This window comes from Trinickia sp. (assembly GCF_057351765.1).
The window spans coordinates 57,672-115,342 of record NZ_JBMRBK010000071.1; the positions used below are offsets into that span (position 1 = coordinate 57,672).

48 protein-coding genes (2 of these 48 cut by a window edge) are annotated in these 57,671 nt (G+C 64.3%); 21 read left to right on the forward strand and 27 right to left on the reverse strand.

Going from position 1 to position 57,671, the window contains the following annotated elements:
- From glpD to ACO1XS_RS19300, 7 genes are all read left to right on the forward strand, one after another.
- Positions 1 to 337: the 3' end of a glycerol-3-phosphate dehydrogenase gene (glpD, locus tag ACO1XS_RS19270; RefSeq protein ID WP_486391465.1), read on the forward strand. It extends 1,214 nt beyond the left edge of the window; 337 of the gene's 1,551 nt are visible here — the last part of the coding sequence; the start codon falls outside the window, past its left edge; its stop codon occupies positions 335 to 337.
- A gap of 124 nt (positions 338 to 461) precedes the next feature.
- Positions 462 to 1,961: a glycerol kinase GlpK gene (gene glpK, locus ACO1XS_RS19275; RefSeq protein ID WP_331569542.1), complete on the forward strand. Its 1,500-nt coding sequence runs from the start codon at positions 462 to 464 to the stop codon at positions 1,959 to 1,961.
- A gap of 142 nt (positions 1,962 to 2,103) precedes the next feature.
- The gene (locus tag ACO1XS_RS19280; protein WP_173259187.1) at positions 2,104 to 2,811 is read left to right on the forward strand and encodes an MIP/aquaporin family protein; all 708 of its coding nucleotides are present in this window, start codon (positions 2,104 to 2,106) and stop codon (positions 2,809 to 2,811) included.
- A 347-nt stretch (positions 2,812 to 3,158) separates the two neighbouring features.
- Entirely contained in the window at positions 3,159 to 4,520 is a 1,362-nt protein-coding gene (gene miaB, locus ACO1XS_RS19285) for a tRNA (N6-isopentenyl adenosine(37)-C2)-methylthiotransferase MiaB (protein ID WP_331569550.1), read from the forward strand.
- Positions 4,521 to 4,552: 32 nt separating this feature from the next.
- Positions 4,553 to 5,617 carry a PhoH family protein gene (locus tag ACO1XS_RS19290; RefSeq protein ID WP_486391436.1) on the forward strand — a complete coding sequence of 355 codons (1,065 nt, stop codon included), beginning with the start codon at positions 4,553 to 4,555 and terminating at the stop codon, positions 5,615 to 5,617.
- Positions 5,618 to 5,699: 82 nt separating this feature from the next.
- Complete coding sequence (gene ybeY, locus ACO1XS_RS19295; RefSeq protein WP_331569554.1) at positions 5,700 to 6,167, forward strand: rRNA maturation RNase YbeY; 468 nt, start codon at positions 5,700 to 5,702, stop codon at positions 6,165 to 6,167.
- 33 nt (positions 6,168 to 6,200) lie between these two features.
- Positions 6,201 to 6,866: a gamma-glutamylcyclotransferase gene (locus tag ACO1XS_RS19300; RefSeq protein ID WP_486391437.1), complete on the forward strand. Its 666-nt coding sequence runs from the start codon at positions 6,201 to 6,203 to the stop codon at positions 6,864 to 6,866.
- A 118-nt stretch (positions 6,867 to 6,984) separates the two neighbouring features.
- On the opposite strand, the gene ACO1XS_RS19305 is transcribed toward ACO1XS_RS19300, so the two are convergent.
- Positions 6,985 to 7,599, reverse strand: a complete 615-nt coding sequence (locus ACO1XS_RS19305) for a DUF4337 domain-containing protein (protein WP_331569558.1) — start codon at positions 7,597 to 7,599, stop codon at positions 6,985 to 6,987.
- Positions 7,600 to 7,812: 213 nt separating this feature from the next.
- Between ACO1XS_RS19305 and ACO1XS_RS19310 the strand changes: the two genes are divergently transcribed.
- From ACO1XS_RS19310 to ACO1XS_RS19340, 7 genes are all read left to right on the forward strand, one after another.
- The gene (locus ACO1XS_RS19310; protein ID WP_173259202.1) at positions 7,813 to 8,706 is read left to right on the forward strand and encodes a CorC family transporter; all 894 of its coding nucleotides are present in this window, start codon (positions 7,813 to 7,815) and stop codon (positions 8,704 to 8,706) included.
- Between the two features lie 26 nt (positions 8,707 to 8,732).
- A complete protein-coding gene (gene lnt, locus ACO1XS_RS19315; protein WP_486391438.1) occupies positions 8,733 to 10,394 on the forward strand; it encodes an apolipoprotein N-acyltransferase in 1,662 nt (553 codons plus the stop codon).
- 186 nt (positions 10,395 to 10,580) lie between these two features.
- Positions 10,581 to 11,588 (forward strand): glycine--tRNA ligase subunit alpha, encoded by a 1,008-nt coding sequence (gene glyQ / locus ACO1XS_RS19320; RefSeq protein WP_331569562.1) that lies wholly within the window; start codon positions 10,581 to 10,583, stop codon positions 11,586 to 11,588.
- 31 nt (positions 11,589 to 11,619) lie between these two features.
- Complete coding sequence (gene glyS, locus ACO1XS_RS19325; protein WP_331569564.1) at positions 11,620 to 13,728, forward strand: glycine--tRNA ligase subunit beta; 2,109 nt, start codon at positions 11,620 to 11,622, stop codon at positions 13,726 to 13,728.
- A 17-nt stretch (positions 13,729 to 13,745) separates the two neighbouring features.
- Complete coding sequence (gmhB, locus tag ACO1XS_RS19330) at positions 13,746 to 14,303, forward strand: D-glycero-beta-D-manno-heptose 1,7-bisphosphate 7-phosphatase (protein WP_331569566.1); 558 nt, start codon at positions 13,746 to 13,748, stop codon at positions 14,301 to 14,303.
- Between the two features lie 12 nt (positions 14,304 to 14,315).
- Complete coding sequence (locus tag ACO1XS_RS19335; RefSeq protein ID WP_331569568.1) at positions 14,316 to 15,074, forward strand: lysophospholipid acyltransferase family protein; 759 nt, start codon at positions 14,316 to 14,318, stop codon at positions 15,072 to 15,074.
- Entirely contained in the window at positions 15,043 to 15,909 is an 867-nt protein-coding gene (locus ACO1XS_RS19340) for a M48 family metallopeptidase (RefSeq protein WP_331569570.1), read from the forward strand. Before ACO1XS_RS19335 ends, ACO1XS_RS19340 begins: the two co-directional genes overlap by 32 nt.
- Positions 15,910 to 15,942: 33 nt before the next feature.
- Here the strand turns inward: ACO1XS_RS19340 and gloA are convergent, their stop codons facing one another.
- A complete protein-coding gene (gene gloA, locus ACO1XS_RS19345; RefSeq protein ID WP_173259216.1) occupies positions 15,943 to 16,329 on the reverse strand; it encodes a lactoylglutathione lyase in 387 nt (128 codons plus the stop codon).
- Positions 16,330 to 16,494: 165 nt separating this feature from the next.
- Here gloA and ACO1XS_RS19350 point away from each other — a divergent pair, with 165 nt between their 5' ends.
- Entirely contained in the window at positions 16,495 to 17,469 is a 975-nt protein-coding gene (locus ACO1XS_RS19350; protein ID WP_486391439.1) for a DMT family transporter, read from the forward strand.
- Here the strand turns inward: ACO1XS_RS19350 and rsmA are convergent.
- The 4 genes from rsmA to ACO1XS_RS19370 form a co-directional block, all read right to left on the reverse strand.
- The gene (gene rsmA / locus ACO1XS_RS19355; RefSeq protein WP_331569574.1) at positions 17,466 to 18,284 is read right to left on the reverse strand and encodes a 16S rRNA (adenine(1518)-N(6)/adenine(1519)-N(6))-dimethyltransferase RsmA; all 819 of its coding nucleotides are present in this window, start codon (positions 18,282 to 18,284) and stop codon (positions 17,466 to 17,468) included. The two genes, ACO1XS_RS19350 and rsmA, sit on opposite strands and share 4 nt — an antisense overlap.
- Positions 18,285 to 18,356: 72 nt before the next feature.
- The gene (pdxA, locus tag ACO1XS_RS19360) at positions 18,357 to 19,373 is read right to left on the reverse strand and encodes a 4-hydroxythreonine-4-phosphate dehydrogenase PdxA (protein WP_331569576.1); all 1,017 of its coding nucleotides are present in this window, start codon (positions 19,371 to 19,373) and stop codon (positions 18,357 to 18,359) included.
- 11 nt (positions 19,374 to 19,384) lie between these two features.
- The gene (locus ACO1XS_RS19365) at positions 19,385 to 20,755 is read right to left on the reverse strand and encodes a peptidylprolyl isomerase (protein WP_331569578.1); all 1,371 of its coding nucleotides are present in this window, start codon (positions 20,753 to 20,755) and stop codon (positions 19,385 to 19,387) included.
- Between the two features lie 92 nt (positions 20,756 to 20,847).
- Complete coding sequence (locus tag ACO1XS_RS19370; protein WP_486391440.1) at positions 20,848 to 23,214, reverse strand: LPS-assembly protein LptD; 2,367 nt, start codon at positions 23,212 to 23,214, stop codon at positions 20,848 to 20,850.
- A gap of 211 nt (positions 23,215 to 23,425) precedes the next feature.
- Between ACO1XS_RS19370 and ACO1XS_RS19375 the strand changes: the two genes are divergently transcribed.
- The 3 genes from ACO1XS_RS19375 (at position 23,426) to ACO1XS_RS19385 (ending at position 26,592) form a co-directional block, all read left to right on the forward strand.
- Positions 23,426 to 24,463, forward strand: a complete 1,038-nt coding sequence (locus ACO1XS_RS19375) for an aminoglycoside phosphotransferase family protein (RefSeq protein WP_486391441.1) — start codon at positions 23,426 to 23,428, stop codon at positions 24,461 to 24,463.
- A 43-nt stretch (positions 24,464 to 24,506) separates the two neighbouring features.
- Positions 24,507 to 25,208: an N-acetylmuramate alpha-1-phosphate uridylyltransferase MurU gene (murU, locus tag ACO1XS_RS19380; RefSeq protein ID WP_486391466.1), complete on the forward strand. Its 702-nt coding sequence runs from the start codon at positions 24,507 to 24,509 to the stop codon at positions 25,206 to 25,208.
- A 328-nt stretch (positions 25,209 to 25,536) separates the two neighbouring features.
- Positions 25,537 to 26,592 carry a hypothetical protein gene (locus ACO1XS_RS19385; protein ID WP_486391442.1) on the forward strand — a complete coding sequence of 352 codons (1,056 nt, stop codon included), beginning with the start codon at positions 25,537 to 25,539 and terminating at the stop codon, positions 26,590 to 26,592.
- A gap of 139 nt (positions 26,593 to 26,731) precedes the next feature.
- Here ACO1XS_RS19385 and ACO1XS_RS19390 read toward each other — a convergent pair whose 3' ends face one another.
- Positions 26,732 to 28,630: an ABCB family ABC transporter ATP-binding protein/permease gene (locus ACO1XS_RS19390; protein ID WP_486391443.1), complete on the reverse strand. Its 1,899-nt coding sequence runs from the start codon at positions 28,628 to 28,630 to the stop codon at positions 26,732 to 26,734.
- A gap of 142 nt (positions 28,631 to 28,772) precedes the next feature.
- Between ACO1XS_RS19390 and ACO1XS_RS19395 the strand changes: the two genes are divergently transcribed.
- Positions 28,773 to 29,165: an acyl-CoA thioesterase gene (locus ACO1XS_RS19395; protein ID WP_173255134.1), complete on the forward strand. Its 393-nt coding sequence runs from the start codon at positions 28,773 to 28,775 to the stop codon at positions 29,163 to 29,165.
- A 24-nt stretch (positions 29,166 to 29,189) separates the two neighbouring features.
- Here ACO1XS_RS19395 and ACO1XS_RS19400 read toward each other — a convergent pair whose 3' ends face one another.
- Positions 29,190 to 32,288 carry a sensor domain-containing protein gene (locus tag ACO1XS_RS19400; protein WP_331569588.1) on the reverse strand — a complete coding sequence of 1,033 codons (3,099 nt, stop codon included), beginning with the start codon at positions 32,286 to 32,288 and terminating at the stop codon, positions 29,190 to 29,192.
- A 185-nt stretch (positions 32,289 to 32,473) separates the two neighbouring features.
- Complete coding sequence (locus ACO1XS_RS19405; protein WP_440558834.1) at positions 32,474 to 32,962, reverse strand: nitrate reductase associated protein; 489 nt, start codon at positions 32,960 to 32,962, stop codon at positions 32,474 to 32,476.
- Positions 32,963 to 33,109: 147 nt separating this feature from the next.
- Here ACO1XS_RS19405 and fdhD point away from each other — a divergent pair, with 147 nt between their 5' ends.
- Complete coding sequence (gene fdhD / locus ACO1XS_RS19410; protein WP_414720239.1) at positions 33,110 to 33,928, forward strand: formate dehydrogenase accessory sulfurtransferase FdhD; 819 nt, start codon at positions 33,110 to 33,112, stop codon at positions 33,926 to 33,928.
- A gap of 7 nt (positions 33,929 to 33,935) precedes the next feature.
- Here fdhD and ACO1XS_RS19415 read toward each other — a convergent pair whose 3' ends face one another.
- The 18 genes from ACO1XS_RS19415 to ACO1XS_RS19500 form a co-directional block, all read right to left on the reverse strand.
- The gene (locus tag ACO1XS_RS19415; protein WP_486391444.1) at positions 33,936 to 34,700 is read right to left on the reverse strand and encodes an enoyl-CoA hydratase; all 765 of its coding nucleotides are present in this window, start codon (positions 34,698 to 34,700) and stop codon (positions 33,936 to 33,938) included.
- Between the two features lie 105 nt (positions 34,701 to 34,805).
- On the reverse strand, positions 34,806 to 36,005 hold the full coding sequence (locus tag ACO1XS_RS19420) for an acetyl-CoA C-acyltransferase (RefSeq protein ID WP_331569597.1): 1,200 nt from the start codon (positions 36,003 to 36,005) through the stop codon (positions 34,806 to 34,808).
- 25 nt (positions 36,006 to 36,030) lie between these two features.
- Positions 36,031 to 38,469 carry a 3-hydroxyacyl-CoA dehydrogenase/enoyl-CoA hydratase family protein gene (locus ACO1XS_RS19425; protein ID WP_331569598.1) on the reverse strand — a complete coding sequence of 813 codons (2,439 nt, stop codon included), beginning with the start codon at positions 38,467 to 38,469 and terminating at the stop codon, positions 36,031 to 36,033.
- 126 nt (positions 38,470 to 38,595) lie between these two features.
- On the reverse strand, positions 38,596 to 40,383 hold the full coding sequence (locus tag ACO1XS_RS19430; RefSeq protein ID WP_486391445.1) for an acyl-CoA dehydrogenase C-terminal domain-containing protein: 1,788 nt from the start codon (positions 40,381 to 40,383) through the stop codon (positions 38,596 to 38,598).
- Positions 40,384 to 40,455: 72 nt separating this feature from the next.
- Positions 40,456 to 41,061 (reverse strand): TetR/AcrR family transcriptional regulator, encoded by a 606-nt coding sequence (locus ACO1XS_RS19435; protein WP_331569602.1) that lies wholly within the window; start codon positions 41,059 to 41,061, stop codon positions 40,456 to 40,458.
- A 179-nt stretch (positions 41,062 to 41,240) separates the two neighbouring features.
- The gene (gene clsB, locus ACO1XS_RS19440; protein WP_486391446.1) at positions 41,241 to 42,488 is read right to left on the reverse strand and encodes a cardiolipin synthase ClsB; all 1,248 of its coding nucleotides are present in this window, start codon (positions 42,486 to 42,488) and stop codon (positions 41,241 to 41,243) included.
- Positions 42,485 to 42,961: a dihydroneopterin triphosphate diphosphatase gene (nudB, locus tag ACO1XS_RS19445; protein ID WP_486391447.1), complete on the reverse strand. Its 477-nt coding sequence runs from the start codon at positions 42,959 to 42,961 to the stop codon at positions 42,485 to 42,487. The genes clsB and nudB overlap by 4 nt, the downstream gene beginning before the upstream one ends.
- A gap of 69 nt (positions 42,962 to 43,030) precedes the next feature.
- Entirely contained in the window at positions 43,031 to 44,833 is a 1,803-nt protein-coding gene (gene aspS / locus ACO1XS_RS19450) for an aspartate--tRNA ligase (RefSeq protein WP_331569608.1), read from the reverse strand.
- 58 nt (positions 44,834 to 44,891) lie between these two features.
- The gene (locus ACO1XS_RS19455; protein ID WP_331569609.1) at positions 44,892 to 45,542 is read right to left on the reverse strand and encodes a DUF502 domain-containing protein; all 651 of its coding nucleotides are present in this window, start codon (positions 45,540 to 45,542) and stop codon (positions 44,892 to 44,894) included.
- A 130-nt stretch (positions 45,543 to 45,672) separates the two neighbouring features.
- The gene (locus tag ACO1XS_RS19460) at positions 45,673 to 46,047 is read right to left on the reverse strand and encodes an FmdB family zinc ribbon protein (RefSeq protein ID WP_331569611.1); all 375 of its coding nucleotides are present in this window, start codon (positions 46,045 to 46,047) and stop codon (positions 45,673 to 45,675) included.
- A gap of 155 nt (positions 46,048 to 46,202) precedes the next feature.
- On the reverse strand, positions 46,203 to 46,823 hold the full coding sequence (locus tag ACO1XS_RS19465; protein WP_486391448.1) for a methyltransferase domain-containing protein: 621 nt from the start codon (positions 46,821 to 46,823) through the stop codon (positions 46,203 to 46,205).
- A 15-nt stretch (positions 46,824 to 46,838) separates the two neighbouring features.
- Positions 46,839 to 48,416, reverse strand: a complete 1,578-nt coding sequence (gene ubiB / locus ACO1XS_RS19470) for a ubiquinone biosynthesis regulatory protein kinase UbiB (RefSeq protein ID WP_486391449.1) — start codon at positions 48,414 to 48,416, stop codon at positions 46,839 to 46,841.
- Positions 48,417 to 48,435: 19 nt separating this feature from the next.
- Entirely contained in the window at positions 48,436 to 49,062 is a 627-nt protein-coding gene (locus ACO1XS_RS19475; RefSeq protein WP_486391467.1) for a ubiquinone biosynthesis accessory factor UbiJ, read from the reverse strand.
- A gap of 180 nt (positions 49,063 to 49,242) precedes the next feature.
- A complete protein-coding gene (locus ACO1XS_RS19480; RefSeq protein ID WP_486391450.1) occupies positions 49,243 to 50,244 on the reverse strand; it encodes a Tim44 domain-containing protein in 1,002 nt (333 codons plus the stop codon).
- 37 nt (positions 50,245 to 50,281) lie between these two features.
- A complete protein-coding gene (gene ubiE / locus ACO1XS_RS19485) occupies positions 50,282 to 51,013 on the reverse strand; it encodes a bifunctional demethylmenaquinone methyltransferase/2-methoxy-6-polyprenyl-1,4-benzoquinol methylase UbiE (protein ID WP_331569619.1) in 732 nt (243 codons plus the stop codon).
- A 32-nt stretch (positions 51,014 to 51,045) separates the two neighbouring features.
- Positions 51,046 to 51,468, reverse strand: coding sequence for a gamma-butyrobetaine hydroxylase family protein (locus ACO1XS_RS19490; RefSeq protein WP_486391451.1), 423 nt, complete (start codon positions 51,466 to 51,468; stop codon positions 51,046 to 51,048).
- A gap of 65 nt (positions 51,469 to 51,533) precedes the next feature.
- A complete protein-coding gene (locus ACO1XS_RS19495; RefSeq protein WP_331569623.1) occupies positions 51,534 to 51,962 on the reverse strand; it encodes an HIT family protein in 429 nt (142 codons plus the stop codon).
- Between the two features lie 60 nt (positions 51,963 to 52,022).
- Positions 52,023 to 56,039 carry a DUF3683 domain-containing protein gene (locus ACO1XS_RS19500; RefSeq protein ID WP_486391452.1) on the reverse strand — a complete coding sequence of 1,339 codons (4,017 nt, stop codon included), beginning with the start codon at positions 56,037 to 56,039 and terminating at the stop codon, positions 52,023 to 52,025.
- Positions 56,040 to 56,498: 459 nt separating this feature from the next.
- On the opposite strand from ACO1XS_RS19500, the gene ilvA reads away from it, so the two are divergent.
- On the forward strand, positions 56,499 to 57,671 hold the 5' portion of the coding sequence (gene ilvA / locus ACO1XS_RS19505; protein ID WP_331569627.1) for a threonine ammonia-lyase, biosynthetic. It continues 357 nt past the right edge of the window; only the first 1,173 of its 1,530 coding nucleotides appear in the window; its start codon is at positions 56,499 to 56,501; its stop codon lies off the right edge, out of view.

Consider the following 57,671-nt stretch of genomic DNA (forward strand, 5'->3'; position numbering starts at 1 on the left):
CGCCACGCGGTTCGCAAGCGAACATCCGTGGCTGCCCGCCGAGCTCGCGCGCCGCTATGCGCATGCGTACGGCACGCGCGCGGTGCGCATGCTCGGCGAAGCGCGCTCGCTCGCGGATCTCGGCGCACCGCTCGCCCCCGGCTTGTTCGAGTGCGAGTTGCGATACCTGCGCGACACCGAATGGGCGCGCTGCGCATACGACGTGCTGTGGCGCCGCTCCAAGGTCGGCCTGCATCTTCCGGCCGGCACGCTGACCGAAGCAAGCGCATCGATCGACGCATGGTTCGCACGCCTGCCGGCCGCCGCGCCGGCCACGCTGACGCCGGCGCAGCACTGAGCAGCGCGCCAAGGCCCGCTAGAGGCTCGTACCGGCGCTGCAATGAACGTTTCACCCGAGGGCCCGCCGCAAGCGATTTATCCGCGGCGCATCAAAATCTATGACAACACATGGAGAAGAGACGATGCAGGACCAATACATTCTCGCGCTCGATCAGGGCACGACGAGTTCACGTGCGATGCTGTTCGATCGACACGGCAACATCGTATCGGCCGCCCAGAAGGAGTTCCGCCAGATCTATCCGCAGCCGGGCTGGGTCGAACACGATCCGCAGGAAATCTGGTCGACTCAGGCCGGGGTCGCCGCCGAAGCCGTCACGCGCGCCGGCTTGAATGGGACATCGATTGCCGCCATCGGCATCACGAACCAACGCGAAACGACGATCGTCTGGGACCGCGAGACCGGCCAGCCCGTTCATAACGCCATCGTCTGGCAGGACCGGCGCACTGCGGCGTTTTGCGACTCGCTCAAGCAGCAAGGTCTCGAACAAACCGTGCGGGCGAAGACCGGGCTGCCGATCGACGCCTACTTCTCGGCGACCAAGATCCGCTGGATTCTCGACAACGTCCCCGGGGCACGCGAGAAAGCAAAGCGCGGCCAGCTCGCGTTCGGCACCGTCGACAGTTGGCTCGTCTGGAATTTCACGAAGCACGCGCTGCATATCACGGATGTGACGAACGCCTCGCGCACGATGCTGTTCAACATTCACACGCTGCAATGGGACGCGGACCTGCTCGAGGCGCTCGACATTCCGCGCAGCATGCTGCCTGAAGTACGCGATTCATCGGAGGTCTACGGGCCGACCGTGACGACCGTATTCGCGTCGAAAATTCCGCTCGCCGGCATTGCGGGCGATCAGCATGCGGCGCTCTTCGGACAGATGTGCACGCGCTCGGGCATGGTGAAGAACACCTACGGCACCGGGTGCTTTCTCGTCATGAACACCGGCAACAAGCCAATCGAGTCGAAGAACAATCTCGTCACGACGCTCGCCTGGAAGATCGGCGAGCGCGTCGAGTATGCGCTCGAGGGCAGCATCTTCATCGCAGGTGCCGTCGTGCAATGGCTGCGCGATGGCCTCGGCATCGTTAAGCGCGCCGCCGATATCGAAGCACTGGCGGCCAGCGTGCCGCATTCCGACGGCGTCTACCTCGTACCCGCGTTCGCGGGGCTCGGCGCACCGCACTGGAATCCGCGGGCGCGCGGCACGCTTTTCGGCGTCACGCGCGGGACCACGAGCGCGCACATCGCGCGCGCCGCGCTCGATTCGATCGCCTATCAATCCGTCGATGTGCTCAAGGCAATGGAAGCCGACTCCGGTATTCGCATCGGCGAGCTGCGCGTGGACGGCGGCGCCTGCGCCAACAATCTGCTCATGCAATTCCAGGCCGACATGCTCGGCGTGGCAGCCGTGCGACCCCGCATCAGCGAGACGACGGCGCTCGGGGCCGCTTACCTCGCCGGCCTCGCGGTCGGCTACTGGGGCGGTATCGACGAGCTGCAAAGCCAGTGGCAGCTCGACCGGCGCTTTTCGCCCGCCATGGATGCGCGCGCCGCCGAGGTCTGCCTCGCGGGCTGGCAGCGCGCCGTCACCGCGGCCAAAGCCTGGGCCGACGCGAGCTGAGCATTCTTGAACGCGCGGGCCGTGCGTTCGAGAACGTTTTGACGCCTTCATAGCCGCAGCGCGGACAGCCGCTCGATGCTCGAGCAGGCCTTACCGCGCGCAACGTCGACACCGTCAATCTAGCCATTCCGGAGTAACAACCATGTCTCCTCTCATCGCTGAATTCCTCGGCACGGCATTGCTCGTGCTGCTTGGCAACGGCGCCGTAGCCAACGTGCTGCTCGCGCGCACGAAAGGCAAGGGCGCCGATCTGATCGTCATCGTCTGGGGCTGGGCGATGGCGGTTTTCGTCGCCGTCTATGTCACCGCATCGTTCAGCGGCGCGCATCTGAATCCGGTCGTGACCATCAGCCTCGCGCTGGCCGGCAAGTTCGCCTGGTCGAAGGTGGCGGGCTATGTGATCGCTCAGATGCTGGGCGGCATGGCCGGCGCGTTGCTCGTGTGGCTGGCCTATCGGCAGCATTTCTCGACGACCGACGACCCCGATATCAAGCTCGCCTGCTTTTGCACGGCACCGGCGATTCGCAGCGTCGGGCACAACGTGCTGACCGAGACGATCTGCACCTTCGTGCTCATTCTCGGTGTGCTCTATCTCGCCTCGCCCCAGGTGGGACTTGGCGCGCTCGATGCGCTGCCGGTCGGTCTGCTCGTACTCGGCATCGGCATTTCGCTCGGCGGTCCGACCGGCTATGCGATGAGTCCGGCCCGCGACCTCGCGCCCCGGCTCATGCATGCGATCCTGCCGATCCCCGGCAAGCGCAACAGCGACTGGCGCTACGCCTGGATTCCCGTTTGCGGACCGCTGGCCGGCGGCGCCATGGCCTCATTCGTCTACATGCACGCGCACTGACGACACGACACGCTGCCCGGGCGGCCCGGGCAGCCTCCCCCGAGCGGGGGCCGCTTTCGCACGATGCGTCATCAGCAAACACGCTCGGGCGCACGTTGCGGTTGCAGGCCGAGGCGGCCTGGGCGGATCTGCCGATGCTCGGCGCGCAGGCGCCGACTGGCCGGGGTCAGACCGGCGAGGCCGCCGCCCGGAGCGGCAATCGTGAACCGCTATAATACCGAGCTATGCGGACTGCTTCGGCGGGCCTCGTTTCACGGGCGGCGCCCGACAGCGCTCGCGCCCTCATTCCTTCGATATCGACTTCGAATTTACCGCCCCCAGGTCAACCACTGCGAACGGCGAGCTTCATGACAAAGAAAGTGTATGTAAAGACCTTCGGCTGCCAGATGAACGAGTACGACTCCGACAAAATGGTCGACGTGCTCGGGCAAGCGGAAGGACTCGTCAAGACCGACACCCCCGAAGACGCGGATGTCATCCTCTTCAATACCTGCTCGGTGCGCGAAAAAGCGCAGGAAAAGGTGTTTTCCGACCTGGGCCGCGTGCGCGAGCTCAAAGAAGCGAAGCCCGGGCTGCTGATCGGGGTCGGCGGCTGCGTGGCAAGCCAGGAAGGCGCGGCGATCGTCGCGCGCGCCCCCTACGTGGACCTCGTCTTCGGCCCTCAGACACTGCACCGGCTGCCGCAGATGATCGACGCGCGCCGCGCGAGCGGCCGCGCTCAGGTCGATATCTCGTTTCCCGAAATCGAAAAATTCGATCACCTGCCGCCGGCGCGCGTGGAAGGTCCGAGCGCCTTCGTCTCGATCATGGAAGGCTGCAGCAAGTACTGCAGCTACTGCGTCGTGCCCTACACGCGCGGCGAGGAAGTTTCGCGCCCGCTCGATGACGTGCTGACCGAAATTGCCGGCCTCGCCGATCAGGGCGTGCGCGAAGTCACGCTGCTCGGACAGAACGTCAATGCCTATCGCGGCCCGATCACGGCGGGCGCGGCCGAGATCGCCGATTTCGCCACGCTCATCGAATACGTCGCCGAGATTCCCGGCATCGAACGCATTCGCTATACCACGTCGCATCCGAAGGAATTCACGCAGCGGCTCATCGATACCTACGCGAAGGTCGACAAGCTCGTTTCGCATCTGCACCTTCCCGTGCAGCACGGTTCGGACCGCATCCTGATGGCGATGAAGCGCGGCTACACGGTACTCGAGTACAAGTCCGTGATCCGCCGGCTGCGTGCCATCCGCCCCGACCTCTCGCTGTCGACCGACATCATCGTCGGCTTTCCCGGCGAAACGGAAGAGGACTTCGACAAGACGATGGCGCTCGTCGACGAGATGAGCTACGACACGAGTTTTTCCTTCATCTTCAGCCCGCGCCCCGGCACGCCGGCCGCCAATCTGCACGACGACACGCCGCGCGAAGTCAAGTTGAAGCGCCTGCAGCATCTGCAGGCGACGATCGATGCGAACGTCGTGCGCATCAGCGAAGCGATGGTCGGCAACATCGAGCGCATCCTCGTGGAAGGGCCGTCGCGCAAGGATCCGAGCGAACTCGCCGGACGCACGGCGAATAACCGCGTCGTGAACTTCCCGGCGCCACTCGCCGTACATTCGAGGCTCATCGGTCAAATGATCGATGTGCGCATCAACCATGCTTATCCGCATTCGCTGCGCGGCGAGCTCGTGCTCGCCGATGCCGCCGTGCATTGAGCGCTTACCCGGACTAAGGATCGCCCTTCGCCTTGAAGACTGCCCAACCGCTGGAGTTCACCGCACCGCGCGACGACAACGCCCGCCTGGCCAATCTGTGCGGCCCCCTCGACGAGAACCTGCGTCAGATCGAACAGGCGCTCGACGTCACACTGCAGCGGCGCGGCCATCGCATTGCCATCCGCGGGCGCGGCGCCAAGCTTGCGCTCGGCGCGCTCGAAACGTTCTACAACCGCGCGCGCGAGCCGCTTTCCGTCGACGACATCCAGCTCGCGCTCGTCGAGTCGCGTCATCCGAGCAACCGCTCGGGCGTATCCGAGGAAGAACGCAGCGAGTCCGGCGCACGCTACGACCCCGACCATCCGTTCGACGAACCCGCCGGTCTCGACGATGAGGACCTGGAGGAACTCGGGCCCAAGCTTTATACGCGCCGCGCCGACTTGCGCGGACGCACGCGCGCGCAGCGCGACTATCTGAAGCAGATCGTCTCGCACGACGTGACGTTCGGCGTCGGACCGGCCGGCACGGGCAAAACCTACCTCGCCGTGGCCTGCGCGGTGGATGCGCTCGAGCGCGATCACGTCAAGCGCATCGTGCTGACGCGCCCGGCCGTCGAGGCGGGCGAACGCCTGGGCTTTTTGCCCGGCGACCTCGCACAGAAAGTCGACCCGTATCTGCGGCCGCTCTACGACGCCCTTTACGATCTGCTCGGATTCGACAAGACGGCCAAGATGTTCGAGCGCCAGATGATCGAAATCGCCCCGCTCGCCTATATGCGCGGACGCACGCTCAATCACGCATTCATCATTCTCGACGAAGCGCAAAACACCACGCCCGAGCAGATGAAGATGTTCCTCACGCGCATCGGCTTCGGCTCGAAAGCCGTCGTGACGGGCGACACGACACAGATCGATTTGCCGCGCGGCGCCAAGAGCGGCCTCATCGAAGCCGAGCAGGTGCTGGCCAACGTGCGCGGTATCGCGCTCACGCGCTTCACGAGCGCCGATGTCGTGCGCCACCCGCTCGTCGCGCGCATCGTCGACGCCTACGATCAGCACATGAAGAAAGAGGACGGTCACGCGTCCGACGATCGGTGATGAGCGAGTCCTGCACGAAGCGCTGCGCGAGCCGCCGCCGCCCGAGCCCGCGGCATGGGGTGAACGGCACGGGGGCACGCGCATGAATCGCGCTCCACGCCTGGCGCTCTCGCTGCAATTTCCGGCCGCCGGCGCCTACCCTGAACACAAGACGCTGCTGACGCGTGCGCGCGTGACGAGCTGGGTGAAGGCAGCGCTTTTTGCCGATGGCGAACTCACGCTGCGCTTCGTCGACACCGAGGAAGGACGCCTGCTGAACCGCACCTATCGCGGCAAGGACTACGCGACGAACGTACTGACGTTCGCGTATGCCGAGACCGAAGACGATCCGGTCTCGGGCGACATCATCGTGTGCTGCCCCGTCATCGAAAAAGAAGCCGCCGAGCAGCGCAAGCCGCTCGAAGCCCACTACGCGCATATGATCGTGCACGGCACGCTGCATGCGCAGGGCTACGATCACGAGACCGAAGACGAAGCGCACGAAATGGAGACGCTCGAGACCGGCATTCTCGGCCTGCTCGGCTTCGCCGACCCATACCGCGAACGCTGACGATCCCGCGAACGCCACCTCCGCTTCGACGCCATGTCCTCAGCTGTCTGCTCCGATCCCGACGATAAACTGCCCGAGCCCGCGTGCGGCTATCCGCCGTCGCTCGGCGAGGCGCGCCTGCTCTCGGACGAGGAGCTCGCCGCTTCGCTCGCCTCGACGCTCGAGCATTGGGACGGCGCGAGCGACCTGTGGCTGTTCGGCTATGGCTCGCTGATCTGGAACCCGGGCATGCCGGCCGCGGAGACGATCCACGCGCGTGTGCGCGGCTATCACCGCGGACTTTATTTGTGGTCGCGCGTCAATCGCGGCACGCCCGAGCAACCGGGCCTCGTGCTCGCGCTCGACCGCGGCGGCTCGTGCACGGGCGTGGCATTCCGGCTCGACGGCGCGAACGCCATGCCGCATCTGCAAGCGCTCTGGCGGCGCGAAATGGTGATGGGCTCCTACCGGCCGGCATGGCTGCCCTGCTCGCTGGCCGACGGGCGCCGCGTCCCCGCGCTGGCGTTCGTCATGCGCCGCGATGTACCAACCTACACAGGCAAACTGCCCGACGCGGTCGTGAAGGCTGTCTTCGGCTGCGCGCGCGGACGCTACGGCACGACGCTCGACTATGTGAGCCGCACGGTCGACGCGCTGCGCAAAAGCGGCATGCCGGACCGCGCGCTCGAAGCCCTGCTCAGGCGCTGCGCCGAGGAATAACGCGGGCCGCGCAATTCGAAGCGAGCGATCACTTCGGGGCCTCGCCCTATTCAGCGCCGGAAAATCGCGCTTGAGGCGATAGGCGTAGTCGTATTTTTTCCCGTCTGTTTCGCCGTCGTCACACTCCGAGCAGCGCGGCCCCACCGACCGCGACGCCCGCAACGGCGACGCCGAATGCACCGGCCAGCAGCCAGCGGCGCCGCGTCAGCAACGTGATCGCGGCCAGCGAGATGGCGACTTGCGTGAGGGTGGTCGCCTGCGCCCAGCGATGGTGCAAGTGCAATTGATGCTCGCTCGCTTCGTCGGCTTCCCGCACTCCCTTTTCGAGCGCCTCGGCATGTTCGCGAATCGCCGTTTTCTGCTGCGCGTACTTCGCCATATCGGCCGTGAATTTCGCGCTGGCTTTCGCGTCGCTCGCGGCGAGCGCCGCCCCGAGCTCGGCCAGATTCTGCTTTTCGCCTTTCGCCTGGTAGTAGCTCCACTGGTTGGCGGCCTCCGTCTTCCGGATGGCCGCCTCGTTCTTGTAAAAGAGCGCGAGCCCCTCCGTCGAACCGCCCTGGTACGAGAAAACGGCGCCGATGGTCGCGAGAATCGCCGTCATGACCGCGACGCGCCCGGCGAACGGGTCGGGGGCGACGCCGGGGGCGGCGTGATGGCCGCCCGCATGAGCACCGTGGCCCGCATGTTCGAGCGCCTCTTCATGCGGCCCCCGGACTTCGAATTCTTCGGACATATTCGTTTCGTAAAAAGGTGGAGAAAAACGGCTGCTATCTTGTCTCAAAACTCGCTTGTCTCAAAATTTGTTTGTCTCAAAATTTGCTTGCCCCAAAAATAACGCGGTGCTGCGCGACTTCGCCAGCAGGGCATGTACGCTGAGGTGTCGCACGGCTGGTGTATCCTTGACTTTCCGTGTACCACGCGCCCGGCCGTCTCCGGGCGCCCCGCCATGAACGACTCCTATCCCAGTCGACGACAGACCGACAAGCCGCACGAAAAGCGTTCGCTGCTCGAGCGTTTGACCGATTTCATCTCGCCCGAGCCCGATTCGCGCGCCGAACTGCTCGACATCCTGCAAGACGCGCACGAGCGCAACCTGATCGACGCGGATTCACTGTCGATGATCGAGGGCGTGTTCCAGGTATCCGAGCTTTGTGCGCGCGACATCATGATCCCGCGCGCGCAGATCGACGCGATCAACATCGCCGACAGCCCCGAGCAGTTCATCCCCTTCGTCCTCGAAAAAGCGCACTCGCGCTACCCGGTCTACGAAGGCAATCGCGACAACGTCATCGGTGTGCTGCTGGCGAAGGATCTGCTGCGCTACTACGCCGAGGACGAGTTCGATGTGCGCGGCATGCTGCGCCCCGCCGTCTTCATCCCCGAAGCGAAGCGCCTCAATGTGCTGCTGCACGACTTTCGCGTGAACCGCAACCATATCGCCATCGTCGTCGACGAGTACGGCGGCGTGGCCGGTCTCATCACGATCGAAGACGTGCTCGAGCAGATCGTGGGCGATATCGAAGACGAGTTCGATTTCGACGAGGAAAGCGGCAACATCATTGCCTCGCCCGACGGCCGCTATCGCGTGCGCGCGCTGACCGAGATCGAACAGTTCAACGAGACGTTCGGCACCCGGTTCTCGGATGAAGAAGTCGATACGATCGGCGGGCTCGTCACCCATCACTTCGGACGCGTGCCGCATCGCGGCGAGCGCGTTCGCATCGACGATCTGATCTTCGAAATCCTGCGCGGCGACGCACGCCAGATCCATGTGCTGCTCGTGCGGCGCGATCCGCTGGCCGGTCAGCGCGAACGCGAAGCCCAGCACGTTCAGACCTGAGCCGCACCACTTTCGCCTCCTCGTTCATGGCAGAACCGATTTCCTCTCGCGCGCGACACCCCGCGCGCGCCGCGTACCGCACGCATGGCGACGCCGATCGCTCAGCGCTCGCGGCCGTGCGCGGCATACCACATTGGCACTATCTGGCCGCGCTCGCGCTCGGCGCGGCCAACACCCTGTCGTTCGCGCCGACGCGCGCGGGCGGCTGGGTCGAGCTGGCGCTCTTCATGCTCTTTTACGTCTGCCTCGCGCGCACGCATCACTGGAAAAGCGCGGCATTGACCGGCGCCGCATTCGGCTTCGGCAACTTCGTCACGGGCGTGTGGTGGCTCTACGTCAGCATGCACGACTACGGCGGCATGCCCGCGCCGCTCGCGATTGCCGCGCTGGTGCTGTTCTCGATCTACCTGGCGTCGTATCCGGCGCTCGCCGCCGGTCTCTGGTCGGTGGGCGAGGGCCATTCGAATCGCGCCCGTGCGCAGCGGGGATTCGTGCCGGGCTGGCAGGGCGCGTTCGCGTTCGCCTGCGCATGGGCGCTTGGCGAATGGCTGCGTGGAACGGTATTCACGGGCTTTCCGTGGCTTGCGAGCGGCTACGCCCAAGTCGATGGACCGCTCGCGGGCTTCGCGCCGCTCGTGGGCGTCTACGGCGTCGGTTGGGCCGTTGCACTGGCTGCCGCGCTCGCGGTGCAAGCGGTCGCAGGGCTCGCAGCGCGGCCGGCGCAGCGAGCGCGGGCTCTCTTGCCCGCGCTCGCTGTACTCGCGCTCGTCGCGGGCGGCATAGCGCTTTCGCAACTCGCCTGGACCCGCGCCGACGGCGCACCGATCTCCGCGCGAATCCTGCAGGGCAACGTCAAGCAGGAAATGAAGTTCGACGAAGCAGGGGTCACGGCGGCGATCGCGCTCTACGAGAAAATGATCACGGCCAAGCCGGCCGATCTCGTCATCACGCCCGAAACGGCGGTTCCGCTGCTGCCGCAGCAGTTCCCCGAGCCCTTCGTCCGTGCCGTGCGCCAATTCGCCGACAGCACGGGCTCATCGGTTCTGCTCGGGGCGTTCGGCGCGAAGATCGCGCCCGACGGGCAGATCACCGAACCGACGAACAGCCTGTTCGGCGTGACACCCCGCTCGGGCGTGCTCTACCGTTACGACAAACATCACCTCGTGCCGTTCGGCGAATTCGTGCCGTGGGGCTTTCACTGGTTCGTGCGGCTCATGAACATTCCGCTCGGCGATCTGGCGAACGGAAAGCCCGTGCAGCCGCCGTTCCAGGTGGGTCATCAGACCGTCGATGTCGACATCTGCTACGAGGACATTTTCGGCGAAGAGATCGCGCGCCGATTGCGCGAAGCGGCGACGCCGGCCAGTGTGCTCGTCAACGTGTCGAACCTCGCATGGTTCGGCAAGACGATCGCGCTCGATCACCATCTGCAGATGGCGCGCATGCGCACGCTCGAGACCGGACGGCCGCTGCTCGCGGCAACGAACACCGGGGCCACCGCGTCGATCGACTCGAGGGGGCGCGTCATCGCCCAGCTACCGGTGCTCGCGGCCGGCGCGCTCGACGTACAGGTGCAGGGCATGACGGGCACGACGCCCTACATCGCAACGGGCAACCTCGTCGTGCTGGCCGTCTCGCTCCTGCTGCTCGCGCTTTGCGTCGCGTTCGCGCGGCGCCGGCGAGACTGATCCGCGCACTGCCGGCCCCCCGAAAGTCGCACGCGCATCCCAATCCGGTAAAATTCATCGTTTTAGCAGGCGGGAAGCGGCGAACGATGCGCCATCCCGCGCCCCCGGCCGCGCCCGATCCCATTCGCGCGGCCAATCATCGGCGCGATCCGCGGCTTGTCCGCCGCGCGCCGCAAAAGGCACGACATGCTCACGTTTCAGCAAATCATCCTGACGCTGCAATCCTATTGGGACCAACAGGGCTGCGCGCTGCTTCAGCCCATCGACATGGAAGTCGGCGCCGGGACGTCGCACGTGCACACGTTCTTGCGGGCCGTCGGTCCCGAGCCGTGGCGCGCCGCCTACGTCCAGCCGTCGCGCCGCCCGAAGGATGGCCGCTATGGCGACAATCCGAACCGCCTGCAGCACTATTATCAGTATCAGGTGGTGCTGAAACCCGCGCCCGAGAATATCCTCGATCTCTACCTCGGCTCGCTGGAGGCGCTCGGTTTCGATCTGAAGCAAAACGACGTGCGCTTCGTCGAGGACGATTGGGAAAACCCCACGCTCGGCGCATGGGGCCTCGGCTGGGAAGTCTGGCTCAATGGCATGGAAGTCACGCAGTTCACGTACTTCCAGCAGGTCGGCGGCCTCGATTGCAAGCCCGTGCTCGGCGAAATCACCTATGGGCTCGAACGGCTCGCCATGTACCTGCAAAAGGTCGAGAACGTCTACGACCTCGTCTGGACGGAGTGGGAAGAAGCGGGCCCGAGCGGCCCCGAGATGCGCCGCCTGACGTATGGCGACGTCTACCATCAGAACGAAGTCGAACAGTCCACTTACAACTTCGAGCACGCGAACGTCGAACTGCTCTTCACGCTTTTCTCCAGCTACGAGTCGGAAGCGAAGCGCATGATCGAAACGCAATTGGCGCTGCCCGGCTACGAGCTCGTGCTCAAAGCGGCCCATACGTTCAATCTGCTCGATGCGCGAGGGGCCATCTCGGTGACCGAGCGTGCCGCCTATATCGGCCGCATCCGCGCGCTGTCGCGCCTCGTCGCCCAGGCCTACTACGATTCGCGCGAAAAGCTCGGCTTCCCCATGCTCGGCAACCCCGTGCACGGCGTGCGCGGGCTCACGACCGACGCGCAAGAAGCCGCGCTGCCCGCCTGGGCGCCGCCGCTCAAGGTTGAGCGTACGATCGACGAGCAGTGACCCAACCCAGGAACAGAGCTAGTCCCAGAACATGAATCAAATCGAACAAGCCACGCTCCTCGTCGAATTGCTGACCGAAGAACTGCCGCCCAAAGCACTCGCGCGCCTCGGTGAAGCCTTTGCCACCGGCCTCGTGGAGCGGCTGGCCGCTCGCGATCTCATCGCCGGCGAACCCTCGTTCGAGCGTTTTGCGACGCCACGACGCCTGGCCGTCGCGATCAAGCATGTGCGCAGCGTCGCACCGGCCAAGGACGTGCGCGAGAAAGTCCTGCCGGTGTCGGTTGCATTCGATGCGAACGGGCGTCCGAGCGCGCCGCTCGCCAAGAAGCTCGCGGCGCTCGGCTTTCCCGACATCGCCGTCGATCAACTCGAGCGTGCGCAAGACGGTAAGGCCGAAGCGCTGTTTCTGCGCTACTCGGCGCCCGGTGCCACGCTCGTTGCGGGGTTGCAGGCGGCGCTCGACGAAACGCTTGCAAAGCTGCCGATCCCGAAGGTGATGACCTACCAGCGTCCCGACGGCACGAGCGTGCAGTTCGTTCGCCCGGTTCAGCGGCTCACCGTACTGCATGGCGAAGAAGTCGTGCCGGTCACCGCGTTCGGCATCGACGCGGGCGACACCACGATCGGCCACCGGTTTCTGTCGGACGGTCTCGTGGCCATCCTCCATGCCGACGAGTATGCGGCCACGCTGCGCTCGAAAGGGCACGTGGTGGCGAACTTCGCCGATCGCCGCGCGAGCATCGTGACGCAATTGCGCGCGCATGCGGGCGGCGATGTCGTGGTGATGCCCGATGCACTGCTCGACGAGGTGACCGCGCTGGTCGAATGGCCCGTGGTCTACGCCTGCCGTTTCGAAGACGAGTTTCTGCAGGTCCCGCAGGAATGCCTGATCCTGACGATGCAGACGAACCAGAAGTATTTCGCGTTGACCGATAGCGAAAGCAAATTGCGCTCGCGGTTTCTGATCGTCTCCAATATCGAAACGAAAACGCCCGGTGAGATCGTCGAGGGCAACGAGCGCGTCGTGCGGCCGCGGCTGGCCGATGCCAAGTTCTTCTTCGAGCAGGACAAGAAAAAGCCGCTGGCGGAGCGCGTGCCCCTGCTCGCGAATGTCGTCTATCACAACAAGCTGGGCTCGCAGTTCAAGCGCGTCGAGCGCCTCGTCGCGCTGGCCGGCAAAATCGCTCCGTTCGTCGACGCGAACATCGCCGAGGCCGAGCGTGCCGCGTACCTCGCCAAGGCGGACTTGCTGACCGATATGGTGGGCGAGTTCCCCGAGCTGCAAGGCACGATGGGCACCTACTACGCGCGCCATGACGGCGAGCCCGAGGATGTCGCGCTCGCTTGCAGCGAGCACTATCAGCCGCGCTTTTCCGGCGATGCGCTGCCTTCCACGCGCGTCGGTACGGCGGTCGCGCTCGCCGACAAACTCGAGACGCTTGCCGGAATCTGGGGCATCGGCCTCGTGCCCACCGGCGAAAAGGACCCGTTCGCATTGCGCCGCCACGCGCTTGGCGTGTTGCGCATTCTCATCGAGAACGCGTTGCCGATCGATCTCGTCGAGCTCGTCGAGGCTGCATGCGGCGTCTTTGCGGCCGAACCGCAGGTCGCCGATTCGTCGAAGCCGCTCTACGCATTCTTCATGGACCGCCTGCGCGGTCTGCTGCGCGAGCGCGGCTACTCGGCCGGGGAGATCGAGGCCGTGCTGAGCCTCGAGCCGCGGCGCATCGACGATGTCATTGCGCGCCTGGACGCCGTGCGCGAATTCACGGCACTGCCCGAGGCGGAAGCACTGGCTGCGGCCAACAAGCGGATCTCGAACATACTCAAGAAGTCCGAACTCGACGCGAAGCCGTCGGGCAGCGGAATCGAGTCGCGCCTGCTCGTCGAGGATGCCGAAAGAGCGCTGAGCGACGCGCTCGTCGCGGTCGCGCCCACGGTGCAATCGCAGCTCGCCCAGCGCGATTACACGCGCGCGCTTTCGGCGCTTGCCGCGCTGCGCGCACCGGTCGACACGTTCTTCAACGATGTCATGGTGAACGCCGAGGACGACGCGCTGCGCAGAAACCGGCTCGCCTTGCTCGCGGCGCTTCATGCGCAGATGAACTGCGTCGCCGACATTTCGAAGCTCGCTGCCTGACGCCGGGAGCGCTCGCCATGACCTTCAGCAAGAAGCTCGTCATCCTCGATCGCGACGGGGTCATCAACGTCGATTCGGACGCGTTCATCAAGTCGCCCGACGAGTGGATCGCCATTCCCGGCAGCCTCGAGGCCATTGCCCGGCTCAATCAAGCCGGCTACCGCGTCGTGGTTGCATCGAACCAGTCGGGTATCGGGCGCGGCCTGTTCGACATGGCGGCGCTCAACGCCATGCATGCGAAAATGCAGCGCGCCGCGGCCGCGGTGGGCGGCCGCATCGATGCCGTGTTCTTCTGCCCGCATACGGCGGACGACCAATGCGAATGTCGCAAGCCGAAACCGGGGCTGCTCAAGATGATCATGGACCGCTTCGAGATCGATCCTTCGGCGACGCCCGTCGTCGGCGATGCGCTACGCGACCTCCAGGCCGGTGCGGTACTCGGCTTCGACCTGCACCTCGTGCTGACGGGCAAAGGCGCGAAAACGCTTGCCGCGGGCGGCCTGCCGGAGGGCACCAAGGTGCATGAAGACTTGAAACATTTCGCGCTCGATTACCTCGCCGAGCGCGACGAGTAGACTCCGATTCCGATGCGCTTTCTTCGCTCGCTCTTCCTTTTTTGCTTCTTGATCGTCTTCACGATCCCGTACGCCACGGCCTGCTTCGTCGCATTCCCGTTCATGCGGGCCGACAAGCGCTACTGGATGGCTGTTGGCTGGTGCCGGACGACGCTCTTCGTCGCGCGTCACTTGAACGGCATTCGCTATCGCGTCGAGGGCATGGAGAACCTGCCCGACGGTCCCGCGGTCCTCCTCCCCAAACACCAATCGGCATGGGAAACGGTCGCGTTGCCGGCGATCATGCCGCGCCCGCTTTGCTACGTGTTCAAGCGCGAACTGCTTTACGTGCCGTTTTTCGGCTGGGCGCTCGGCATGCTGAAAATGATTCAGATCGATCGCAAGGAAGGCAAATATGCTTTCGTATCGGTGGTGAAGCAGGGCCGGCAGCGCTTGAGCGAAGGTGCGTGGGTCATCATGTTTCCCGAGGGCACGCGTACGGCGGTCGGCACGCAGGGCAAGTACAAAACGGGTGGTGCGCGTTTCGCGATGGATGCGGGCGCGTGCGTCGTGCCGATCGCACACAATGCGGGGCGTGTCTGGCCTCGCAACTCGTTCATCAAATACCCTGGTATCGTTACGGTGTCGATCGGCAAGCCGATCGATACCGTCGGGCTCTCGGCGGATGAGATCAACACGCGCGTCGAGACATGGATCGAAACCGAGATGCGCCGTATCGATCCGGATGCTTACTATAGCGATGCCCAAACCTGCTCCACCCAGCCGCGCTAAAGCGCTCGACAATCGGCAACTCGACTTGCCGCTGTTCGCCGAACCGCCCCTCGAAGCGCCACCGGCGCCCGCCTCCCTTCAATCGCCCGATCCCACGAAATTTGCCCCCGGCGTCAAGCTTCGCCGGCTGGCGCTCGACGGCCGTACGCTCGAATATGGACTCAAGCGCTCGACGCGCCGCACCATCGGCTTCACGATCGACGGCAGCGGCCTGACCATCACGGCGCCGCGGTGGGTTACGCTCGCCGATATCGAAGCCGCCATTGCGGGCAAGCAGCGCTGGATCTTCGCGAAGCTGTCCGAATGGCAAACCCGCGCCGAACAGCGCGCGCTGCCGCACATCGAGTGGCGCGATGGAGCGCAGATCCCCTTTCTCGGCAAACCGGTCACCGTCGCGCTCGGCTCATCGCACGGCGCGCTTCGCTTCGATCCCGAGGCGGCCGTGCTCGCGCTCGCGTTGCCGGCCCATGTCGACGCCCAGCAGATCAAGGATCGCGTGCAGGGTTGGCTGCAAAACGAGGCCAAGCGCGTGTTCGGCGAGCGGCTCGATGTCTATGCGCAAAAACTCGGCGTCTCGTTCAAGGGTTACGCACTCTCGTCGGCCGCAACGCGCTGGGGCAGTTGTTCGAGCGACGGGCGCATCCGCCTGAACTGGCGACTGATTCACTTTCCGCTGTCGATCGTCGACTACGTCGTGGCGCACGAACTGGCGCACCTGCGCGAAATGAACCACAGCCCGCGCTTCTGGCAGACGGTCGAATCGATCTTTCCCGAGTTTCGCGAAGCGCGGCACACGCTCAAGCACCACCCGCCCGAGCTGCTCCCCGCTCTCTAGCCCGGGCCTCGGCACCGCTCAGGCGCGCGTCCGTCAGCGCTTTTTCTGGATGAACTCGATCTTGTAGCCGTCGGGATCGGCGATGAACGCGATGACGGTCGTTCCATGCTTCATCGGGCCCGCCTCGCGCACGACGGTGCCGCCTTGCGCCTTGATCTTTTCGCAAGCCGCATAGGCATCGTCGACTTCGATCGCGAGATGGCCGAACGCGTTGCCCAGGTCATACGCTTTCGTATCCCAGTTGTGGGTGAGCTCGAGCACCGTCCCTTCGCTCTCGTCCGTATAGCCGACGAACGCCAGCGTGAAACGGCCTTCCGGGTAGTCCTGCCGACGCAGGACTTTCATGCCCAGCAATTCCGTGTAAAACGCGATCGAACGATCGAGATCGCCGACGCGTAGCATCGTGTGCAGCAAGCGCATAGCATGCTCCTCTGAAAAAAAGCGACTCTAGCAACAATGCGGCGGCCGTGCCTTGCCCCTTTGGGGCGTACGGTTACTCGCCAGCCGCAGTGCGGCGGCCACGGCATTTTGATATGTTACCCGGCACGCGCCGCCGATCCGTCGCGCCTGCCCAGACAGGACATAATGAACACAGCCGCCTCCCGCCTCGCTGCCTCCGCTTCGCCGCCGCTGCGCCGCGCACCGGATACCTTCGCAATTCTGACGATGGTCGTGCTCTGCGCGATCTGGGGATTCCAGCAAGTCGCGATCAAATCGACGAACGGATTGATCGGGCCGATGCTGCAGGCCGCCCTGCGCTCGGCGATCGCCACAGCGCTCGTCTGGGGCTGGACACGCGCCCGCGGCACGCGGCTTTTTGCGGCGGACGGCACGCTCGGTGCCGGGCTCGCTGCCGGTCTGCTGTTTGCCGGCGAATTCGTCTGCATCTTTCTCGGCCTGACTTTGACGAGCGCGTCCCGTATGGCGGTCTTCCTCTATACGGCGCCCTGTTTCACCGCGCTGGGGCTCCATTTTTTCGTACCGGGCGAGCGCATGCGGGCCGTGCAATGGCTGGGCATCGTCGTCGCCTTCGCAGGCATGGCGCTCGCGTTCGCCGACGGCTTCGCACGCGCACCCGCTGCCGGCGCGGTGCTCACGGGCCTCGCCGGCGACGCGCTCGGCGTACTGGCCGGGGCCCTCTGGGCCGCGACGACGGTCGTCGTGAGAGCTACGTCGCTGTCGCACACGAGCGCCAGCAAGACGCTCTTTTATCAGCTCTCCGTTTCCGCCGTCGTACTGTTCGCGCTGGCGCTCCTGCGCGGCGAGACGCACACGATCCATATCACGGCGCTGGCCGTGGCGAGCCTCGCCTACCAGGCGGTCATCGTGGCCTTCGTGAGCTATCTGACGTGGTTCTGGCTCTTGACGCGCTATATGGCGTCGCGCCTGTCCGTGTTCTCGTTCCTCACCCCGCTGTTCGGGGTGACCTTTGGCGTGGTATTGCTGGGGGAGTCGTTCAGCGCCCGCTTTCTGGCCGCATCGGCGCTCGTTTTGGCCGGCATCGTACTCGTGAACGCGCCCGCTCGCCGGAACGGCGCTGCTCCTACTACATCCGCCTAGGAAGACGTCAGCGCCTGCGTCGCACGCACGTATTCCTCGACCGGAACGTCTTCCGCACGGCGCGCGAGATCGAAGCCGAGCGCCTCGAAGTCGATTCGGTCGCGATAGGCTGCAAGCGTGTTCCGCAGCATCTTGCGGCGCTGCGAAAAAGCCGCGGTGACCAGCTCGCCAAAGGCCCGCTCGTCAACGGGCACGAGCTCGTCCGGTCGATAGGGAATCATTCGCACGATCGCGGAATCGACTTTCGGCGGGGGCTGGAACGATTCGGGCGGCACATCGAGCAGCTTGTCCATCGCATACCGGTACTGCAGCATCACCGAAAGCCGTCCGAACGCCTTCGTCCCGGGCTCGGCCACCATGCGCTCGACCACCTCGCTTTGCAGCATGAAATGCTGATCGACGACGATCGGCGCCCATGCCATCAAGTGAAAGAGCAGCGGACTCGAGATGTTATAGGGCAGATTGCCGACGATACGCAGCGTTGGACGCGCTTGCGTGTCGACGAGCGTCGCGAAATCGAATGCCAGCGCATCCCCGGCGTGCAGCGCCAGGCGGTCTCCGAACTTGTTCTTCAGCCGCGCGATGAGATCGCGGTCGAGCTCGACGGCGTGAAGCGGCGAACCGGGCGCGGCCACGTGCTCGATCAGCGGCTCGGTCAGCGCACCGAGCCCCGGGCCGATCTCGACCATCCGCTCGCCGGGCAACGGCCGAATGACCGCAACGATCGAGTCGATCACGCCCAGATCGACGAGGAAGTTCTGGCCGAAACGCTTGCGTGCGAAATGGCCTTGATGCTGTTTGCTGCTGTTGGACATTGCGTCGTTGAAGCGCCGAATGAAAGACGATGAATTGCGAGGGGATACCGGACGGATGGACCGCCGAAGCGATCAGCCGCCGCGCCGGTTGCGCGCCATCGTGACGGCCGTATCGATCGCGGCAATGAGACTGCCCGCGTCGGCGCGGCCGGTGCCTGCCAGATCGAGCGCCGTGCCGTGATCGACGGACGTTCGAATGATCGGCAAACCGAGCGTCACATTGATGCCCTCGCCGAATGTCGCGTACTTGAGTACCGGTAGACCTTGATCGTGGAACATCGCCAGCACGCAATCGGCTTGATCGAGATAACGCGGCTGAAACAGCGTATCGGCCGGATAAGGACCGCGCGCATCGATCCCCCGCTGCGCCGCAATCGCCAGCGCCGGTGAAATCACATCGATCTCCTCGCGCCCCAGATAGCCGCTCTCGCCTGCATGCGGGTTCAATCCGGTCACGAGAATGCGCGGTACCGGCAGTCCAAAATCGCGGCGCAGATCCCGCTCGATGATGACGAGCGTTTCGACGAGGCCATCGATCGTCAACGCACCCGGTACATCCTTCAGCGGCAAGTGCGTGGTAGCCAGCGCGACCCGTAGCGGCCGCACACCCGTGCCTGCGAGCATCATGACGACGCGCGGCGTATTCGTCCTCTCGGCGAGATATTCGGTGTGGCCCGTGAAAGGCACGCCGGCGTCGTTGATCGTGCTCTTTTGCAGCGGAGCGGTGACGATGGCGTCGAGCGTGCCGGCCAGCGCGCCGTCGATGGCGTCATCCAGCAATCGCAGCACATAAGGGCCATTCGCCGCATCGAGCCGCCCCTCCACCGCCGGCTTGGCGAGCGGCCGGTGTTCGACGCACACGGACGCCACCCGACCCGGCGCGGCCTCGGCAACGAGCGACACCCAATCGACGCCCACCGCACGCGCGCGCGCAGCGAGCAACGTGGCGTCGCCGAACACGGTGAAGTTTGCATCGGGCCAGTGCGCCGCGGCACCGGCGAGCGCCATCGCCGTCAACTCAGGACCGACACCGGCGGGCTCACCGGTTGTAATCGCGATCCGCAGCGGGGAGTGAGGGGCGCGCACCATGGCTCAATGACTCATTGCTGCGCGAGCGAGCCGCCGAGCTTGTATTCGATGTAGGCGGAATCGCGCAACTGGCGCAGCCAGTCCGCGTAGGCTTGCTCGGCCTTGCGCTGGCCGATCGCCTGCCGCGCGAGGTCCATTTGCTGCTGAACCGAGCCTTGCGCCTCGCGCCGGCCAAGTACCTGTACGAGGTGGTAGCCGTATTCGGTGCGAATCGGTTGGCTGATCTCGCCGTCCTTGAGATTGTTCATCGCGCGCTCGAACTCCGGCACGGTCTCGCCCGGGCTGATCCAGCCGAGATCGCCGCCCTGCGATGCCGAACCGTCTTGCGAGTAGGTCCGCGCAAATTTGCCGAAGTCGCCGCCCGCCTCGATCTGCTGACGGATATCGAGCTCCTGCTGGCGCGCCTGTTGTTCGGTCACTCCGCCCGGTCCCACGCGCAGCAGGATATGCCGCACGTGCGTCTGGACGAGCTTCGGTGCATCGCTTGCGGTACCGCCGACACCGGTGCGGCGATCGACGAGTCGCACGATCTCGAAGCCGTCCGCCGTGCGCACGAGATCGGGGCTCACCTCGCCCGGACGCAGCGCCGAGGTCGCCTTGACGAGCTCTTCGGGTAGCCGGGAAGGCGGCAGGAAACCGAGGTCGCCGCCCTTTTTGGCGTCGGCCGCCTGTGACTGCTCTTTCGCGAGCGACTCGAATTTCGTGCCGCTCTTGGCGCGATCGAGGATCGACTGCGCCTTCTTCTGCGCGTCCGCCAGCACATCCTGCGACGCGCCCTCCGGCACCTTGACGAGAATGTGCTCGATGCGCAGGTCCTGCTGCACCTTCGCGTCCGGCCCGCGCTGGCTCGCGATGTAGTTCGCCACTTCGGCATCGGACACGGTGACCTTGCTGTCCACCTCGCGCTCCCGCAGCTTGGAAAGCGTCAACTCGGTACGCGCGTCGCGCGTAAACACCGACCACGGCACGCCCTGCGCCTCGATGCGCGCGCGGTAGATCTCGAGCGACATGTTGTTCGCCTTCGCGAGACGCTGCACCGCCGCGTCGACAGCCGCGTCGTCCACGGTGATCCCGTCTTCCTTCGCGCGCTGCAGTTGAATGCGCTCGAGGATCATCTGATCGAGCACCTGGCGCGTCAGCTGGTCGGAGGGCGGCACCGGCGCATTTTGCTGCTGCAAGCGGCGCGCCACGAGATCGACCCGCAATTGCAGCTCGCGCTCCGTGATGACATCGTCGTTGACCACGGCCGCGACGGAGTCGACCGACTGCCCGCTCGGAGCAGCCACTGCCTGGGCCGCGGCCGGCCCCGCCGGCATGAAGACCAGAGCGGCCCCGATACCGGCCGCGAGCGTTGCCCAGCGAAGCTTATTCGAAATTGCCACAGCTACTCCATTCATATCGGGCCGCCGAAATCGAGCCCTGCCCCGTTTTGCGAAAATCGATTGCGCGCATGCGAGCCCCGCATCGTCGCGCTTCATTCATAGTTCGAATAACGCGAAACCGGCAGCGGCGGGGGCGGCGGCGGTGTATACCCCGCCACGCTGGCCCTGAATGCTGCCGTGAGTCCGTTGTCGACATTCGACAAGCCTTTCAGCGTCAACTGCGCGAGCATACGCGTCGACGAGCGGGCTCCGCCTGCCGAATTGATGCCGTTGGCGTAACGCTGGACGCCGACGCCGAGCGTCCAGCAATCGGCATCGTACTGGAAGCCGACCAGCCCGTCGACGATGCGGTGACCGGCCAGGTCGTAGTTGAACCGCCCCACGCCGTAGAGCCGGCGCGTGATCGGCCATTCGCCCGATACCACGAACTGGTTGATCGGCTCATTGTCGAGCGTGTCGTTGGCCCGCGTGTAACGATAGGCCACGTTCACGACCTTGCGCGCCTCCGGGCTGAAGCCGAAGCCGACGCTCGAACGCACCAGCTGGTTGTTGTCGGCATTATATTGGAACGCCGTTTCCGAGGCGAAACCTGCGCCGAGCTTGATCGACGCGCCCGCGATCAGGTCCGAATGGCTCGTGGCCGGAATCGGGTCGCTCGATGTGAGTCTCACGCGTTGATCGCGGAAGTAATACTGCTGCGCGATGACGAACCGCGCGCGCTCGTCGCCCGTCGCCGCGTTGATGAAGCGCGTCGTGAGGCCAGCCGTGAGGCGGTTCGCATCGGCAATCCGGTCGTTACCGACGAACGTATTGGGCGTGAAGATTTCGGCAAGCCCGAAGTCGGACTCCGCGGTATCGAACAGCGGCGCGAAGTTCTGATTGCGATAGGGCGTATAGACGTAGTAAAGCCGCGGCTCCAGCGTCTGGATATAGTCTTCGCCGAAAAGCCGCAGCGAGCGCTCGAAGATGAGGCCCGTGTCGAAGCTGAAAGTCGGAATCGACTCGGTGAAGTTTTTCGGCTGGCCAGCGGGGGCCGTCGAGCCGAGCGTCGTCAGGTTGTACGACGCGAAGTGCATCTGCACTTTCGGCACGACGAAATAGCCGGGCCCGATCAAGCCGTACGAAAGGTACGGGTTGAACATGAGCCGGTTGCCCTGCGTCGCATCGGCGGCCGTGATGTGGAAGCGGGTGTAGTCGGCTTCCACGCCGTAATCGAACCCGCCGACGTTGTACCGCGTGTATTTCACGTTCAGCTGCGGTTCGCGGCCGTAGGGCGCCGCGGCGTCGTTGTAGGTCTGCCAGTGCTGCTCGCGCGCCAGCACGGACCAGGGCCCGTTGTTGTACGTGATCCCCGCTTCCTGGTCGTAGATGATCTGCGTGCCGACCAGGAACTGATTGCCGACGGTCGCGAGATCCTGCGAGTAGGTGTCGTCCGATACCCGGTTGTAGTTCACGTACGCGCCGAAGCCGCCGCCCAGGTTCTGGTTGTGCTGCCAGTAGATCGCGTAGCGATCCTTGCGCTTGATCGCATCGTTCGGCAAATACTCGGCCGTGAACGTGCCGGTGTATGTCGGCGAAAGATATCGAAACGACCCTTGCGTTTGCACGCCGCGTTTCGAAATGATGCGTGGCGTGAGCGTGAAATCGCGATTCGGCGCAATGTTGAAGTAGTACGGCTGCGAGAATTCGATGCCGTTGGTCGAGCTCACCGAGAAAAGCGGCGGCAGCAGACCGCTGCGCCTTTCGCCGCTCAGCGGAAACGAGAGCCAGGGGCTCGCGAAGATCGGCACACCCTGGAAAAACAGCACCGCATTGCGGGCCACGCCTTCATCCGAGCCGGTATCGAAATCGAACTCGCTGCCACGGATATACCACGCGGGCCGCGTCTCGCATTGGCAGCCCGTATAAGTGCCATCGGTGAACACGGAGCGCTCGCGGTCGAGCAGTTCGACCCGCTTGGCGCTGCCCGATCCGCCACGCAGCGTGAAGCGATATTTCGGTACGGGCATGTATCCCGCGTTCGCCTCGACCCACAAATGCGCCTCAGGGCCGGCAAACGACACGCCATTGCCGATCAGACGCACGTTGCCGTAGGCATCGGCGCGATCGGTATCCTCGTCGTAGTGAAGGGCATCGCCCTTGATGACGTTGGCCGGCCGCCGAATCTCGGCCGACCCTTTGGCCGCGACATCGCGATCGGCGGTGCCGATCGCGTCGTCGCCCAGCGCGAACGTGGCAGGCGAGCCGCCGGCCGCGACCGGATGCTCTTCGATCTGCGGAGCGAGTCTCAGGCCCCATGGCGCGTCGAGCTGCTGCGCTTGGGCGGCTGCGCCCGTCAGTTGCGCGTGCGAGACCGACGGCATCAGGCCCGGCATGGCGATCAGCGCAGCCGCGAGGCGTTTCATGCGCGGCGCGCTATCGCCGGAGAAATTCGTTCGAAGAAACTGTCTGGGCGGCATGTATCGATTGGCGAATCGGCCCGGCAGCCAGGCACGGCGCCGTCGCACGACGTGCACCGCCGGTATCCGGTGGCGGTCTCGTCGCGCACGAGCGGCGTGCTCGACGCACGGGACGACGGGCGGTCAAACTGGACCGTGCAAAGGCCGACACGGGGCGCATCGTGAAAAGTCGTCGGGTATTATATGGCAAGACGTTTTGCCTCCCCCCGTTATGACGAATACTTGTCCGGCCGATGCCCGTATCGACGCGCTTGCCAACTGGCTGCGCGCACACCAGGCCCATTATGGCCTGAACCTCTCAACGCTCGCCCCTGCATCCGCCGATGCGAGTTTTCGCCGTTACTTTCGCCTCGAAAGCTCGGGCACGCATGGCCCGACACTGATTGCCGTCGATGCCCCGCCGCCCGAAAAATGCCGCGAGTTCGCTCAGATCGCCGGTCTGCTCGCGAGTGCGGACGTCCATGTGCCGCAGGTACTCGAGTGCGATTTCGAGCAGGGCTTCATGCTCGTCACCGATCTGGGCACGACGCCCTACATCGAAGTGCTCGACCCCGGCGACCCGCAAGCCGCGCGGCCGCTCATGCGTGACGCGCTCGACGCGTTGATCCGCTGGCAGGCCGGCTCGCGCGAGGGCGTACTGCCGGCTTTCGACGAGGCGTTCTTGCGCCGCGAGATGGAACTGATGCCCGAATGGTTCATCGAGCGGCACCTCGGACGCACCGTCGACGAGAACATACGCGGCGTCCTCGACCGCACCTACGCGCTGTTGATCGCCAGCGCTCGCGCGCAGCCGCAGGTCTATATGCTGCGCGACTTCATGCCGCGCAACCTGATGGTCTGCGAGCCGAATCCCGGCGTGCTCGATTTTCAGGACGCGGTCCATGGCCCGATCACGTACGATGTCGCGTCGCTGCTGCGCGATGCGTTCCTGAGCTGGGACGAGGAGTTCGAGCTCGATTGCTTCGTCTACTACTGGGAGCGCGCGAAAAAAGCGGGGCTGCCTGTCGATGCGGACTTCGGCGAGTTCTACCGGCAGATCGAGTGGATGGGGTTGCAGCGGCACATCAAGGTCCTGGGGCTTTTTGCACGGCTTTACCATCGCGATGGCAAATCGCGCTATCTCGCCGACTTACCGCGTTTCATGGGCTACGCGCGCAAGGTGAGCGAGCGCTACCGGCCGCTTGCGCCATTCGCACGATTGCTCGACGAGCTCGAAGGACGTGCGAGCGAAGTCGGCTATACATTTTGACGCCCCGCGCACGATGAAGCTGAATCCACTTTTGACCCACGCGATGATCTTCGCGGCCGGGCGCGGCGAGAGAATGCGCCCGCTCACCGATACCTGTCCCAAACCGTTGCTCGAAACGGGCGGCAAACCGCTCATCGTCTGGCAACTGGAGCGGCTGGCCAGGGCCGGTTTCGAAACGATCGTCATCAACCATGCGTGGCTCGGCGACCGGATCGAAGCCGCGCTCGGCGACGGTTCGCGTTGGGGCGTACGCATCGCCTACTCAGCGGAAGGGGCCGCGCTCGAGACAGCCGGCGGCATCGCTCAGGCGTTGCCGCTGCTCGAAGAGGACGGAGCGCCCGCGGTCTTCGCCGCGGTCAGCGGCGACGTCTACTGCGACTTCGGCTACGAACGGCTCGCCGGGCCCGCGGCGCGATTGGCGGCGATGGAAGAGCCCGGCATGCACCTCGTGATGGTGCCGAATCCATCGTTTCATCCCGAGGGCGACTTCGCGCTCGTCGACGGGGCGCTCTCGCTCGACGGTTCGCCACGTTATACGTTCGGCAATATCGGGCTTTACGACACGCGAATGTTTCGGGGACTGGCGCGCGGCGAGCGGCGCGCGCTGAGGCCTTACTATCGCGAGACCATTGCCGCCGGGCGCGCAAGCGGCGAAGTCTTCGATGGCTTGTGGGAGAACGTCGGCACGCCGGCGCAGCTCGACGCGCTCGATCGGCGGCTAAGGGAGCGCGGATCCGTCCGATAACGGGCCGCGCCGGGCGAATTCGGCCATCGGAAAAGCTGCCAATCGGCGCCGGATAGCAGACACCGTAGATTCGAGCGCTCCCCCGCTTCATACACCACGGGCGTAAATCACGCGCTGGCCATCGGCTGCGCGGCCGTCCGGCGATGCACGTTCGTCCCCATACCTCATTTGCCGTATAGCGGCCGATCCCGATTCATCTGCAGAATGGTTTCGCGCGGCCCAGTGTCACGAGCCGGCGCGAGGACCTGCGATCGAACAGCAGTTTTTGTTCGAGACGGCGACTGCATTTCTCGTCGAAAGCTGTCGAAATTAATTAGGAGAACTAATTGTGAACTGGAATCGCGCCTTTACCGATTTGATCCGCAACGGTCGCCCGGCCTACTGGGGCAACTGGACACTTTCACCCAAACTCGCCCCGGGCGCCGTCGGCATCATTACCCCGGACACGGGCGACTTCACGCTCGTCAGGGAGGCAACGCCGGGCGTTGCCCACAGCAGCCGCACCATTCCGAATCAGTGGAAGTTGTCGTCGAGCAACGTTCACCGCACGGAAACGCAGGTCAACCTCGACGGATCGGGTACCGATCCGGAGACCGGAACGAAGGTCAAGGCCGGCCTCGAAGTGAAGTGGGAGTTTTCGTCCGCGGGCGCAATCGCATCGGAATTCAGCATCGAGACGGAAAAGTACATCAACGACCTGACCTCACTGACGAAGCCTGAAACGCTGAAGTGGCTCGCCGAACAGGCCAAATCGGTGAGCATGGGCTCCGACGGGAAGATCTCGCAGGGCTTCGGCGTCATCACCAGTGCGATCTACGCGCACAGCGGCGTGAACGCAGGTTCCCAGGACAGCAGCTCGTCGCTTGCTCTGACGGGTTCGGCGAGCGCGGTGCAGGACATGCTCGGCGGGGTCAACGGCAAGGGTTCGTTCCTCTCGGTCAACCAGCATAAAAGCGTCGACCAGCACCTGTGGCCGTTCAAGCCGGGAGAGATTGCGCCCGATGCCGTACCGATCGCCTATACGGTCGCATCGTTCGATGGACAACTGCTGATTCCCAACTGGATCACGCGCCTCGGCGCGTTCGAGATCTTCTTCAACAACAAGCCCGGCTGCACTTACATCACACATATCAAGCTGGCTTACGACACACCGCACGGACGGCAAGACAACGAATTTACGCTCTCGGGCGGCATTTCGAAGACCGTCAGCAACATCCCGCTGCATGCGACGGACATCCATGTCGAAGTGAAATTCAAAGGCGTGGTCAATGACGACAACTACACCTTCCATTGGGCCACCCCGTTGGGGCAATGGCTGACGGGACGTCGCGAGATCGAAATGAGCGGCGTCTGGCCGGGCGCCACCCACGCGCGGGAAGTGTAGAAGACGGCAGCGGCAAGCAAGCACTGATCGGCATGCGTCGATTCACCCAGCGTGCGTGCGGCCCGCAGTCCCCTACGGGACTGTCGGGCCGGCCCTCCCAAGGAATCCGGACGTGTCAGCGCGTCGCACGCTTGCAGATCTAGTCCGCTGCCTGTCGAAGCACCCCGTCATGCTGCTCACCTGAACCCGCATCGCGAACCGCGCGCTGCTGCTGCAACGCCCACATCTGCGCGAACGCCCCGCCCGCAGCCAGCAATTGCGCGTGCGTTCCGCGCTCGACGATCCGGCCGTGCTCCATGACGATGATCTGATGCGCGTGAACGACAGTCGACAAGCGATGCGCGATCACGAGCGTCGTGCGCCCTCGCGCAATCTGATCGAGTTCCGCCTGGATGGCACGCTCCGAGCGCGAATCGAGCGCCGAAGTCGCCTCGTCGAACACGAGTATCGGCGGGTTCTTCAGCAATGTGCGCGCAATCGCCACGCGTTGCTTCTCGCCGCCCGACAGCTTGAGCCCGCGCTCGCCGACCGGCGTCTCGTATCCTTTGGGCAGCCCCTCTATGAAATCGTGAATATGCGCCGCGCGCGCGGCCGCAACGACTTCCTCGCGCGTTGCCGTCGGCCGGCCGTAAGCGATGTTGTAGTAGATCGTGTCGTTGAACAACACCGTATCCTGCGGCACGATGCCGATTGCCTGACGCAGCGAGTCCTGCGTTACATCGCGAATGTCCTGCCCATCGATACGGATGGAACCGCCCGACGCCCGGTCCAGATCGTAAAAGCGAAACAGGAGCCGCGCGAGCGTCGACTTGCCGGCGCCGCTCGCGCCGACGACTGCGGTCGTCGTACCGGCCGCAATCGTAAAGCTCACGTCATACAGAATCTGCCGCGCGGCCTCGTAGCCGAACGACACGTGCCGGAATTCGAGCTCGGCCCCACGCACCGCGAGCGCCTGTGCGCCGGCCTCGTCCGGAATCTCGCGCTCCGTGCCGAGCAGCGTGAACATGCGGTCCATATCGGTGAGGGCCTGCTTGAGCTCGCGATAGACGACGCCCAGGAAGTTCAGCGGAATATAGAGCTGCAGCATGAACGTGTTGATGAGCACGAGGTCGCCGAGCGTGAGCCGCCCCGCCATCACGCCCGACGTCGCGCGCCAAAGGATGAAAACCAGCGCGGTGCCGATGACCGTTTGCTGGCCGAAATTCAATAGCGACAGCGAGTTCTGCGATTTGATCGCCGCTGCGCGAAACCGCTTGAGGTTTTCGTCGTACCGCTGTGCTTCCCACGCTTCGTTGCCGAAGTACTTGACCGTCTCGTAGTTGAGCAGCGAATCGATCGCTCTCGAATTCGCGCGCGAATCGAGTTCGTTCATCGCGCGGCGCAAATGCGTGCGCCACTCGGTCACTTTCACGGTGAAGACGATGTAGACGACGAGGGCAACGAGCGCAACGATGGCGTAATAGGCCTCGTACTTGACGATGAAAAACCCGAGGACGAGCCCGACTTCGACCAGTGTCGGCAAGATGCTGTACAGCGAATAGGAGATCAGTTGCTGAATGCCGCGCGTGCCGCGCTCGATATCGCGCGACATCCCGCCCGTTTGCCGTTCGAGGTGAAAGCGCAGCGAGAGCGAATGCAGATGGCGAAAGACCTTGAGCGCAAGGTCCCGCACAGCGCTTTCGGTGACCTTCGAAAAGAGAATCTCGCGCAACTCGGTAAAAAGCGAAGTCGATAGCCGCACGACGGCATAGGCGACGACCAGCAACCCGATTCCTCCCGCCAGCACGATCGCAGGATCGTTCGCCGCGCGGCCGAGGGCGGTCAGTTGCCGCATGGAGACCAGCCCATCGACGATGCGCTTCATGACGATCGGCACGCCCAGGTTGGCGACCTTGGCACCGATCAGGCAAGTGAGCGCCAGCGCGACGCGTGCCTTGTAGCCGGCCAGATAAGGCAACAGCGAGCGAATGGTTTGCCAATCGCGCCGCGGCGCGCTCGAAGGCGGGGCGAGTTCACTCGAAGCGGAATAACGGCGCATGGCAGTATCGGGGGCCGTGGGGACGGCGGTTATCTGTACAATTCCTACGCTCGACTCAGCGCACCGAGTATTGTCGCAGAAGCGCATCGGGCGCGTTGGCGCCGTCCACGGCCGCGCCTTTTTCCTTTTTCACGGTATTTTTATGACTTCACCTCTGCTTCCGCAAAAGGTTTGCACGCTACGCGTCGTGCCGCAGCCCGCCGACGCGAACGTCCACGGCGACGTCTTCGGCGGCTGGATCATGGCGCAAGTCGATATCGCGGGCTCCATTCCGGCCAGCCGGCGCGCCAACGGCCGCGTGGCGACGGTCGCCGTCAACTCGTTCGTCTTCAAGCAGCCCGTGTTCGTCGGTGACTTGCTGAGCTTTTATGCCGACATCGTCAAGACGGGGAACACGTCCGTCACCGTGGATGTGGAAGTGTTTGCGCAGCGCATGAGTCTGGCCGAAGAAGTCGTCAAGGTGACCGAGGCCACGCTCACTTATGTGGCGACCGATCACGAACGCCGTCCGCGCAAGCTGCCCGATCTCAAGTAGCGCAACGGGCCCCGCGCGGAACGCTCAGATTACCGCGGCGCCCGAGCGCTCCGCTTGCAGCAGATGCGAAATCGCGTCGTGCGGCATCGGGCGCGCAAAGAAATACCCCTGCATCTCGTGGCACGCGCGCTCTTTCAGGAAGTCGAGTTGCGCGGCCGTCTCGACGCCCTCCGCGATCACCTGTAGATCGAGCGAATGGGCGAGCGCGATGATCGCGGAGGTGATGGTCTCGTCGTCGCTCGAGGCGCCGATATCCGATACGAACGAGCGGTCGATCTTCAAGCGATCGACGGGAAAGCGCTTCAAGTAGCTGAGGCTCGAATAGCCCGTGCCGAAATCGTCGATCGCGAGCCCGATGCCGAGCGCGTGCAGCTCATTGAGCATCACGACGGCCTCCTCGGCGTTTCGCATGATCGCGCTTTCGGTCAACTCGAGCTCGAGGTACTGAGGCTCGAGGCCAGTCTCCTCGAGAACCGACATGACGAGCCGCGCGATGTCGCGCTGCTGGAACTGCCGGGCCGAAAGATTCACCGAGACGCGCGCAGGCGGCAGCCCGTCGTCCTGCCAGGCCTTGTTCTGCCGGCACGCCTCGCGCAGCACCCACTCCGAAAGCGGGCCGATGAGCCCGCTCTCCTCCGCCACGGGAATGAAGGCGGAAGGCGGCACGAGCCCGACTTCGGGGTCCAGCCAGCGCACGAGCGCTTCCATGCCGACGATGCGGCCGGTTTCGATATCGACCTGCGGCTGGTAATGCAGCAGAAACTCACCGTCGCGCAACGCGCGGCGAAGCCGTCTTTCGAGGTTCAGCCGGGCGCCGACGCTCGTGTTCATTTCGGGCTGATAGAACTGGAACGTATTGCGGCCCATGTCCTTTGCGCGATACATGGCGAGGTCGGCCTTTTTCAGCAAGGTTTCCACATCCTCGCCGTCCTGCGGGTAAAGGCTCGCCCCCATGCTGCATCCGACAAAGAGCTCCGTGCCGTCCAGCATGACGGGCTCGGAGATCGTCGCGCGCACGCGCTCCATCCAATGGATCAGCGCATCTTTTTCGACGAGGTCGGCCAATACGATCACGAACTCGTCCCCACCATGACGTGCGACGGTATCGCCCGGGCGCGCGCTGCGCGCGAGCCGCTCGGCGACGACGGCGAGCAGGCGGTCGCCGACGCTGTGGCCCAGGCTGTCATTGACGTTCTTGAAGCCGTCGAGATCGATGAAGACGACAGCGAGGCTCAAGCCTCGGGCGATCGATTGCTGCAGACGTTCGCGCAACAGATTGCGATTGGGCAGCCTCGTCAGGCTGTCGTAGTTCGCCTGATACTCGAGCTGCTCCTGGTAGCGGATCAACTCGGTCACATCGTTGATGACGCCGATATGGTGGGTCGTCTTGCCGTCGGGATCCGGCACCGGCGCGATGAACAGCTGATTCCAGAACAGCGCGCCATCCTTGCGATAGTTGCGCAGCACAGCGCTCACCTCGCGATTTGCCGCCAGGGCTTCGCGTATTTCGGCGAGACCTTCCTGGTCGCGGTCGTTGCGTTGGAGAAAACGGCAATCCTGGCCGACCACCTCGGCAGGATCGTAGCCCGTGATCCGCTTGAACGCGGGGTTCACGTATTCGATCAAGTGCCCGCGTTCGGCCGCGCCCGTGATCAAGATCGCATTGACGCTCGCGTCGAGCGCCCGGCTTTGCAATCGCAGCGCGAGATCGGAGCGCTTGCGATCGGTGACATCCGTATAGGAGCCCAGTACGCCGATGACCTTGCCATCGCCGTTCGTCAGCGGAATCTTGCTCGTGATACCGGCGCGGTGCGCGCCGTCGATCATCACTTCGAACTCGGCGTTCATTTTCGGCACGCCGGTTTCCATCACCTCGAGGTCGGAGCGCTGGAGCGCCTCGGCCATGTTCTTCCACGGCAAGTCGTAATCGGTCTTGCCGACGACCTGCTCCGTATAGGCGAGCCCCGCGTCCCGGGCGAAGGCCATGTTGCAGCCGAGATAGCGCGATTCGCGGTCCTTCCAGAAAATGCGCTGAGGAATATTGTCGATGATGCTTTCGAGCATCTGATTGGAACGCTGCGCCTCCGCTTCGGCCTGAATCTGCTCGGTCACGTCATCGGCCAACACGAACATTGCGGAGCGGCCCATGAAGCTCAGCGCATGATTCGAAATATCGGCCGACAGCTGCGAGCCGTTGCGACGCTGATGGTGCCAGACACCCGCCATGACGCGGCCACGCCTCGGCAACGTGGCGCTGCGGTCGAGATACGTCTCTAGGCGGGGCAGTTCGTCGGAAGGATGGATATCCCGGATCGTCATCGAAAGCAGCTCGCTCTCGGTATAGCCGTACTGCTCGAGCGCCGCGGCGTTCACCGCCAAAAACCGTAGCGTTTCCCGGTCGTAAATCCACATCGGCACCGGGTGCGCGTCGAAGAGCTCGCGAAACCGCTCGTCGCTGCGCCGCATGGCTCGGGCAACGCGCAGCTTCGCGCGTGCGGCGCTTTCACGCGCGCCGAACATGTAGATGAGCAGGCCGCACCCGAGGACCATCGTGAGGACGACGAGCAATGTCGCAAGACGAGCCGAGCGCGTCGATTCGGCAAGCGATGCCTCGAGCGCCTCGTCCTCGCGAATCCGCAGCGTGGCGAGCGCATCGTCCACCTGATCGAATCTGGCCCCCAGCCGGGCGTACGCCGATGTCGCCCACCCATGCGCTTCGGAATCGTCATCGGCCGCCGCGCGTTCCAGAGCGGCAAGCGTTCCCGCTTCGGCGGCGTCGCCAGCTGCGAAAAGCGTCTCGAGCGCGGTGCTCATCGCCGGTTCGTCGGCCAGTTCGGCTACAAGCCGCCCCTTGATGTCGACAAGGCGGGCTTCCTGGGCGGCGCCGAGCGTCGGCGACACGGCCGAGCCGGAGATTTCGAACCGTCCAAGCGCGGCCAGGCCCGCCCCAAGCGTCATGCGGTACGCGTCGAGATCGCGTTTGACGCTCATCGAGCGCAGCGTACGCTCGTTCGTCGCACGCTCGCTGCGAATTTGGGTATAGGCGACGAACGCATTCGCGCCCACCGCGGCAGCCACGACTACCAGGTTGATCAGCAGCCGCTTCGATAAAAAGGAAGTCATGGATTCGGAACGCCGTTCGGACGGGGGCTGAGCATGCCTCGATCGCCGACGGCGCCGGGCTCGCCAACCTATAGGGTGGCACCGCGAGTGAATCGAATTTTTGACGTGCCAACCTATCGATAACGGCAGCGATCGCGAAAACTTGAGGGGCGCGCGCAAAAAACGGCCCCAGAGGAGGTCCGGCGCTACGGTCGGGCGAGGTCCGCGAGCCCGAACTCGCGCATCGCAGGCACGAAATCGTGATTGCCCTCGGGTTTGCGCGAAAGCTTCGTCAGGACATACCGCTTGAATGGATCGAGCCCGCCCCAGCGCTGCGCCTCGACGGGCTCGAGTCCGGCAATCCGGCACTGATTTTGCACGCCGTCGGGCACGACCGACGTCTCGCGCCACGCCGGGTTCGGCTCCGGCGCGAACCAATCGGGCTCGACGTTGGCGTGAGTACGCATCATTTCGAACAGCGCATGGTCGAAGTTCGGCTCGATGGCCGTGTCCTCGTCGACGGGAAACCGCGCCAGCAATACGCGATCGGCATGGGGCAGGCACTGCCACTGGGCGAGGGAAATACGCAGTCCGAAGCGATCCAGATTGAAGCGGACCGACATCGGCATGAATTTGAGGTTTTCCGACGATACGGCTTCGAAATCGAACATCAGCGGCGATTCGTGCAATCCCATGACCGAGTCCTCGTGTTTCGAGGCGGCAATGCCTCGTCCGGCAGGCCGAGCTGGCTTCGGGTATTTTAGAACCTTATTCGACCGGCAACGGCGCAACGCACCGTCCGGTCACCTGGAACATGCCGAGGAGCGACCTTGAACGACCCACTGGACTACGCCGAGCAAGCCGGCGCCATCGAACAACCGGTGCGCCGGCACCGAGCGGGCGCGGTCGAGTCCGTGACCGACCGCATCGGCCAGGAATGGCCCGTCGCCCTCGTATTCAATGGGATTTCGCATGCGGTGATGATGTGCACCCCGCGCGATCTGGAGGCGTTCGCCGTCGGGTTTTCGATTTCCGAGGGCATCGTCGAGCGCGGTAGCGATATCCATGACATCGAGGTTGCGATCCATGCCGACGCGGCACCCATTCCCTACGCCGAGGTGGCGCTGACGGTCGTTCAGCAGGCATTCGTCGCGCTCAAGGACCGCCGCCGCGCGCTGGCGGGCCGTACGGGCTGCGGCGTCTGCGGCATCGAAAGCATCGACTTGCTCGACCTCACCCCCGAACGAGTACCCGAGCATGGTTTTCTCGCGCGGCTGGCTCCCGATGCGATCGCGCGCGCGGCGCGCGAGCTGCCCGAGCATCAAGTCCTGACGAGGCTCACGGGCGGCTTGCACGCCGCCGCCTGGTGCGACAGCGAGGGATCGATCGTCGCGGCGTTCGAGGACGTGGGACGCCACAACGCGTTGGACAAGCTGATCGGCCATCTCATACTGCAGCGCGCCGATACGACGGACGGGTTCGTCTTCCTGTCGAGCCGCGCGAGCTATGAGCTCGTACGAAAAGCGGCACGTGTCGGCATCCCGATGGTCGCGACGATCTCGGCACCTTCGTCGCTGGCGGTTTCGATCGCCCGGCAAGCCGGAATTCGCCTGCTCAGTTTCTGCCGCGAAGCGGGCTACGTGGACTACACGACGGCCTAGGACCTGTTCAATCGAACTGCCTGAAATCGGGTCTGCGCTTTTGGAAAAACGCGGTCATCGCCTCGCGCGCCTCCGGCGAAAGCAGCATCTTGCCGAAGTGGACGACTTCGTCGTTCATGCGCTCGGCGACTTCATGCGTGTGCGCGCGCTTCATCAGCATCTTCGTGACGCGCAGCGACGAAGCGGGCAACGCAGCCAGCTTCGTCGCCTGCCCGAACGCAAAGGCTTCGAGTTCGGCTGCCGGTAGCAACCGATTCACGATCCCCATTCTGTGCGCTTCGTCGGCGTCGAACGGCTCACCGAGCAACAGCTTCTCGGCCGCGAGCTGATGGCCGCAAAGACGCGGCAGCAGCAAGCTCGAGGCGGCCTCAGGGCACAGCCCCAGTTGCGCAAACGGCAGCGAAAAAACCGCCGATTCAGCGGCGTAGACGATATCGCAGTGAAGCAACAGCGTCGTGCCGATGCCGATCGCGACGCCCGCGACCGACGCGACCACCGGCTTGTCGACCGTGCTGATGCTCCGCAGGAACTGCAGGACCGGCGCATCGGCATCCGTCGGCGGCGATTTCATGAAGTCTTCGAGGTCGTTGCCCGCGCTGAACGCTGCCGCGCCGCCGCGAATCAGAATCGCACGCACGCTGGCGTCGTCATGTGCCTGCGCAAGCGCGTCGGCCATCGCACGATACATCGAGGACGTAATCGCGTTTTTCTTCTCCGGCCGGTTGAACGTTATCGTCATGACGCCTTCGGCGCGTTCGACCAGAATATCCATTGCCTGCGTCTCCTCGAAGATCGTTACCGGACAAACAGTTCGCGGGCGGGCGGCGAGCACCCGATCGTCCGACCGCGAACTCCGTAGACGGCCAGGTGCCGGCCCTCAAAGCCGCTCGATGATGCCCGCAGCGCCCATACCCGTGCCGACGCACATCGTCACCATGCCGTACTTCAGATTGCGCCGACGCAGACCATGGACGACCGTGGCCGCGCGGATCGCGCCCGTCGCACCGAGCGGATGGCCGAGCGCAATCGCACCGCCCAACGGATTGATCTTGGCCGGATCGAGGCCCAATTCACGAATCACCGCCAGCGATTGCGCGGCGAATGCTTCATTGAGTTCGATCCAGTCCAGATCGTCCTGCTTCAACCCCGCAGCCTTCAGCGCCGCCGGAATCGCCTCTTTCGGGCCGATGCCCATGACTTCGGGCGGCACGCCGCGCACGGCGAAGCTCACGAAGCGAGCGAGCGGCGTCAGCCCGAACTGCTTGAGAATTTTTTCGGAGACGACGATCAGCGCACCCGCACCGTCGGACGTTTGCGAGCTGTTGCCCGCCGTCACCGAGCCCTTGTTGGCGAACACCGCACGCAGCTTCGCCAGTCCTTCGAGCGACGTATCGGGACGCGGCCCCTCGTCGAGCGCGATCTCGCGCGTTTTGGTCCTGACCTCGCCGCTCGCGAGATCGGGCACGCGCTCGACGATTTGAAACGGTGCGATCTCATCGCGGAACTCGCCCGCCTGCTGTCCCGCGATCGCCTTGCGGTGCGATTCGAGCGAAAACTTGTCCTGATCCTCGCGGCTCACCTTCCACCGTTCGGCGACGCGCTCGGCGGTAAGCCCCATGCCGTAGGCGATGCCGATATTTTCGTCGCGATCGAAAATGTGTGGTGACATCGACGGCGTGTTGCCCATCATCGGCACCATGCTCATCGATTCGCAACCGCCCGCGATCATCGCATCGGCCTCGCCGACGCGAATGCGATCGGCAGCCATGGCCAGCGCCGTCACGCCCGATGCGCAAAACCGGTTGACGGTCACGCCGCCGACCGATTGCGGCAAGCCCGCCAGCAGCGCACCGATCCGCGCGACGTTGAGGCCTTGCTCCGCTTCGGGAATCGCGCAGCCGACGATCGCATCCTCGATCACTTTCGTATCGAGCCCCGGTACCTGCGCCACGGCCGCCTTGATCGCATGGACGAGCAGCTCGTCGGGCCGCGTGTTCCTGAACGCGCCGCGCGGCGCCTTGCCGATCGGCGTACGGCTCGCCGCGACGATATATGCGTCTTGCAACTGTTTGCTCATTTGCAGCTCCTGAATGCGACTCTCGTTAATTGCGCACCGGCTTGCCGGTCTGCAGCATGCCCATGATCCGCTCCTGCGTCTTTTGCGTGCCGAGCAATTCGACGAAAGCGCGCCGCTCGAGCGTCAGCAGCCATTCCTCGTCGACGAGACTGCCGGCTTCCACGTCGCCACCGCAGATCACCTCGGCAATACGCGAAGCGATCAGGAAATCGTGAGCGCTGATGAAGTTGCCGTCGCGCATATTGACCAGTTGAGCCTTGATCGTCGAGATCGCGGAGCGGCCCGCCACCGGAATCTGCGTGGCACGCAACGGCGGACGGTAGCCTGCCGCCGCCAGCGCGCGCGCCTCCTTCTTCGCGGTATCGAGCAGCTCGAACACGTTGAAGACGATCGTGTCGGACGGCTTGAGATACCCCATTGCACGCGCCTCGAGCGCCGAGCCGGAGACTTTGGCCATCGCCGCGTTCTCGAACGATTTGCCGATGAACTTCAACAGTTCGCCCGTCGGCGCGCCGATCGCCGCGGCCGCGTCGGCGGCCCGCAATGCCGCTTCCTTGAGCCCGCCGCCGGCCGGCACGAGCCCGACACCCACTTCGACGAGGCCGATGTAGCTTTCGATGTGCGCGACGCGCTTCGCACTGTGCAGAACCAGCTCGCAACCGCCACCGAGCGCGATGCCCGAGACCGCCGCGACGACGGGGACGTTCGCATACTTGATCCGCAACATCCCCTGCTGGAATTTCTTTACGAACGGCTCGATGCCCTTGGCGCCGCCCATCATGAAAGCGGGCATGGCCTCCTCGAGATTGGCACCGGCTGAAAACGGACCGCCCGGCGTCCCGAGCTTGAGCGAGGTCGGCTGCCAGACGACCACGGCCTTGTACGCCTTCTCGGCGAGCTCGATCGCCTGCACGATCCCGTCGATCACGCTCGGGCCGATCGTGTTCATCTTGCTCTTGAACGACACGATGACGACGTCGTCTTCACCTGCGCGCGGATCGACCCAGGCGCGCACCGCATCGGTTTCGAAAAGCGTCTTGCCGTAGGTCTTCGGATCGATCCCGGTTTCGCCGACGAGCGGTGCGCGGAACACCTGCTTGTCGTAGACGGGAAGCGCCGGGCGCGGCACGAACTTGCCCGCGGCGGGCGACCACGAGCCCTCGTTCGTATGCACGCCACCGCTTTCGGCCACCGCACCTTCGAACACCCACGACGGCAGCGGCGCCTTCGAAAGCGCCTTGCCCGCGCTGACGTCTTCCTGCACCCATTCGGCGACCTGCTTCCAGCCGGCCGCCTGCCAACCTTCGAACGGTCCATCGTTCCAGCCGAAGCCCCAACGGATCGCCAGATCGACGTCGCGCGCGTTATCGGCGATCGACTCGAGATGCACGGCGATGTAGTGGAATACGTCGCGGAAAATCGCCCAGAGGAACTGGGCCTGCGGGTGCTCCGATTCGCGCAGCAGCTTCAACCGTTCCGCGGCCGGGCGCTTGAGAATGCGGCCGACGAGTTCGTCCGCCTTGGCGCCGCCTTCGATATAGGTACCCGATTTCGGGTCGAGCACCTTGATGGTCTTGCCTTCCTTCCTGTAAAAGCCGGCCCCGGTCTTCTGGCCGAGCGCGCCCTGCTTCACGAGTTCCGCCAGTACGGCCGGCGTTTCATACACGGGCGCAAACGGATCGTCGGCGAGATTGTCCTGCATCGTCTTGATGACATGGGCCATCGTGTCCAGGCCGACGACATCGGCGGTACGGAACGTCGCCGATTTGGCGCGGCCGAGCCGCGCGCCGGTCAGATCGTCGACCTCGTCGAAGCGCAGACCGAACTTCTGCGCTTCCGCGATCACGGCCAGGATCGAGAACACGCCGACGCGATTGGCGATGAAGTTCGGCGTATCCTTGGCCCGCACGACGCCCTTGCCGACGACGCTCGTCAAGAACGTCTCGAGATCGTCGAGAATCTGCGCACGTGTATGCGGCGTCGGAATCAGCTCGACGAGATGCATGTAGCGCGGCGGATTGAAGAAATGCACGCCGCAAAAGCGCGCTTTGAGTTCGTCGGAGAATCCGTCCGACAGCTTGCCGATCGACAGCCCCGAAGTATTCGTGGCGAAAATCGCATGCGGCGCGAGATGCGGCGAGACCTTCTTGTAGAGGTCATGCTTCCAGTCCATGCGCTCGGCGATGGCTTCGATGACGAGATCGCACTCGCCCAGCCGGGCGATGTCGTCTTCATAATTGGCCGGCTCGAGAAAGCGCGCGTCGTCCTTGACGCCGAACGGCGCGGGCGAGAGCTTCTTGAGATTCTCGATCGCTTTCAGGGCGATCCCGTTTTTGGGGCCTTCCTTGGCCGGCAGATCGAAGAGCAGCACCGGAACTTTGGCGTTGATCAGATGCGCCGCGATCTGCGCACCCATCACGCCGGCACCGAGCACGGCCACCTTGCGAATGATCAGGTTGCTCACGTCAATTCTCCCTCGGAGTCATGCGGTTTGCCGGCCCCCGCGTGGGCGCACCAGGCGCACCCTGCGGCAGCCGGCCGATATGAAACGGACGCGTCGAACGAAGACGTCGGCGAATCCCGTCATCGTTCAGAAAAGCGCCTCGTCGATGTCCATCAATGGCTTTGCACCGGCACGCGCCATACGAATCGTGGCGGCCGTCTCGGGCAGGAGTTTGGCGAAGTAAAAACGCGCGGTGGCAAGTTTCGACTTATAGAACGGATCGCCCGACGCCTCTTTGTCGAGCGCGATGCGCGCCATGCGGGCCCAGAAATACGAAAACACGAGGTGCCCCACGGTGCGCAGATAGGGCACGGCCGCCGCCCCGACCTCGTCCGGGTTCTGCATGGCCTTCATGCCGATTTCCATCGTCAGCTTCTGCACCTTCTCGCCGATGTCGGCCAGCGGATTGACGAACTCCTGCATCTCGGACTTCACGCCTTGCTCTTCGACGAAATCCGACACGAGCTTGCCGAATTTCTTGAGCTTCGCGCCCATGTCGCCGAGCACCTTGCGGCCCAGCAGATCGAGTGCCTGCACAGCGTTCGTGCCTTCGTAGATCATGTTGATGCGCGCGTCGCGCACGTACTGCTCCATTCCCCATTCGGAAATGAAGCCATGACCGCCGAAGACCTGCATGGCGTGATTCGTGCACTCGAATGCGTTGTCGGTCAGGAACGCCTTGATGATCGGCGTCAGCAGAGCGACGAGATCGGCCGCTTCCTTGCGCACCGATTCGTCGGCATGGGAGAGTTCCTTGTCGATCTGCAGTGCCGACCAGTACGTGAATGCACGCCCGCCCTCGGCATAGGCCTTTTGCGTCAGCAGCAGGCGGCGAACGTCCGGATGCACGATGATCGGGTCCGCCGGCTTGTCCGGTGCTTTGGGCCCGGTCAGCGAGCGCATCTGCAAGCGCTCCTTCGCATAGGCGAGCGAGTTCTGGTACGCGACTTCCGTGAGGCCGAGCCCTTGCATGCCGACGCCGAGCCGCGCCGCGTTCATCATGACGAACATGGCCTGCAGCCCGCGGTTCGGCTCGCCCACGAGCCAACCCTGCGCGTTGTCGAGATTCATGACGCAGGTGGCGTTGCCGTGGATGCCCATCTTGTGCTCGATCGAGCCGCACTTGACGCCATTGCGCTCGCCGATCTCGCCACTCGCGTTCGGCACGAATTTCGGCACGATGAAAAGCGAAATGCCCTTCGTTCCCGGAGGCGCGTCGGGCAGCCGGGCAAGCACGAGGTGCACGATGTTTTCGGCGAGATCGTGCTCGCCGCTCGAAATGAAGATCTTGGTGCCGGTGATCGAGTAGGAGCCTTCGAGCGCAGGCTCGGCTTTCGTGCGCAGAATGCCGAGGTCCGTACCGCAATGGGGCTCGGTCAGGCACATCGTGCCCGTCCAGGTGCCGGCCACCAGCCTCGGCAGATAGACGCGCTGCTGCTCCGGCGTGCCGTGCTCCCGCAAACATTCGTAGGCGCCATGAGAGAGCCCCGGATACATCGTCCAGGCCTGATTGGCCGAGTTGGCCATTTCATACAGCGCGTTATTGACGAATGCGGGCAGGCCCTGGCCGCCGTATTCAGGGTCGCAGCCGAGCGCGGGCCAACCTGCCGCGACGTATTGCGCGTAGGCCTCCTTGAAACCCTTCGGCGTCGTGACGACACCGTCGCCGTGATAGACGCAGCCTTCGCGGTCGCCGGTCTGGTTCAGCGGGAAGAGCACCTCCGAGCAGAATTTGCCGGCCTCCTCGAGCACCTGGTTGATCGTATCGGCATCCAGATCGGCATGTTTCGGCATGCCTTTCAGTTCGGCTTCGACATCGAGCAGCTCGTGCATGACGAACTGCATGTCCCGCAACGGCGCGGCGTACTGACCCATGACTCCCCTCCCAAGATATGCAGCGACCAGCTCGGCCGTCGCGCGGGCGGGTATCGATGGCCCGCGCGCCCGCTAACGGCTTTCGCTCTGACTTTGATACAAGACGATCGTCTTTTCCAACGCGGCCCACGTCAGTCGCACCGCATCCGGCAGGTGCAGAAAGCGTGCATCATGATGCAGACCGAGCGTGAAGCTATACAGTTCGAAAAGCATCAGATTCGGATCGGTATCCGGACGCAAATGCCCCTCCGCCAACGCCTGCGAAATCGCGCGCAGCAATGCCGCACGCCAGGTCGACACACTCGCGACGAGCTCTTCGCGGACCGGATTGTCGCCGCGATCGTCGTACTCGACCGCGCCGCTGATATAGATGCATCCCGTCGTCACTTCCTGGATGCGCTTCTCGATCCAGCGGCTCAGCATTGCACGCAAACGCGGCAACCCGCGCGGCTCACGCAGGCTCGGGAAGAACACTTCTTCCTCGAAGCGGCGGTGGTACTCGCGCACCACTTCCACCTGCAAATCCTCGCGCGAGCCAAAGTGCGCGAACACGCCGCTCTTGCTCATCTGCATACGCTCGGCCAAAAGCCCGATCGTCAGACCCTCGAGCCCATCGCGGCTCGCCAGGTCAAGCGCAGCATCGAGAATCGCGGCGCGCGTCTGTTCACCTTTTCGCATGGCCAAATACCGTTCTTATAGGATTCCATCCAAAAACGAACGGCCGTACTATTATTGAGCGCAGCCGTCGTCGAAACAAGGACTTTATTAGAAAACCCGATCTAACCGGGCACAGTTTCGATGATCGGAGTATTGCCGCATTCGCCGGTATCGGGATAGAGGGCTTTCGCGGATTGCCCTCAGTCGTAGCCGCCGATCGTGAGCAGTTTCATCGCCATTCGGTAGACCACATAGGCCACCCGGTTCACGACCCGCTCGTACCAGGGGCGGGCCGCATAGCGGACGGCGTCGATCGGTCTCCCGTCGTCGAAGGCGGCGAGAATCGCGCGGCGCAAAAGACCGATTTCGTCGTGCTCGACGAGCACGACATTCGCTTCATTGTTGAGCACCAGGCTGAGCGCATCGAGATTGGACGAACCGATCGTCGCCCAGCTCGAATCGATGACCGCCACCTTGGCATGCAGCATCGTCTTTTCATACTCCCCGATACGCACGCCCGCCATCAACAATGTTCGATAGAGGTAGCGCACGGCATGATCGAGTACGACGAATTCCTTTCTGCCGACGAGCAGGCGCACATCCACGCCGCGCCTTGCCGCGCGCACGAGCGCGCGACGCATTCGGCGTCCCGGCATGAAGTAGGGGTTGGCGACGAGGATTTCGCGGCGCGCGCGGCCGATCGCCACGAGGTAGGCCTTTTCGATCGCGCGGCGGTTCACGAGATTGTCGCGCGCGATGAATGCGACAGCTGGCTCGCCGGCCGTCAAAGGCGCGGCGCGCCGCGCACGCACGCCGGGGGCTGACGAAATACCCCGCATGCCCGCGCGCAGCGCGTCGAGCGGATTCGGCCGATGGCCGATCTCCAGACGGCGCCATTGAATGTCGAACGCCGCTCGTACCTGCGCAACGACGGGCCCGTTCAATTCCACGGCAAAATCCCAACGCGGGAACGGCAGGCGCAAAGCGCCGGCATCGTAATCGTCGACGATATTGATGCCGCCGCAAAACGCGGCGATTCCGTCGACGAAAGCGATCTTCCGATGCGTGCGCGAAAAGCCGAACCGGCCGAACAGGTGCGGATTGTAGATGCGGTGTTCGACGCCGGCTTCACGCCACGCGTCGAAGAGCGGAAGCCGGCCCGTGCCGATGCCGTCGGTGATCACGCGCACGCGCACGCCGCGCGCGGCCGCGCGCGTCAGCGCCTCCGATACCGGACGGCCGGCTGCATCGTCGCAATAGATATACGTTTCGAGCGCCACGTCGTGCTGCGCCGCGTCGATGCGGGCAACGAGCGCCGCGAAGTAGGTATCGCCGGTGCCGAAAAGCCGCACGCGATTGCCGGGGGTGAAGGCAAGGCGGATCGAACGACGCCGCGATACCAGCGCCGCGCCGAAGCGCGCCAACCGGCGCGCGCCGTGACGGCTCATTCGCCGCGCGCTCGCAAGCGACGCGACAACTGCAGGATCGCGTCGCGGTTGGACGACGAAAAGCACCGGGCCGCCGCTTGCTCGTAGGGCAGCCAGAGGTAAGCGGTATGCTCGCGCGGTGCGAGCTGCACCTCGAGCCGCCGCGGCACTTCGAGCCCGAACCAGTGCTCCAGGTTGCGAGTGACGCCCTCGGCATAGCGATGGCGCCAGACCGGGTAGATGTCGTACTCGATGTGCTGGCCCCAATCGACGAGCGCGCTCACCGGCACGTCGGCACTGCCGATGGCGATGCCCGTTTCCTCCGCCACCTCGCGCATCGCGGTCTGCGCCAGCGGTTCGTCGAGGCTGTCCTTCGATCCGGTCACGGATTGCCAGAACCCAGGCCGGTCGGCGCGCTCGATGACGAGCACGTCGAGCTCCGGCGTGTAAATGACGACGAGAACGGACTCCGGGATCTTCGGCGGTTTTTGCATGGCTTTGACAAAAGGCGCCGAAGCGCCTTTTCCGATGATCCGCGCGGCACGCCGCGCGAGAGCAACAGCTTACGCCTTCGGCTGCTCGGGCTGGCGCAGTCGGATGTGCAGCTCGCGCAGTTGGCGCTCGTCGACGGGGCTCGGCGCTTGCGTCAGCAGACATTGCGCACGCTGCGTCTTCGGGAACGCAATGACATCGCGAATCGAATCGGCACCCGCCATCATCGTCACGATGCGGTCGAGCCCGAACGCAATCCCGCCATGCGGCGGCGCGCCGTACTGCAGCGCGTCGAGCAGGAAGCCGAACTTCGCACGCGCCTCGTCCGGACCGATCTTCAGCGCGCGGAAGACCTTGCTTTGCACCTCTTCGCGATGGATCCGCACGGACCCGCCGCCGATCTCCCAGCCGTTGAGCACCATATCGTAAGCTTTGGCGAGGCAACGGCCCGGGTCCGTCTCGAGATACTCGAGGTGCTCATCCTTCGGGCTCGTGAACGGATGGTGAGCGGCGACGTGGCGCGCCTCTTCCTCGTCGTATTCGAACATCGGGAAATCGACGACCCACAGCGGCTTCCAGCCTTGCTCGACGAGGCCGTTCGCCTTGCCGAATTCCGAATGGCCGATCTTCAGACGCAATGCGCCGAGGCTGTCGTTGACCACCTTCGCGCGATCGGCGGCAAAGAAAACGATGTCGCCGTCCTGTGCGCCGGTGCGCTCGAGGATCGCCGCAATCGCCGCATCGTGCAGGTTCTTGACGATCGGGCTTTGCAGACCGTCGCGCCCCTTCGCGGCATCGTTGACCTTGATCCAGGCGAGGCCTTTCGCGCCGTAAATGCGCACGAACTCCGTATACCCGTCGATGTCGCCGCGCGAGAGCTCGCTGCCCTTGGGCACGCGCAGCGCCGCGACACGGCCGTCCTTCGTATTGGCAGGTGCGCTGAATACCTTGAACTCGACGTCCTTCATGGCATCGGTCAGCTCGGTGAACTCGAGCTTCACCCGCAGGTCGGGCTTGTCCGAACCGAAACGCGCCATCGCTTCGGCGTACTGCATGACCGGGAACGGATCGTCGAGCGTGACATCGATCGTTTCCTTGAACACGTGCCGGATCATCTTTTCGAAAAGATCGCGGATTTCCTGTTCCGAGAGGAACGACGTTTCGCAGTCGATCTGCGTGAATTCGGGCTGACGGTCGGCCCGCAGGTCCTCGTCGCGGAAGCACTTGACGATCTGATAGTAGCGATCGAAGTTCGCCACCATCAAAAGCTGCTTGAAAAGCTGGGGCGACTGCGGCAGCGCGAAGAACTGCCCGGCGTTCACACGCGACGGCACGAGGTAGTCGCGCGCGCCTTCGGGCGTGCTCTTCGTGAGCATCGGCGTTTCGATATCGATGAAGCCTTGCGCGTCGAGGTACTTGCGCACTTCGATCGCCACGCGGTAACGCAAACGCAGGTTGTGCTGCATTTGCGGACGGCGCAGATCGAGCACACGGTGCGTCAGGCGCGTGGTTTCCGAGAGATTGTCGTCGTCGAGCTGGAACGGCGGCGTGACCGATGCGTTGAGCACGGTGAGCTCATGGCAGAGCACTTCGATCTTGCCGCTCTGCAGGCCCGCGTTAATCGTTCCCTCGGGGCGGTTGCGCACGACGCCGACAACGCGCACGCAGAACTCGTTGCGCACCCCCTCGGCGGCTTTGAACATGTCGGCACGATCGGGATCGCAAACGACCTGGACCAGGCCTTCGCGGTCGCGCAGGTCGATGAAAATGACGCCGCCGTGGTCGCGCCGGCGATGCACCCACCCGCAGAGCGCAACGGTTTGACCCAGCAGGTGTTCGGTCACCAGACCGCAGTATTCAGATCTCATCGACATGGTGTTCGTCTATCGTTTGCATGATTGAGCGATGAACGCTACGCGTTTCGCCCGGTATTTAAAGAGGCGGTTCGACGGGCCGGCGCGCCACGGCGGCCGCGGGCGGCGCCGCGGGGGCGACCACACCCATCGAGACGATGTACTTGAGCGCCGCATCGACGCTCATATCGAGCTCGATGACTTCGCTTTTCGGCACCATCAGGAAAAAACCGGAGGTGGGGTTGGGCGTTGTCGGCACGTAGACGCTCACGTGCTCGGTGTTCAGGTGGTTGAGGACATCGCCGCCCGGCACACCCGTCAAAAAAGCGATCGTGTAAGAGCCGCGCCGCGGGTATTCGATCAGAAGCGCTTTTCGAAACGCATTGCCGCTGCTCGACAACAGCGTGTCCGAGACCTGTTTCACGCTCGTATACAGCGGGCCCACGATCGGGATGTGACGCACGATGGCGTCCCACCAGGTCACGAGCTTCTGACCGACGAAGTTCTGCGTGAACAGACCGACGATGAAGATGAACGCCAGCGTCAGCAGCGCGCCGATGCCCGGCAGATGGAAGCCGAAGAGCTTTTCGGGCTGCCACGAAGCCGGCAGCAAGAGCAGCGTCTGGTCCATCGTACCGATGATGAGCCCGAGCACCCATAGCGTGATCGCCAGGGGCACGAGAACCAACAGACCGGTCAGGAATACGGATTTGAACGTCGTGTTTTTCATGTATACCGTCAGAAAACCGCGGAAAAGGTTCGGCGCGGCGTCCGAAAGCGCATTCGAGGACGGCCAGCCTCGAGCGCGCCGGAAGCCGCCCGGCTGCCTGCCCGGTCACCGATCGGCGCGATGCAGCGGATCAGGCGTCCGTCGTGCTGGGGGCCGTCGTACCGGAGCCGCTCGAGCCGCCCGCGCCGCTCCCGCCCGTCGAAGCCGCGGACGTCGCGGAAGCCGACGAAGCGGTTCCCGTAGCGGTTCCAGAATCACCCGACGCCGTCTTCGATTCGCCGCTGTCTTTCTGGCCATTCGCCGCGGCACCGGCGCCCTTGGAGCCGCCACGGAAATCGGTGACGTACCAACCCGAGCCCTTCAATTGAAAGCCCGCGGCCGTCACTTGCTTCCGAAATGCCTCGCTCTTGCACTCCGGACACTGCGTGAGCGGTGCGTCGCTCATTTTCTGAAGCACGTCTTTTTCGAATCCGCACGATTCGCAGCGATAAGCGTAGATGGGCATGATTCTCTTCCCGGCAATTCCGACAAAACGGTTCGGTGCGTACAAAGCGTTGAATTATAACCGCAACCGGCCCCCGGTCTGATTTCAGGCAGCCGGGGGCCGGGCCGTTCCGAGATGGGGGCGTCGGCGCGAAATTCAAGGCCCCGGAAAGGGCCTCAGCGGCGGCGCCACGTGAGCCAGCGCTCGCGCCCGGCGAAGACGGGTAGGGAGTCGTCGACCGGCGCGTCTTCGACGAGCTCGAACGACGGTGCGAAGAGCGCCTCGAGTTGGGCACGCTCGACACCGAACGGCGGCCCCTTGGGTGTCGAGCCGAGGAAAAAGAAGCCGGCGAGCAAGCCGCCCGGCGCCAGCAGTTGCGCCATGCGTTGGACGTAATCGGCGCGGCGTGCCGGCGGCAGCGCGCAGAAAAACGCCCGCTCGTAGATCCACCCCGGCTCGAACGGCGGCATGTAGCTGAAAAAATCGGCCTGCTCGACCAGCGCGCCGAATTCTCCGAGCTGCGCACGGGCGGCCGCCACCGCATCGGCCGAAAAATCGATGGCGCGCACGGTCCAGCCGGCTCGAGCGAGCGCGAGTGCCTCATACGCGCTACCGCAACCCGGGATCAAGACGGGGCGCCGTTCGGTGCGCGCCATGAAAGCGAGAAACGCATGCTGCACCCCCGCCTGATCCCAGGGCGTGAAGCCCTTGCGAAAACGCTCGTCCCAGAAGTGGGCCGAGCCGGGATCGCGGGAATCGAAGGTCGGCTCGCTGCCGGGCTGCGTCGAATCGCTCATAGAGAGGCTCCGGTCTCACCCACCGTATGCCAGCACGAGCCAGAACCGCGCAGCCACCGCGCCGACGCCCATTGCCACGCCGAACAGTATCAGCGCCTGCAACAGCCGATTCGTACGGCGCTGTTCGACGAGCAGCATCTGAATCACCGTGTCCTGCGCCCCGCGCGCGCCATCGTGGCGGCCGGCCAGCACGTTGTGCACGAGGCGCGGCAACTGCGGCAGCGTCTTGCTCCACTGCGGCGCTTCGACGCGCAGCCGGTCCAGCCAGCCCCGTATGCCGATCTGTTCGTTCATCCAGCGTTCGAGGTAAGGCTTCGCCGTCTTCCACAGATCGAGCTCCGGATCGAGCGAGCGGCCGAGTCCCTCGACATTGAGCATCGTCTTTTGCAACAACACGAGCTGCGGCTGAATCTCGACATTGAAGCGCCGCGAGGTCGAAAACAGCCTGAGCAACACCTGCCCGAGCGAGATGTCTTTCAGGGCCCGGTCGAAATAGGGCTCGCACACGGCGCGAATCGCACTTTCGAGTTCTTCGACGCGAGTGGTGGGCGGAACCCAGCCCGATTCCAGATGAAGCGTCGCCACGCGGTGATAGTCGCGTTTGAAAAACGCCAGGAAGTTTTGCGCCAGATAGTTTTTGTCGAAGTCCGACAGCGCGCCGATGATGCCGAAATCGAGCGCGATATAGCGCCCGAAATGTGCTGGATCGAGGCTGACCTGAATGTTGCCCGGGTGCATATCGGCATGAAAAAAGCCGTCGCGGAAAACTTGTGTGAAGAAAATCTCCACACCTTCGCGCGCGAGCTTTGGAATATCCACGCCCGCCTCGCGCAGCGTCTCGACCTGGCTGATGGGAACGCCGACCATGCGCTCCATGACGAGCACGTTCTGCGTACAGAACTCCCAGTACATCTCCGGGACGAGCAACAGATCGAGCCCGATGAAGTTGCGGCGCAACTGGCTGCCGTTGGCGGCCTCGCGCATCAAGTCGAGTTCGTCGTGGAGGTATTTGTCGAATTCGGCGACGACTTCGCGTGGTTTGAGGCGCTTGCCGTCGGCCCATAGCCGCTCCGCCCAGACCGCGATGTCGCGCAAAAGCGCCAGATCGGAATCGATGACGGGCAGCATGTTCGGCCGCAGCACCTTGATGGCGACGGGCTTGCCGGCATGCTGCCCCGCCTTGACCTTCGCGAAGTGCACTTGCGCGATCGATGCGCTCGCCACCGGCACGCGCTCGAATTCGTCGAACAGCGCGTCGACCTTGGCGCCGAGCGATTTTTCGATGATATCGATGGCGACATCCGAATCGAATGGTGGCACCTGATCCTGCAGCTTCGCGAGCTCGATCGCCACGTCGAGCGAAAGCAGATCTCGCCGAGTCGACAGCACTTGACCGAACTTGACGAAAATCGGTCCCAGGCTCTCCAGCGCAAGTCTTAGCCGCACCGCCGGCGGCGACTTGAAGCGACGCCCAATCGTGCCGATGCGCAGCAGGAACCGCACGCGGCGGTCGTTGATGCGGGCCAGCATCATTTCGTCGAGGCCGAACCGGATGACCGTATAGACGATCTTGATAAAGCGCAGAAAACGCATGGAAAAGTCCGTGGCCTCGCTAGCGGGTGCCGCGCGAAATCGAAGCGCCGCCGGCGCCGGCTTGGGCCTCGATGCGCTCGATACGCTTTTCCACGCGCGCAAGGGCATCGCGCGCCCGCGCGAGCTCGCTGTTGAAACTTTCGAGCAACGTGCGCCGCACGAGTTGGGGGTTCTCGTCGAGCAAATACTCGGCCGCCGCGTCGCGCAAATTGCGTCCCGCACGCAGCGCCCGCTCGCCGGCCGTGCGCACGAGCGCCGACATCCGGTAAGCACTGGCGTCTCCGATCAGCCGCGCGAGATCCTCTTCCGGCTCCCAGCGCAAGTGCTCGGCCAGTTTGCCGAGCTGCGTCGCGAATTCGGCGTCGCCTTCGATCCTTACATGTTTCATGACCGCAGCCTGCCCACCCTGCACGAATGCCGATACCGCTTCGGCCGGCACCGCGATGGAGACATCGGGCAGCGGGCCCTCATGCTCGTCGAGCGCATTGAGATAGCCCTCGGGCTGCACCGCCAACGTGATGGAAAGCGAAGAGAAGACGAGACGTGCCGTTTTCCCGGAATATGGCACGAGCCGCTCTCGCGCCCAGGCTTCGCGGGCAAGCAGGTGATTGACGGCTGCGGCAAAGGGCTTGGCGGCAAGGATCATCGGGCTCGACATGGCTCGGGACCGCAGTAACAGCTAAAGCAGCAACTGCGGTCGACAAAAAAGCCCGCGCGAGGCGGCTGCCTGCGCGGGCCACTATTGTAACGTCGGTTCGCGCACGGCCGCCGCCGCATCGCGCGCCATGGTGCGGCCGCGACGCCGCACCCGAACCACGCACAGCACTCAGTGCTGCGCGATTTGCTGGATGCCGGCCAGCAGCCAGCCCTCGCCCGTGCGGGCCGCCTTGGAGAGATTCCAGACCTCGACGAACGGCCCGGCCGACTCACCGGCCGACTCGCGAATCAAGCCGCTGAACCTCACGCTCGCCAGATATTCGCTGCCGCGATCTTCGACGCCGATGAGCTCGGCGTTGAGCTGCACGACGTCGGTCTGATCGCGTTCGCGGCCCCGCGCATCGATATCGACCTTCAGTTCAGCGAACATTTCGGGGGTCGTGAATTCGCGAATGTCGGCGAGATTGCCCTCGTCCCACGCCGCCTGCAACCGAACGAAGTTGACCTTCGCGTGGCGCAGGAAGGTTTCGGTGTCGAAACCGGCTGGCAGCGCCGCGCCTGACGCAGCGCCCATCGCGGCGCCCGGCATCGCTCCGCTCGAAGCGGCCGGCTCGGCCGTCTGCATACGCGACACCCCGAAGTCCCGCATCGGCGCGCCACCGGCCCCCGCCGCTGCGGCACCATAAGCCGGCACCGGCTCCCGACGACGCGACATGAATTTACGCACGAGCCAGATGCCCGCCATCGCCAACAACGCGATCACGATGACGTTTGCCATCATGCTGGCAAACGCGCCGCCGAGCCCGAAGTGCGAAAGCAACGCCGCGATGCCGAGGCCGGCGGCCAACCCGGCGATGGGGCCGAGCCAGCGCGAACGCGCGGGCGGCTGCGCCGGGCTCGACGGCGTGCGCGCGGCGGCGGCCGGTTGCGCCGACTGCAGCGAGTTCTGCTGCGTCGACGACTGCGACTGCGACTGCGTGGCCGTGGACGGTGCCGTTTGCGTGGTCTGGGCCTGGCGCCCGAACGTGCGTCCGCCCCCCAACCGCTTCGCTTCTGCATCGAGCGAAGCAACGGTGGTCACCGCAAGCACCGCGACCAGCGCAACGGAGCCGATCCGCCTCGCAAGGGGCTTAGAAAGGTTTTTGGAAGCAACAGGAAGGGGATCGGACATCTCGAAATTCCTCACGAAAAACAAGCGGTTAGCGGCGCTAATATTTAGTCGCCACGTGCAAGGCTACCACGCCAGCTGACAAATTGTAATATTTGACGGCGTCGAGGCCTGCTTGTTCCATCATTGTTTTCAGTGTTTCCTGATCCGGGTGCATGCGGATCGATTCAGCCAAGTAGCGGTAGCTTTCAGCATCGCGCGCGAATTTGTTGCCGAGCCAGGGCAAGACCTTGAACGAATACAGGTCGTACGCTTTTTTCAGCGGCTCCCAAACTTTCGAAAACTCGAGCACGAGCAGCCGCCCGCCCGGCTTCAGCACGCGCCGCATCTCGGCAAGCGCGACTTCCTTGCGCGTCATGTTGCGCAGCCCGAAAGCGACCGTGACTACGTCGAAGTAATTGTCGGGAAACGGAATCTTCTCCGCGTCGCACAGCAGGGCCGGCGTGATGACACCTTCATCGAGGAGCCGGTCCCGCCCCACCCGCAACATCGATTCGTTGATGTCGGTATGCCACACTTCGCCCGTCGGACCGGCCCGCTTCGCGAATGCCTTGGACAGATCGCCCGTGCCGCCCGCGATATCGAGCACTTTCGCGCCCGGACGCACGTTCGCCTGCGCGATGGTGAACTGCTTCCAGACCCGGTGCAGCCCCCCGGACATCAGGTCGTTCATCAAGTCGTAATTCGACGCGACGGAGTGGAACACGCCCGCGACCTTCCTGGCCTTGTCCCGCTCGTCGACCGTTTCGAAGCCGAAGTGGGTCTTGCTCATCGCGAATATCCTCCGCTTTTTATTCAATGGTTTCAGTGGCAATGGCCGTGCGGCGCACCGGAAGCGCCGGGCTCGCTCATCGGCGCATCGCGGTCCACTCCTGCCGCGGCGAGCTTGCCCAGGTATTCGCTCCAGTATGCGTCCTGGCGAGTGGCCAGATCGTGGAGCAAGTCCCATGAGTAAAGACCCGTGGAGTGCCCATCCGAGAATGTCGGCTGCAGTGCGTAGTTGCCGACCGGCGCGATCGAAACGATCGTCACGTCGCGCTTGCCGGTCTGGAGCGTTTCCTGGCCCGGCCCGTGCCCGCGCACCTCGGCTGACGGCGAATAGACGCGTAGCAGCTCGAACGGGACCCGGTAGCTCTGCCCGTCCGCATATTGCAATTCCAGTACACGCGATTTCGCATGGACGACGACGCCGGTCGGAACCGGGGTATCGGGAGTGAGTCCGCTCATGACTGCCTCGATATTCGTTGTGTTCAGTGCCGCCGGCACCCGCAGCGCGCCCCGAACCGCAGGTATCAGGCAAACGCCTGCACGACCTCGCGGCGCACCGCATCGCCCAGCAGCGTGGCCTGTGCGCGGCGCGATGCGAGCAGCGCCTCGGACACGGTGCGCTGCCGCGGCGCCCAGATCGGCAAGGGGAAATGCGCGTCGTTCGTGAAACGCGGGATCGCGTGCCAATGCAGGTGGGGCACCTGGTTGCCAAGGCTTGCGAGATTGACCTTGGCCGGCTGCATGACTGTGCGCAATGCTCGTTCGACAGCATAGACCACGCGCATCAAACGCTCGCGGTGAGCGGCGGAAAGATCGGAGAATTCGGCGACATGCGCATTCCAAATCACCCGGCAAAAGCCCGGATAGTCGATCTCGTCGGTCAGCACGACGCGCATGGCGTCATCCTGCCAAAGCACCGTTCCCCCTTCCTCACGGCAAAATACGCAGTCCATGGTCGTCCTTTCGCGTCGTTGCGGCCCGATCGTCACCGATCGAGCCGGCGATGGCCGCTATTACACCAGCACGCGCTCGATCCCGCCATCGTTGGCCTGGCGCACGTAGTTCACCATCCAGTCCTCGCCGAGCGTGCGCCGCGCGATTTCGACGACGATGTAGTCAGCCTCGATGTCGGCATCCTCGTTGTAGCGCTTCAGCCCTTGCAGGCAGGAAGGACAGCTCGTGAGAATCTTGACGTTGGTTTCGCCGTTCGCAGCGGCCCCGGCGTTCGCATCGACGATCGGCAGCGCGCGCAATTTGGCCGCACCCTTTCTGATCTCCTCTTCCTTGCGAAAGCGCACTTGCGTGGAGATGTCGGGGCGGCTCACGGCGAACGTGCCCGATTCGCCGCAGCAGCGGTCGTTCTTCTCGATTTTGTACCCGTCCTTCTCGGCGCCCATCAGCTCGTTGACGAGCTTGACCGGATCCATCGTCTTGATCGGCGTATGGCAGGGATCGTGGTACATGTACCGCGTGCCCTTCACGCCGTCGAGCTTCATGCCCTTTTCCAATAGGAATTCGTGGATGTCGATGATCCGGCAGCCCGGGAAGATCTTCTCGAATTCATAGCCGGCCAGTTGGTCGTAGCAGGTGCCGCACGAGACGACCACGGTCTTGATGTCGAGATAGTTCAATGTGTTCGCCACCCGGTGAAACAGCACGCGGTTGTCGGTCACGATCTTCTCGGCCTTGTCGTACTGCCCAGCACCGCGCTGCGGATAACCGCAGCATAGATAGCCTGGCGGCAGCACCGTCTGCACGCCCGCCTCCCACAGCATCGCCTGCGTCGCGAGGCCGACTTGCGAGAACAGGCGCTCGGAGCCGCAGCCCGGGAAGTAGAACACCGCTTCCGAATCGACCGTCGTCGTCTTCGGATTGCGAATGATCGGCACGATCTTGTTGTCTTCGATGTCGAGCAGCGCGCGCGCCGTCTTCTTCGGCAGATCGCCCGGCATCTTCTTGTTGATGAAATGGATCACCTGCTCGACGACAGGCGGCTTGCCCGTCGTCGCCGGCGGATGCGCGGTCTGTTTTCTCGCGAACTGCTTGAGCAGGTCGTTGCCGAGCCGCTGCGCCTTGTAGCCGACGCCCATCATCGCCGTGCGCGCCAGATTGATCGTGCGCGGGTTCGTCGCGTTCAGGAAGAACATGCCCGCGGTCGTGCCCGGGTTGAACTTCTTCTTGCCCATCTTGCGTAGAAGGTTGCGCATGTTCATCGACACGTCGCCGAAGTCGATCTTCACCGGACACGGCGTCACGCACTTGTGGCAGACGGTGCAATGGTCCGCGACATCGTTGAACTCGTCCCAATGCTTGATCGACACGCCGCGACGCGTCTGCTCTTCGTAGAGAAACGCCTCGATCAGCAGCGACGTCGCGAGAATCTTGTTGCGCGGGCTGTAGAGCAGGTTTGCCCGCGGCACGTGGGTCGCGCACACCGGCTTGCACTTGCCGCAGCGCAGACAGTCCTTCACGGAATCGGCGATCGCGCCGATGTCGGACTGCTGCATGATGAGCGACTCGTAACCCATGAGGCCGAAGCTCGGCGTGTAGGCGTTGCGCAAGTCCGCCCCAGGCAGCAGCTTGCCTTTGTTGAAACGGCCTTGCGGGTCGATCCGCTCCTTGTAGGCGCGGAATTCGGCAATCTCGTCATCGGTCAGGAATTCGAGCTTGGTGATGCCGATGCCGTGTTCGCCCGAAATCACGCCGTCGAGCGAGCGCGCGAGCTTCATGATGCGCTCGACCGCCGCGTGCGCATCCTGCAGCATCGCGTAGTTGTCCGAGTTCACCGGAATATTCGTATGCACGTTGCCATCGCCGGCGTGCATATGGAGCGCGACGAAGACACGGCCGCGCAGCACCTGCTTATGGATGGCCTGCGCCTCTTCGAGGATCGGCTTGAACTCTCCGCCGTTGAAGATCTGCCTCAGCTCGGCGCGGATTTCCTGCTTCCACGACACGCGCACCGTGCGATCCTGCGTCACGTCAAAGACCGTTGCATCGGGCTGGCCATCGACGCGGTCGGCGAACTTCTCGGCAAGCCCCTCGTAGCCTAGCTGCACGAGCGTATGCTGCGCCTCGCGAAGCGGCATATCGAGGTTCTCGCGCAGGAAGACCCAGCGCGCACGCACATGCGCGAGCAATGCCAGCGCCTGCTGGACACGGTCTTCGAGCAACTCCGCGCTCGGAATCTCGTTGGCATCGTCGCTTTTGCCGAGCGGCAGCTTTCCGGCCTTGAAAAACGCTTCGAGCGCATCGACGAGCTGCAGCTTGTTCTTGATCGACAGCTCGATGTTGATCCGCTCGATGCCGTCCGTGTATTCGCCCATGCGATCGAGCGGGATCACCACGTCTTCGTTGATCTTGAACGCGTTCGTATGCTTGGCGATCGCCGCCGTGCGGCTGCGGTCGAGCCAAAAACGCTTGCGCGCCTCGGCGCTCACGGCCACGAACCCCTCGCCGCTCTTGCCGTTGGCCATGCGCACCACTTCGGAGGTGGCCGAGGCCACGGCGTCGGCATCGTCACCGACGATGTCGCCGATCAATACCATCTTCGGGAACGCATTGCGCTTCGATTTGGTCGCGTAACCGACCGCGCGCAAATAGCGTTCGTCCAGATGCTCGAGCCCCGCCAGGATCGCGCCGCCGCGCTTCGCCGTCTCGAACAGATAGTTCTTGATTTCGACGATGCTCGGTATCGCCTCACGCGCCTGGCCGAAAAATTCGAGGCAGACCGTGCGCGTGTGCGCGGGCATCTTGTGCAGCACCCAGCGCGCCGACGTGATGAGGCCGTCGCAACCCTCCTTTTGCACGCCGGGCAACCCGGACAGGAACTTATCGGTGACGTCCTTGCCGAGCCCTTCCTTGCGAAAGCGTCGGCCTTCGATCGCCAACGTTTCCGTACGCAAAAAGCGCTCGCCCGGAGCGTGCTCGCCGTCGAACCACTTCAGCTCGAAGCGCGCCATGTCGGCATCGTGGATCTTGCCGAGGTTGTGGCCGAGCCGCGTCACTTCGAGCCAGTTGCCCTCCGGATCGACCATGCGCCACCAGGCGAGATTGTCGAGCGCGGTGCCCCAGAGCACGGCCTTCTTGCCGCCCGCATTCATCGCGATGTTGCCGCCGATGCAGGAGGCGTCGAGCGAAGTCGGATCCACCGCGAAAACATAGCCGCCGGCCTCGGCCGCTTCCGTGACGCGACGCGTGACGACGCCCGCGCCCGAGAAGATGGTCGGCACCTTGAGTGCGAGCCCGGGGAGTTCCGTGAGCTCGATTGCGCCCAGCTGCTCGAGCTTTTCCGTATTGATGACGGCCGCAAACGGCGTGAGGGGCACGGCTCCGCCCGTATAGCCGGTGCCGCCGCCGCGCGGGATCACCGTCAGGCCCAGTTCGAAGCACGCCTTCACGAGACGCGCGATTTCCTGCTCGGTGTCCGGCGTGAGCACGACGAACGGATATTCGACGCGCCAGTCGGTCGCATCGGTCACGTGCGAGACACGCGACAAGCCGTCGAAGCGGATGTTGTCTTTCTGCGTGCAGCGTCCGAGCACCTTCAGCGCACGGCGGCGCAACTCGGCGAGCGCCGCGAATTCGCCGGCAAACGCGTCCACCGCGCGGCGCGCGGCAGCGACCAATGTTTCCACGCGCGCGGCCCGCTCGCGTCCCGCGTCGTCGCGATGCTCGGCGAGATCGGCGTGCCGCCGCTTCTCGATTTCATTGAGCCGATGCTCGAGCGCCTCGATGAGCAGCGTGCGGCGCCTCGGATTGTCGAGCAGATCGTCTTGCAGATACGGATTGCGGCGCACGACCCAGATGTCGCCCAGCACTTCGTAGAGCATGCGGGCCGAGCGGCCGGTGCGGCGCTCGTTGCGCAGCTCGTCGAGGATGCTCCAGGCTTCGGTGCCAAGCAGCCGGATGACGATTTCGCGATCGGAAAACGACGTGTAGTTGTAGGGAATCTCGCGCAGCCGCGGTTCGGGATCGGCGGCCAATGCGGCGGGGGCGCCGTGCGGGTCGAATACTTGTGGTGCGTTCATGGTCGGACGGATCGATGGGCCGGCTTGCGCATCGGATCGATTACGCAAACGGCGGCGCGCGTCACGCGCAATGTTTGGAAACTGGGCTTCAAGGCGGTTGGCCGCCGCTCGATGCGGCGCCGGCAAGCCTTCACGGGCAGAGGCTCATGCGTGACGCGATCGCGCGTGACGGACATACTTCTCCGCCGCGGGACGCGCTTCTCGCGGAGCGGGGATCAAGTGGGCGGTCCGAGGCTGCCAGCGCATTTTCCGGTCCTGGTCTCAAACTAGGATTCTACCGCATGAAACGGGCCGCTGCTCGTGTCGGCCGGCGCCGCCGGGCGCCGCGCCACGCATTGCTCGACCGACCGGACGGCCGGCAGATGACGGGGCGCCGAGAGCCGAAAACACCGCCGTTGGCGCTATCATTGACTATTTCCGCCTCTGCCGGCACTGCAAGCGCTTTGCGCGCACCGTCCCATGACCTCCTCGTCCCACGATTACCTCAAAAAAATCCTCACGGCCCGCGTCTACGACGTTGCGCGCGAAACGGAACTCGAACCCGCGCGCAATCTCTCGGCGCGCTTGGCGAACCGCGTCTATCTGAAGCGCGAGGACAACCAGCCGGTCTTTTCGTTCAAGCTGCGCGGCGCCTACAACAAGATGGTCCATATTCCGACCGACGCGATCGCGCGCGGCGTCATTACGGCCTCGGCCGGCAACCATGCGCAAGGCGTGGCCTACTCGGCCGCGCGCCTCGGCGTGAAGGCCGTCATCGTCGTGCCGGTGACGACGCCGCAGGTGAAGGTCGACGCGGTCCGCGCCCACGGGGGCCCGACCGTCGAGGTGGTGCAAACCGGCGAATCGTATAGCGATGCCTACGCGCATGCGCTCGAGCTGCAGGAAGCGCGCGGACTGACGTTCGTCCATCCGTTCGACGACCCGTATGTGATCGCAGGCCAGGGCACGATCGCGATGGAAATCCTGAGCCAGCACCAGGCACCCATTCATGCGATTTTCGTGCCGATCGGCGGCGGCGGCCTCGCGGCCGGTGTGGCGGCCTATGTCAAAGCCGTACGCCCCGAAATCAAGGTGATCGGCGTGCAGACCGAGGATTCGTGCGCCATGGCGCAGTCGATCAAGGCGTCCGAGCGCGTCACGCTCGCCGAAGTCGGGCTCTTTTCGGACGGCACCGCCGTCAAGCTCGTCGGAACGGAGACGTTCCGGATGTGCCGCGAGTATCTCGACGACGTTCTCATCGTGAACACCGACGCGCTTTGCGCCGCCATCAAAGACGTCTTCCAGGATACCCGCAGCCTGCTCGAGCCGGCTGGCGCGCTCGCCGTTGCCGGCGCCAAGCAATATGCCGAGCGCACCGGCATCGAAAACGAAACGCTCGTCGCCGTCACGTCGGGCGCGAACATGAACTTCGACCGTATGCGTTTCGTCGCCGAGCGTGCCGAAGTCGGCGAGGCGCGCGAAGCCGTCTTCGCCGTCACGATTCCCGAAGAACGCGGCAGCTTCAAGCGCTTTTGCGAACTCGTCGGCGAGCGCAGCGTCACCGAATTCAACTACCGCATCGCCGACGCGAGCGCAGCTCATATCTTCGTCGGCGTGCAAATCAAGAGCCGCGACGAATCGGCCGCCATTGCA

Excerpts from the sequence above, each read along its gene's own strand:
- ACO1XS_RS19390 (WP_486391443.1), bottom strand. The coding sequence starts at position 28,630 with ATGCGCCGTTATTCCGCTTCGAGTGAACTCGCCCCGCCTTCGAGCGCG.
- murU (WP_486391466.1), top strand. The coding sequence starts at position 24,507 with ATGATCTTCGCGGCCGGGCGCGGCGAGAGAATGCGCCCGCTCACCGAT.
- ACO1XS_RS19370 (WP_486391440.1), bottom strand. The coding sequence starts at position 23,214 with ATGCCGCCCAGACAGTTTCTTCGAACGAATTTCTCCGGCGATAGCGCG.
- ACO1XS_RS19305 (WP_331569558.1), bottom strand. The coding sequence starts at position 7,599 with ATGTCCGAAGAATTCGAAGTCCGGGGGCCGCATGAAGAGGCGCTCGAA.
- ACO1XS_RS19405 (WP_440558834.1), bottom strand. The coding sequence starts at position 32,962 with ATGGGATTGCACGAATCGCCGCTGATGTTCGATTTCGAAGCCGTATCG.
- ACO1XS_RS19375 (WP_486391441.1), top strand. The coding sequence starts at position 23,426 with ATGACGAATACTTGTCCGGCCGATGCCCGTATCGACGCGCTTGCCAAC.
- glpK (WP_331569542.1), top strand. The coding sequence starts at position 462 with ATGCAGGACCAATACATTCTCGCGCTCGATCAGGGCACGACGAGTTCA.
- rsmA (WP_331569574.1), bottom strand. The coding sequence starts at position 18,284 with ATGTCCAACAGCAGCAAACAGCATCAAGGCCATTTCGCACGCAAGCGT.
- lnt (WP_486391438.1), top strand. The coding sequence starts at position 8,733 with ATGGCAGAACCGATTTCCTCTCGCGCGCGACACCCCGCGCGCGCCGCG.
- nudB (WP_486391447.1), bottom strand. The coding sequence starts at position 42,961 with ATGCAAAAACCGCCGAAGATCCCGGAGTCCGTTCTCGTCGTCATTTAC.
- ubiE (WP_331569619.1), bottom strand. The coding sequence starts at position 51,013 with ATGAGCAAGACCCACTTCGGCTTCGAAACGGTCGACGAGCGGGACAAG.
- ubiB (WP_486391449.1), bottom strand. The coding sequence starts at position 48,416 with ATGCGTTTTCTGCGCTTTATCAAGATCGTCTATACGGTCATCCGGTTC.
- ACO1XS_RS19395 (WP_173255134.1), top strand. The coding sequence starts at position 28,773 with ATGACTTCACCTCTGCTTCCGCAAAAGGTTTGCACGCTACGCGTCGTG.
- ACO1XS_RS19400 (WP_331569588.1), bottom strand. The coding sequence starts at position 32,288 with ATGACTTCCTTTTTATCGAAGCGGCTGCTGATCAACCTGGTAGTCGTG.
- ACO1XS_RS19490 (WP_486391451.1), bottom strand. The coding sequence starts at position 51,468 with ATGAGCGGACTCACTCCCGATACCCCGGTTCCGACCGGCGTCGTCGTC.
- ACO1XS_RS19300 (WP_486391437.1), top strand. The coding sequence starts at position 6,201 with ATGTCCTCAGCTGTCTGCTCCGATCCCGACGATAAACTGCCCGAGCCC.
- ACO1XS_RS19420 (WP_331569597.1), bottom strand. The coding sequence starts at position 36,005 with ATGAGCAAACAGTTGCAAGACGCATATATCGTCGCGGCGAGCCGTACG.
- ybeY (WP_331569554.1), top strand. The coding sequence starts at position 5,700 with ATGAATCGCGCTCCACGCCTGGCGCTCTCGCTGCAATTTCCGGCCGCC.
- ACO1XS_RS19475 (WP_486391467.1), bottom strand. The coding sequence starts at position 49,062 with ATGATCCTTGCCGCCAAGCCCTTTGCCGCAGCCGTCAATCACCTGCTT.
- ACO1XS_RS19495 (WP_331569623.1), bottom strand. The coding sequence starts at position 51,962 with ATGGACTGCGTATTTTGCCGTGAGGAAGGGGGAACGGTGCTTTGGCAG.
- ACO1XS_RS19480 (WP_486391450.1), bottom strand. The coding sequence starts at position 50,244 with ATGTCCGATCCCCTTCCTGTTGCTTCCAAAAACCTTTCTAAGCCCCTT.
- ACO1XS_RS19350 (WP_486391439.1), top strand. The coding sequence starts at position 16,495 with ATGAACACAGCCGCCTCCCGCCTCGCTGCCTCCGCTTCGCCGCCGCTG.
- miaB (WP_331569550.1), top strand. The coding sequence starts at position 3,159 with ATGACAAAGAAAGTGTATGTAAAGACCTTCGGCTGCCAGATGAACGAG.
- ACO1XS_RS19430 (WP_486391445.1), bottom strand. The coding sequence starts at position 40,383 with ATGGGTCAGTACGCCGCGCCGTTGCGGGACATGCAGTTCGTCATGCAC.
- ACO1XS_RS19335 (WP_331569568.1), top strand. The coding sequence starts at position 14,316 with ATGCGCTTTCTTCGCTCGCTCTTCCTTTTTTGCTTCTTGATCGTCTTC.
- pdxA (WP_331569576.1), bottom strand. The coding sequence starts at position 19,373 with ATGGTGCGCGCCCCTCACTCCCCGCTGCGGATCGCGATTACAACCGGT.
- ACO1XS_RS19415 (WP_486391444.1), bottom strand. The coding sequence starts at position 34,700 with ATGGATATTCTGGTCGAACGCGCCGAAGGCGTCATGACGATAACGTTC.
- ACO1XS_RS19465 (WP_486391448.1), bottom strand. The coding sequence starts at position 46,823 with ATGAGCGATTCGACGCAGCCCGGCAGCGAGCCGACCTTCGATTCCCGC.
- ACO1XS_RS19500 (WP_486391452.1), bottom strand. The coding sequence starts at position 56,039 with ATGAACGCACCACAAGTATTCGACCCGCACGGCGCCCCCGCCGCATTG.
- ACO1XS_RS19310 (WP_173259202.1), top strand. The coding sequence starts at position 7,813 with ATGAACGACTCCTATCCCAGTCGACGACAGACCGACAAGCCGCACGAA.
- gloA (WP_173259216.1), bottom strand. The coding sequence starts at position 16,329 with ATGCGCTTGCTGCACACGATGCTACGCGTCGGCGATCTCGATCGTTCG.
- glyS (WP_331569564.1), top strand. The coding sequence starts at position 11,620 with ATGAATCAAATCGAACAAGCCACGCTCCTCGTCGAATTGCTGACCGAA.
- aspS (WP_331569608.1), bottom strand. The coding sequence starts at position 44,833 with ATGTCGATGAGATCTGAATACTGCGGTCTGGTGACCGAACACCTGCTG.
- ACO1XS_RS19340 (WP_331569570.1), top strand. The coding sequence starts at position 15,043 with ATGCCCAAACCTGCTCCACCCAGCCGCGCTAAAGCGCTCGACAATCGG.
- ACO1XS_RS19455 (WP_331569609.1), bottom strand. The coding sequence starts at position 45,542 with ATGAAAAACACGACGTTCAAATCCGTATTCCTGACCGGTCTGTTGGTT.
- glyQ (WP_331569562.1), top strand. The coding sequence starts at position 10,581 with ATGCTCACGTTTCAGCAAATCATCCTGACGCTGCAATCCTATTGGGAC.
- ACO1XS_RS19460 (WP_331569611.1), bottom strand. The coding sequence starts at position 46,047 with ATGCCCATCTACGCTTATCGCTGCGAATCGTGCGGATTCGAAAAAGAC.
- gmhB (WP_331569566.1), top strand. The coding sequence starts at position 13,746 with ATGACCTTCAGCAAGAAGCTCGTCATCCTCGATCGCGACGGGGTCATC.
- ACO1XS_RS19435 (WP_331569602.1), bottom strand. The coding sequence starts at position 41,061 with ATGCGAAAAGGTGAACAGACGCGCGCCGCGATTCTCGATGCTGCGCTT.
- ACO1XS_RS19280 (WP_173259187.1), top strand. The coding sequence starts at position 2,104 with ATGTCTCCTCTCATCGCTGAATTCCTCGGCACGGCATTGCTCGTGCTG.
- clsB (WP_486391446.1), bottom strand. The coding sequence starts at position 42,488 with ATGAGCCGTCACGGCGCGCGCCGGTTGGCGCGCTTCGGCGCGGCGCTG.